The 42,546-nt window shown below is 69.6% G+C and carries 37 protein-coding genes and 4 pseudogenes; 21 read left to right on the forward strand and 20 right to left on the reverse strand.

Going from position 1 to position 42,546, the window contains the following annotated elements; genetic code table 11:
- On the forward strand, positions 1–866 hold an 866-nt coding region (locus M4J07_RS20080), incomplete at its 5' end, for a C40 family peptidase (RefSeq protein ID WP_255973832.1).
- Between the two features lie 863 nt (positions 867–1,729).
- Positions 1,730–2,215, forward strand: coding sequence for a serine/threonine-protein kinase (locus M4J07_RS20085; protein WP_255973834.1), 486 nt, complete (start codon positions 1,730–1,732; stop codon positions 2,213–2,215).
- 102 nt (positions 2,216–2,317) lie between these two features.
- Here the strand turns inward: M4J07_RS20085 and tnpA are convergent, their stop codons facing one another.
- The 3 genes and pseudogenes from tnpA to M4J07_RS48690 form a co-directional block, all read right to left on the reverse strand.
- Positions 2,318–2,737, reverse strand: coding sequence for an IS200/IS605 family transposase (gene tnpA / locus M4J07_RS20090; RefSeq protein WP_255973899.1), 420 nt, complete (start codon positions 2,735–2,737; stop codon positions 2,318–2,320).
- Positions 2,671–3,457 (reverse strand): annotated as a pseudogene (locus tag M4J07_RS48685) (winged helix-turn-helix domain-containing protein). Before M4J07_RS48685 ends, tnpA begins: the two are co-directional and overlap by 67 nt.
- Before the next feature lie 66 nt (positions 3,458–3,523).
- Positions 3,524–3,595: pseudogene (locus tag M4J07_RS48690) on the reverse strand (IS200/IS605 family transposase); the annotation flags it as partial.
- Between the two features lie 41 nt (positions 3,596–3,636).
- On the opposite strand from M4J07_RS48690, the gene M4J07_RS20105 reads away from it, so the two are divergent.
- Positions 3,637–4,941 carry an RNA-guided endonuclease InsQ/TnpB family protein gene (locus M4J07_RS20105; RefSeq protein WP_305127937.1) on the forward strand — a complete coding sequence of 435 codons (1,305 nt, stop codon included), beginning with the start codon at positions 3,637–3,639 and terminating at the stop codon, positions 4,939–4,941.
- Positions 4,942–5,458: 517 nt separating this feature from the next.
- On the opposite strand, the gene M4J07_RS20110 is transcribed toward M4J07_RS20105, so the two are convergent.
- A complete protein-coding gene (locus tag M4J07_RS20110; RefSeq protein WP_255973838.1) occupies positions 5,459–6,253 on the reverse strand; it encodes an SAM-dependent methyltransferase in 795 nt (264 codons plus the stop codon).
- A gap of 194 nt (positions 6,254–6,447) precedes the next feature.
- Between M4J07_RS20110 and M4J07_RS47930 the strand changes: the two are divergent.
- The 5 genes and pseudogenes from M4J07_RS47930 to M4J07_RS48275 form a co-directional block, all read left to right on the forward strand.
- Positions 6,448–6,933: pseudogene (locus M4J07_RS47930) on the forward strand (transposase); the annotation flags it as partial.
- A 45-nt stretch (positions 6,934–6,978) separates the two neighbouring features.
- Positions 6,979–7,692 carry a helix-turn-helix transcriptional regulator gene (locus M4J07_RS20120; protein WP_255973840.1) on the forward strand — a complete coding sequence of 238 codons (714 nt, stop codon included), beginning with the start codon at positions 6,979–6,981 and terminating at the stop codon, positions 7,690–7,692.
- 32 nt (positions 7,693–7,724) lie between these two features.
- Positions 7,725–8,246 (forward strand): DUF3291 domain-containing protein, encoded by a 522-nt coding sequence (locus tag M4J07_RS20125; protein ID WP_255973842.1) that lies wholly within the window; start codon positions 7,725–7,727, stop codon positions 8,244–8,246.
- 463 nt (positions 8,247–8,709) lie between these two features.
- Positions 8,710–8,904, forward strand: a complete 195-nt coding sequence (locus M4J07_RS20130; protein ID WP_255973844.1) for a hypothetical protein — start codon at positions 8,710–8,712, stop codon at positions 8,902–8,904.
- A 388-nt stretch (positions 8,905–9,292) separates the two neighbouring features.
- Positions 9,293–9,475: pseudogene (locus M4J07_RS48275) on the forward strand (helix-turn-helix domain-containing protein); the annotation flags it as partial.
- Between the two features lie 204 nt (positions 9,476–9,679).
- Here the strand turns inward: M4J07_RS48275 and M4J07_RS20140 are convergent.
- Positions 9,680–10,822, reverse strand: a complete 1,143-nt coding sequence (locus tag M4J07_RS20140; RefSeq protein ID WP_255973846.1) for a PP2C family protein-serine/threonine phosphatase — start codon at positions 10,820–10,822, stop codon at positions 9,680–9,682.
- A 392-nt stretch (positions 10,823–11,214) separates the two neighbouring features.
- Between M4J07_RS20140 and M4J07_RS20145 the strand changes: the two genes are divergently transcribed.
- Positions 11,215–11,961, forward strand: coding sequence for a dTMP kinase (locus M4J07_RS20145; RefSeq protein WP_255973848.1), 747 nt, complete (start codon positions 11,215–11,217; stop codon positions 11,959–11,961).
- A 369-nt stretch (positions 11,962–12,330) separates the two neighbouring features.
- On the opposite strand, the gene M4J07_RS20150 is transcribed toward M4J07_RS20145, so the two are convergent.
- Together M4J07_RS20150 and M4J07_RS20155 are read right to left on the reverse strand one after the other, a co-directional pair.
- Positions 12,331–12,753 carry a hypothetical protein gene (locus M4J07_RS20150; protein ID WP_255973850.1) on the reverse strand — a complete coding sequence of 141 codons (423 nt, stop codon included), beginning with the start codon at positions 12,751–12,753 and terminating at the stop codon, positions 12,331–12,333.
- A gap of 394 nt (positions 12,754–13,147) precedes the next feature.
- The gene (locus M4J07_RS20155) at positions 13,148–13,609 is read right to left on the reverse strand and encodes a GNAT family N-acetyltransferase (protein WP_305127940.1); all 462 of its coding nucleotides are present in this window, start codon (positions 13,607–13,609) and stop codon (positions 13,148–13,150) included.
- A 659-nt stretch (positions 13,610–14,268) separates the two neighbouring features.
- On the opposite strand from M4J07_RS20155, the gene M4J07_RS20160 reads away from it, so the two are divergent.
- The gene (locus tag M4J07_RS20160) at positions 14,269–14,742 is read left to right on the forward strand and encodes an NUDIX hydrolase (protein WP_255973854.1); all 474 of its coding nucleotides are present in this window, start codon (positions 14,269–14,271) and stop codon (positions 14,740–14,742) included.
- 1,194 nt (positions 14,743–15,936) lie between these two features.
- Here the strand turns inward: M4J07_RS20160 and M4J07_RS20165 are convergent.
- A complete protein-coding gene (locus M4J07_RS20165; protein WP_255973856.1) occupies positions 15,937–16,317 on the reverse strand; it encodes a hypothetical protein in 381 nt (126 codons plus the stop codon).
- Between the two features lie 102 nt (positions 16,318–16,419).
- Here M4J07_RS20165 and M4J07_RS20170 point away from each other — a divergent pair, with 102 nt between their 5' ends.
- A complete protein-coding gene (locus M4J07_RS20170) occupies positions 16,420–16,653 on the forward strand; it encodes a hypothetical protein (protein WP_255973858.1) in 234 nt (77 codons plus the stop codon).
- 421 nt (positions 16,654–17,074) lie between these two features.
- On the opposite strand, the gene M4J07_RS20175 is transcribed toward M4J07_RS20170, so the two are convergent.
- Both M4J07_RS20175 and M4J07_RS20180 read right to left on the reverse strand, forming a co-directional pair.
- A complete protein-coding gene (locus M4J07_RS20175) occupies positions 17,075–18,778 on the reverse strand; it encodes an FAD-dependent oxidoreductase (protein WP_255973860.1) in 1,704 nt (567 codons plus the stop codon).
- Between the two features lie 69 nt (positions 18,779–18,847).
- Complete coding sequence (locus M4J07_RS20180; RefSeq protein WP_255973862.1) at positions 18,848–19,903, reverse strand: Gfo/Idh/MocA family protein; 1,056 nt, start codon at positions 19,901–19,903, stop codon at positions 18,848–18,850.
- 230 nt (positions 19,904–20,133) lie between these two features.
- Here M4J07_RS20180 and M4J07_RS20185 point away from each other — a divergent pair, with 230 nt between their 5' ends.
- The 8 genes from M4J07_RS20185 to M4J07_RS20220 all read left to right on the forward strand — a co-directional run bounded on the left by M4J07_RS20185 (position 20,134) and on the right by M4J07_RS20220 (position 29,456).
- Complete coding sequence (locus M4J07_RS20185) at positions 20,134–20,991, forward strand: sugar phosphate isomerase/epimerase family protein (protein WP_255973864.1); 858 nt, start codon at positions 20,134–20,136, stop codon at positions 20,989–20,991.
- Between the two features lie 104 nt (positions 20,992–21,095).
- Complete coding sequence (locus M4J07_RS20190) at positions 21,096–22,112, forward strand: LacI family DNA-binding transcriptional regulator (protein ID WP_255973866.1); 1,017 nt, start codon at positions 21,096–21,098, stop codon at positions 22,110–22,112.
- A gap of 49 nt (positions 22,113–22,161) precedes the next feature.
- Positions 22,162–23,058 (forward strand): LysR family transcriptional regulator, encoded by an 897-nt coding sequence (locus M4J07_RS20195; RefSeq protein WP_255973868.1) that lies wholly within the window; start codon positions 22,162–22,164, stop codon positions 23,056–23,058.
- Positions 23,059–23,293: 235 nt separating this feature from the next.
- Positions 23,294–23,581: a YciI family protein gene (locus M4J07_RS20200; RefSeq protein WP_255973870.1), complete on the forward strand. Its 288-nt coding sequence runs from the start codon at positions 23,294–23,296 to the stop codon at positions 23,579–23,581.
- Between the two features lie 23 nt (positions 23,582–23,604).
- On the forward strand, positions 23,605–24,651 hold the full coding sequence (locus M4J07_RS20205; protein WP_255973872.1) for a zinc-dependent alcohol dehydrogenase: 1,047 nt from the start codon (positions 23,605–23,607) through the stop codon (positions 24,649–24,651).
- On the forward strand, positions 24,648–26,252 hold the full coding sequence (locus tag M4J07_RS20210; protein WP_308284758.1) for an FAD-dependent oxidoreductase: 1,605 nt from the start codon (positions 24,648–24,650) through the stop codon (positions 26,250–26,252). Before M4J07_RS20205 ends, M4J07_RS20210 begins: the two co-directional genes overlap by 4 nt.
- A 136-nt stretch (positions 26,253–26,388) precedes the next feature.
- Positions 26,389–27,735, forward strand: a complete 1,347-nt coding sequence (locus M4J07_RS20215) for an MFS transporter (protein WP_255973874.1) — start codon at positions 26,389–26,391, stop codon at positions 27,733–27,735.
- Positions 27,732–29,456 (forward strand): FAD-dependent oxidoreductase, encoded by a 1,725-nt coding sequence (locus M4J07_RS20220; RefSeq protein ID WP_255973876.1) that lies wholly within the window; start codon positions 27,732–27,734, stop codon positions 29,454–29,456. The genes M4J07_RS20215 and M4J07_RS20220 overlap by 4 nt, the downstream gene beginning before the upstream one ends.
- 73 nt (positions 29,457–29,529) lie before the next feature.
- On the opposite strand, the gene pqqE is transcribed toward M4J07_RS20220, so the two are convergent.
- The 10 genes from pqqE to M4J07_RS20270 all read right to left on the reverse strand — a co-directional run bounded on the left by pqqE (position 29,530) and on the right by M4J07_RS20270 (position 39,067).
- A complete protein-coding gene (gene pqqE / locus M4J07_RS20225) occupies positions 29,530–30,633 on the reverse strand; it encodes a pyrroloquinoline quinone biosynthesis protein PqqE (RefSeq protein ID WP_255973877.1) in 1,104 nt (367 codons plus the stop codon).
- On the reverse strand, positions 30,630–30,893 hold the full coding sequence (gene pqqD, locus M4J07_RS20230) for a pyrroloquinoline quinone biosynthesis peptide chaperone PqqD (protein WP_255973879.1): 264 nt from the start codon (positions 30,891–30,893) through the stop codon (positions 30,630–30,632). The genes pqqE and pqqD overlap by 4 nt, the downstream gene beginning before the upstream one ends.
- The gene (pqqC, locus tag M4J07_RS20235) at positions 30,890–31,645 is read right to left on the reverse strand and encodes a pyrroloquinoline-quinone synthase PqqC (RefSeq protein WP_255973880.1); all 756 of its coding nucleotides are present in this window, start codon (positions 31,643–31,645) and stop codon (positions 30,890–30,892) included. The genes pqqD and pqqC overlap by 4 nt, the downstream gene beginning before the upstream one ends.
- The gene (pqqB, locus tag M4J07_RS20240; protein WP_255973882.1) at positions 31,642–32,535 is read right to left on the reverse strand and encodes a pyrroloquinoline quinone biosynthesis protein PqqB; all 894 of its coding nucleotides are present in this window, start codon (positions 32,533–32,535) and stop codon (positions 31,642–31,644) included. The genes pqqC and pqqB overlap by 4 nt, the downstream gene beginning before the upstream one ends.
- A gap of 9 nt (positions 32,536–32,544) precedes the next feature.
- A complete protein-coding gene (gene pqqA / locus M4J07_RS20245; protein WP_255973884.1) occupies positions 32,545–32,670 on the reverse strand; it encodes a pyrroloquinoline quinone precursor peptide PqqA in 126 nt (41 codons plus the stop codon).
- An 85-nt stretch (positions 32,671–32,755) separates the two neighbouring features.
- The gene (locus M4J07_RS20250) at positions 32,756–33,748 is read right to left on the reverse strand and encodes a ThuA domain-containing protein (protein WP_255973885.1); all 993 of its coding nucleotides are present in this window, start codon (positions 33,746–33,748) and stop codon (positions 32,756–32,758) included.
- Positions 33,749–33,908: 160 nt separating this feature from the next.
- On the reverse strand, positions 33,909–36,059 hold the full coding sequence (locus M4J07_RS20255) for an outer membrane protein assembly factor BamB family protein (protein ID WP_255973887.1): 2,151 nt from the start codon (positions 36,057–36,059) through the stop codon (positions 33,909–33,911).
- 190 nt (positions 36,060–36,249) lie between these two features.
- Positions 36,250–37,062 (reverse strand): citryl-CoA lyase, encoded by an 813-nt coding sequence (locus tag M4J07_RS20260; RefSeq protein ID WP_255973888.1) that lies wholly within the window; start codon positions 37,060–37,062, stop codon positions 36,250–36,252.
- Complete coding sequence (locus M4J07_RS20265) at positions 37,059–38,261, reverse strand: CaiB/BaiF CoA transferase family protein (RefSeq protein WP_255973890.1); 1,203 nt, start codon at positions 38,259–38,261, stop codon at positions 37,059–37,061. Before M4J07_RS20265 ends, M4J07_RS20260 begins: the two co-directional genes overlap by 4 nt.
- 38 nt (positions 38,262–38,299) lie before the next feature.
- A complete protein-coding gene (locus M4J07_RS20270) occupies positions 38,300–39,067 on the reverse strand; it encodes an IclR family transcriptional regulator (RefSeq protein ID WP_255973892.1) in 768 nt (255 codons plus the stop codon).
- A gap of 206 nt (positions 39,068–39,273) precedes the next feature.
- Here M4J07_RS20270 and M4J07_RS20275 point away from each other — a divergent pair, with 206 nt between their 5' ends.
- Positions 39,274–40,776, forward strand: a complete 1,503-nt coding sequence (locus M4J07_RS20275; protein ID WP_255973894.1) for an aldehyde dehydrogenase family protein — start codon at positions 39,274–39,276, stop codon at positions 40,774–40,776.
- A complete protein-coding gene (locus M4J07_RS20280; RefSeq protein WP_255973896.1) occupies positions 40,773–42,524 on the forward strand; it encodes a thiamine pyrophosphate-binding protein in 1,752 nt (583 codons plus the stop codon). Before M4J07_RS20275 ends, M4J07_RS20280 begins: the two co-directional genes overlap by 4 nt.
- Positions 42,525–42,546 lie beyond the last annotated feature (22 nt).

Below are 42,546 nucleotides of genomic sequence, written 5' to 3' on the forward strand. Positions count from 1 at the left end.
AGCGGGCCACCAACCAGTACGACGGGGCCCAGGAGAAGCAGAAGAAGCTGCAGAAGGAGATCGACCAACTGCAGGACAAGGTCGCCCGCGGGCAGGAAGAGCTCAACGAACTGCGCACGGGCCTCGGCGCGATGGCCAGCGAGCAGTACCGCTCCGGTGGCATCGACCCCTCCGTCCAGCTCTTCCTCTCCGCCGACCCGGACGACTACCTCGACAAGGCGTCCACCCTCGACTCGCTGTCCGCGCAGCAGTTGGAGGCGCTGAAGAAGGTGCAGGAGAAGCAGCGCACCCTCGCACAGGAGCGCGCCGAGGCATCGGAGAAGCTCAACGACCTCTCCGACACCCGCACCGAACTCGGCAAGAAGAAGAAGGAGATCCAGGGCAAGCTCAGCTCCGCACAGAAGCTGCTCAACACCCTGACCGCCGCTGAGCGCCAGAAGATGGCCGACGAGGAAGCGCGCGCCAGCCGCTCCTCCGCCGGTCGCGTCGACCTCGGCAACGAAGTGGCCGCCTCCCAGTTCGGTGCCGCCGCCCTGAACGCGGCCGCCTCCCAGATCGGCAAGCCGTACGTCCGTGGCGGCACGGGCCCCAACTCCTACGACTGCTCGGGCCTCACACAGTGGGCGTACGGGCAGGCCGGGGTCCAGATATCCCGGGTCACGTACACGCAGGTCAACGAGGGAGCCCACATCGGCATGAGCGCGCTCAAGCCCGGTGACCTGGTGTTCTTCAACAACACCGAGCATGTCGGCCTCTACGCGGGCAACGGCCAGGTGGTGCACGCGCCGTACCCGGGGGCCTCGGTGCGCTACGAGTCGATGAGCACGATCGGCAGCTTCCAGTTCGGCGTCCGCGTCACGGGCTGATCGCGCCGCGGCCCGGTCCTCGTTCCCACGCGGGACCGGGCCGCACCCTCGTCTGCTTCGCCCTGCTCGTCGCCAACCGTGTCGCTCCGCGCCTCAGCCGGGTGACGCCACGTCGTCAGGTCGAGGCCCGGAGCCGGCGCGGGGTGGCCCGCTCGACGAAGCGGGACCAGCCGTGCTCGTGCCTCTTCCTTCGTGTCCCCGGTATGAATCACCTTCGCGGCGGTATGCCGTCGAGTGTCGCCCCGCGAAGTACGCGGCTGTGCTCGGCCGGGCCGTTATGCCTCGGGGGCCAATCGTCAATGCCACTGGCGACGAGTAAGCCTCACGCGTTGTGAGGGTGAGCCTTTGAGTGCTGCTCGGGGTCGTAGGCCGACCCGGAAGCTTCGGTCTACTCGTAACTTGGGCCGACCAGCTGGAGCTGTGGAATCGTTACGGCGACAACGGGTTCGAGGGGGATCAACTCGGCGGCCGACTCAATGTGTTCGCCTCAGTGAGGGGCTGCCGGAGTCTGCTGTCCGACCTGGACGCACCTTCGCGAACGGCCCATCCCCGGGTGCAGATCTCTGTGTGGACCGGTGCTGCCGCAACGGCCCTCGCTCTCCTCCACGACGTCGAGGCCGACCTCGCTGTCTCGGCATGGGATGGTGTCAAGGCGCTCGGTTGTGTCTCATGGACCTTGTGTTCGCCGGTGAGGCGCTGCCACTCTCTGGGACTGAGGGTGAGCGGTACGACCTGGTGTTCGGGAGGGGATCCGCGCATGGATGCCGGGGACATGCTGGCCGGCCGGTACCGGCTCAAGTGGGTTCTGGGCCGGGGTGGCATGGGGGAGGTGTGGCTGGGCCGGGATGAGACGGTGCTGCGGCGTGCTGTCGCGTCAAGGTGCTGCACCAGGCGTTGACCGACTTGTCGTCGCCGCGGAGGTTTCAGAAGGAGGCGGCAATCTCGCAGGCCTGCAGCATTCGGGCATCACGGTGGTTCACGATGCCGGCGGCCGCGACGGGCACTTGTTCATCGTGATGGAGCTGCTGCACGGCAGTGACCTGGCCGAAGTGAGGGCCCGTCACCCGGGTGGCCTGTCGCTTGGAACGATGTTGGACGTGTCCAGGCAGACCGCGGAAGCACTGCATGCTGCGCACCACCAGGGCATCATCCACCGGGCTCTGAAGCCGGCGAACCTGTTCCTCCAGGGCGACGGCCGAGTCAAGATCTGCGACTTCGGCATCGCGCGTGATCCGGACGCCACCTCCGCGCTGACCCTGAGCGGCCATGTGGTCGGCACTCCCGCATACATGTCGCCTGAACAGTGCCAGGACAGGCCCATCGACGTGCGCAGCGATCTCTACCTTTGATCTTGCGCAGTGCTCCCCCGTTCACGGGGGAGGTGAAGCGCATCTCGATACTGCTCTGACCTCGGCTTTGGGCATGGATCTGCGCTGTTGGCCTCAGCCAGGTCACATGGGGCGCTGCTCGTTCTCGATGTACTGGCGTGCGACGGTCAGCGGTGCCCCGCCGCAGCTTCCGGCGAAGTACGAGCCGGACCAGAAATGTCCGCTCCACAGGTACCGGCGGACGTGCGCGTCGTACTCCTTGCGCAGGTAGCGGGAGGAGACGCCCTTGAGGGAGTTGACCAGCCTGGAGAGCTGGACCGTCGGCGGATAGCGCATCAGGAGGTGCACGTGTTCCTCTTCGCCGTTGAACTGCTTCAGCTCGGCCTCGAAGTCCTCGCAGACCTCCCGCATGATCTCCTCGCACCTGGCCAGCATGGCGTCCGTCATGGCCTTGCGCCGATACTTGGTGACAAAGACTACTGACCTGTTCGGAGTGTTGTCGTCGGATAGTGAGCCACCCTGAGTCCGGTGCCGGTGAGGCAATCGTCGATGAGTTCGGGGTGGCGTTGAATATGCCGCAGGCCGCGACGGAGGGTGTGTTCGAGATGGTCGTCGTCGGTGGAGGCGACATTTGCCAGCGGGCCGCGCCGCAGCAGCGACCAGACGCCCTCTACCGGGTTCAAGTCCGGGGCATACGAGGGCAGATGAACGATGGTGAGCCAGTCGTGGCCAGCCGCGTACTGGCGCATCCCGGCGGTCCGGTGGGTGTTGAGTCGTCGCAGATGACAACGATGGGAGCCTTGAGCTTTTCCACAGCTGGACCGCGGACTCGTCGCGTTCCACGGCCCGGCGGGTGGGTGACTGCCAGGACCAGCCATGCCGGTGCAGCAGCCGCCACACCCCCGCCTGCGAGACCTCCAGTGCGAATTGCCGGTGGATGAGTATGCGGATCCTCGCCAGGGTCCAGCGCTGGTCTTCCCAGCCGTGCACCGCCGGCCCCCGGGCCAGCTCCTGTTCCAGTCCGGTGAACCGGTCGTCACTCAGTCTGGGCAGCTTCGGCGGCCCGGCCGAGGCCAGGGCGGCCGTCCCGCCCGGGCGCCAGGCCCGCCGCCAGCGCTCCACCGAGCGCACACTGACCCGCAGTTCCTTCGCGATCAGCGCGTTCTTCTCACTCCGCTCGAACCGTTTCCCGGCTTCGAGCCGGATCCGCGCACGAACGTGCTGCCGTTCGGCGGTCAGCCCACTGCCCTGTGCGTACCGCATACCATCGGCCTACTGCAGAGATCACCGCCCGTGACTCCTCCCGACAACACCCCGAGTAGATCAGAAGTGGACACGCACGTTGTAGACGACGTGACGGCCAGTGCGTACATCGGGATTCGGATTCCACCGTGGTGACATAAACCAATTGATATCGTGATCGAGTGAACACGGAACGTGCAATGGTGAAGCGGCAGTTCGGGCACCGTGCCCGACTCGCGCTGACCCGTGCACAGATCCGGCTCATGGACGACCAGGCGCACGCGGCCCGCGCCCTGTGGAACCTGCTGCACGACTGGTGGACGATGCTGCCCAAGGGCAAACGTTCCCTGGCCGCAGCGGACACGGCGATCCGCCAGGCCCGAGGCGAGATCGACTGGCTCGCCGTCCTCCCCGCTCAGGCCGCGCAAGCGGTACTGAAGACGTACTTCCAGGCATGGAAGAACTGCTGGGACGGCCGCGCCGACGCGCCGAACTTCAAGACCCGCATCCGCACAGTGATGTCCGTGGACATCCCGCAGGGCCGGGACCTGAACATCACCCGCGTGCACCGCCGCTGGGGAACGGCCAACATCCCCAAGATCGGACGGGTCCGGTTCCGCTGGACCAAGGACCTCCCCGTGGGCAAACGTGCCAACAAGGAGAACCGGATCACCGGCGCGCGACTGGTCAAGGACGCACTCGGCTGGCACATCGCCTTCCGCGTCCAGACCCTCGAAGCCAGGCCCGAGCCTCACCAGGGAACCGAGGTCGGCATCGATGCCGGGGTGAACCTGCCCCTCGCCCTGTCCGACGGCGACCACCAGGACCACGGACGCCCGCCCCGCCTCCCCGACGGGACAGCCGACCGGGACAAGTGGCTGAACCCCCGGGAGAAGGCCAAACTGCTCGGCCTGGAACAACGCGCCGCCCAGCGTAAGCAGCACCGCAAGCGCGGGGAGAAGGCCTCCCGCCGCCTGCGGCACACCTACGACCAGATCAAGCAGCTCCGCGCAACAGCCACGCGCCGCGCCGTTGACTGGCAGCACAAGACCACCACCAACATTGCCCAGCGGTACGGCACCGTCGTGGTCGAACAGCTCACCATCAAGAACATGGTCAAGTCCGCCAGGGGCACCATCGAGGAACCCGGCAGGAACGTCGCGCAGAAGTCCGGCCTGAACCGCGCCATCAGCCAGGAGGCATGGGGCCGCACCGTGACGATGCTGACGTACAAGACCGCCCGCCACGGCGGCACCCTGCACAAGGTCCCCGCCCCCGGCACCTCCTTGCGCTGCTCAGCCTGTGATCTCACCACACCGGGCAGCCGGGAGGACCAGGCCACGTTCGTGTGCAAGAACCCCGACTGCGGATGGTCCGGCAACGCCGACTGGAACGCGGCCCGGAACATCCTGCACCTGTACCGGATGGGCCACGCGCCCATCCCGGCTGCCGGGAGGGCAGTCGTCAGGCGTCCCCGTGGCGTCAAGCCCGCCACTGCAAGGTAGGCAGGAATCTCCCTCGTTTACGACGGAGAGCACTTCAACAGTCGTTGCTCGTTGAGAGAGATCGAAGCCCTCATCGCCCACGGCGTGTACCCACCTGGTAACCCACAGGTGCATCCTCTACCCGAGGGACCGGCGGTGCTGCAGCAACTCGAAGAGGGCCTGACCCAGGGCAAGCTCGCCCTCGACCCTTGGCGCTAGGAACGCCCGTGCTTCATCGGGGCGCTCCGCTGTCCCCAGTGAGTGGAGACTTCGGCTCGTGCAGCGATGCCGGAACCACCCGATTGCCCACGTGGCAGTCGAGATGGGGATCGACCTCGCCTGCGCGTGGACCCACCTCCCCAGCGGCCGGTCCAGCCTCACCTGAGACGCCGTCATCGACGACCCCGTCTTGGCCCGCCGTCGGACCTCGGCTGCCTGAACGCGCGGCAGCAGCGACGGATCCGACACTCCGGTCCGCTGTCCTACGAGCCGACCGCGGCACGGCGGCGGCCGCGGTCCGCCCACACACGCTCGGCTTTCACCGTTTGCGCGCCACGCCGCACATCGCGACGTCCACCGCGTCATGGGGGAGAGGTGTGTCGTCCGGGCGCCAGGCCGACGTGGCGACGACGCCCGGATCCACGACGTCCAGGCCCGAGAAGTAGTCGGCTATCTCCTGCGGTGAGCGCAGGTGGTAGGTGTTCGCCGACTGCGCGTTGTACGCGGTCACGGCTGCGTTCAGCGCTTCATTGGTGTTGATGCCGTCGCTCAGTGCGATGTAGCTGCCGGACGGCAACGCCTCCAGAAGCGTGGCGACCAGTTCCGCGGGGCGGTCGGCGTCCGACAGCTGGCCCATGATGCCGAGCAGGGTCAGGCCGACCGGTCGGCTGAAGTCCAGCGTGTGCGCCGCTTCGGCCAGAATCCGCTCGGGGTTGCGCACATCCTCCGACAGGTAGGCGCACGCTCCCTCCGGGGTGCTGGTCAGCAGGGCTCGGGCGTGGGCGAGGACGAGCGGGTCGTTGTCGACGTAGACGATCCTGCTGTCCGGGGCGATGCGCTGGGCCACTCCATGGGTGTTGTCGGCGGTGGGCAGCCCGGTGCCGATGTCGAGGAACTGCCGGATGCCCGCTTCGGCCGCAAGGTAGCGCACGGCGCGCACGAGGAACCCCCGTTGGAGCCGTGCCACGGCCGCGAACTCCGGGAAGGTCGACAGAATGACGTCGCCGACCTCGCTGTCGACCTGGTAGTTGTCCTTGCCGCCCAGGAGGTAGTTCCACACGCGTGCCGAGTGCGGGCGGTCCGTCTGCAGGCTGCTCTTCAGATCAGCGTTCATGTCATCCATGGGCACAGCTTCACACGGAGCGAGAAGTCGCAAGGTCAACTCCGCGACAACGATGCCCTCTTCACGCCGCGTTGCCCTGCACCGTGAACAGCCAGGCACGGCAGCGGCGCAGGGTCCGCCGCCGCTGAATCTGCTCGGTGATCAGGGTGACGGCAGGGTGGCGGGCCTGGGGCGTGCCCCTGGGCGAGGCGTTGAACCGCAGGAGTGTGGACGTTCCTCGGCGGCGGCAAGTGCCGGCCGGCCTGCCGATGCCGCGGGCCGCCGACGGGCGCCTGGTCCTGGCGGTCGACGTCAGCAACTGTCCCCGCCCCGCCCCGTCGCGCCGACCCGGCGCGGAGCATCTGCTGTGCCACGTCTACGGCCGCAGCGGACGGTTCTCGGACCAGTTCATCCCCGGCCGGCCGTACTCCTTCGTCGCCGCCCTCGAATCGGGCCAGAATCTGGGCCCATCCTCGCGCGGAGTACAGGCGTTACGTCGCCGTGGCGGGCCGGCGCCGCACGTACTGCGGCGCGGCGGGGCGGGACGCGTCGGCAGGCCCCGGGCACCGGCGACGAGGTCAGAGCTCATCCGCTGCAACGAGCGCGCAGATACGGCACGTACGAGGCCTGAGACGGTCGACGCCAGCAGCATTTCGGTGAGGGAGACGTGTTCGGCCCGGACGGTGGTATGAGAGCGCCGTTCTATTTCCAATCTGTGTTGTTTCTAGAATGGTCGCGTGACGGATGACATTGATGCGATCGCGGTGCTCCAGGACCCCGTGCGCCGCCGACTGTACGAGTTCGTGGTGGCGCAGGGGCGTGAGGTCGGCCGCAACGAGGCCGCCGAGGCGACCGGGGTGGCGCGGACGCTCGCGGCGCACCACCTGGACAAGCTGACGGCGGCCGGGCTGCTTGAGAGCGGCAGTCGCCGCCTGACGGGCCGGTCGGGTCCTGGGGCGGGGCGCCCGGCCAAGGTGTACACGCGCACGCGCGCCGAGCGGTCGGTGTCTCTGCCCGGCCGGGACTACCGGACGGCCGCCGAACTGCTCGCAGAGGCCGCCGAGGAGGCGGGACTTGACGTCGGGCTCGGCGCGGCCGCGCGCCGCCGGGGCGAGTCCCTGCGCGGGTCGGCCGCGCCCTGTGGTGATCTGGGCGCGGCGATGGAGCTGCTCAGGGCCCGCGGCTACGAGCCGTACATCGCCGGAGCCGGAGCCGGAGCCGGAGCCGGGGGCGCCGGCGAGACGGGTGACGACGCGGGGCCGCCGGTCGTTCGGCTGCGCAACTGCCCTTTCCATGCCGTCGCCGAGCGCTTCCCGCCCCTCGTGTGCGGCATGAATCTCGCTCTTCTTGAAGGGCTGATCGGGTCGGAGGGCCCGGTCCGTGCCCGGATGGACGCGCGGCCGGGGGAGTGTTGCGTGATGCTGGAATCCTCTAAAAGCGATGAACGTTGACATAGAAATGAGGGGCGTGCTGGGATGAGGCCATGACTCAAGCCGCGCCCGCCGCACACCTCGCCGAACTCAATGTCGTCACGCTCCGCCACCCCTTCGAAGACTCGCGCATGGCGTCGTTCGTCGAGCTGCTCAACCCGGTCAACGCCGAAGCCGACGGTGCCCCCGGCTTCGTGTGGCGGCTCGTCGAGGAGGGAGCCGAGGACGCGACCGGGCTGCGCCCCGCGGGCGAGGACGTCGTCGTCAACCTGTCCGTGTGGGAGTCCCCCGAGGCACTGTGGGACTTCACCTACCGCAGCGGGCACCTGGAGGTGATGCGACGGCGCCGCGAGTGGTTCGACCGGCATCTCGAAGCGCACCTGGTCCTGTGGTGGGTCCCCGCCGGGCACATCCCGACCGTCGACGAGGCCTTGGAGAGGCTCGCGGACCTCCGGTCCCACGGCCCCTCGCCCCGCGCGTTCACCTTTGCCTCGTCCCACACCGCGGCCGAGGCGGCCCCGTACCTCGTGCGGCCGGACGTGCGGCCCTCACTCACCGGTGCCACCGACGGGTGACCGGGCGGACCGCCCCGGCTCCGGAGTCCTTGCCACGGAGCGAGACTGCCTGGGCAGCCGACCGCGCGGGCGGCCCGGGAAAGGAGTGCCGATGTGACGGAGCCCGAGACCGCGGACAGTGCCCTGGGTGAGTTCCCGGCCGACCCGCGGAGCGCGGCCCTGGATCTGACGACGACCGTGGCCCACTGCGCGAAGGTGCTGGGCCCGCACGGCGCGGTCGTCTACCTCGCCGACCTCCAGCAGTGCCAGCTGGCTCCCGGAGCCTTCGCCGGCCGTTGGCCGGCCCCCCGGCGGATGGCCTCAAGTCCGCCGCGGATGCACGTCAGTGAACCCAACAGACCCTCGCCGCCAACCCTTCACCCGCACGTCAAGGGTTGGCGTTCGGGCGCTTCTCCCGCCCGTTGTCTTGGAGGTCACCCATGTCTGCACCGTCCATCGGTCGCGAGATTCCGCCGAGGTGCCCGTGCCCGTCCCCGCCGCACGGCAACTCCTCATACGCAAGCGGCAGTTCCTCGTCTTCGCGGGACTGTGTACCCGGGTCTCCCGCCAGGGCGAGGGTTTCGCGTTCCCGCCGCTGAAGCCCGAACAGGCCTTGTTCGGCCCAGTGCTGGGCGAGGTCGTGCCCGCGGGCTCCCTGGTCACCCACGTGCTGGAATGACGGGAGTACGCGCTCGTCGAGGCGGACGCGGCGCAGGTCGTCCCGGACGGGTACCCCGACCCGGTCGCGCTGCTGTCCGCGGCGTACGGGACGTAGGGGATGCTCACCTGGCTGCGCAAGGATGAGACGGTTCTGGTGGCGGGCGCGGCGGGCGGCGTCGGTACGCCGGCGGGGTAGGTGGCCCGGTTGCTCGGCGCCGGTCCCGGCAAGGCCGACCGGCTGCGCGACCAGCTCGGCTGCGACGCTGTCGTCGTCTCCGGAACTGCACCCCGGACCGCACCGGACGGCTACGACGTGATCGTCGACAGCGTCTCGGAGGCGAACAGCTCACCGCCGCTCCGACGGTGGCAACATCCCACACCTGACCCGGTGACGGGGGAGACCTCATATGTGTATCGGAGACGCCCCGGCCGCCGCAGGCACCACGCCCCGCGCGCTGCGCTTCTACGAGGAGCGTGGTCTCCATCCGCCATCGCATCGCACGGCGACCGGCCAACGGGTCCACGCCGAGCGGGACTTGGCGGGGCCGCGGGTCGTTCGGCACCTGGTCTCCCTCGGCCTGACCGTGCAGGACGTCCGCGCCCGCGCCGACCGGATCGGCCCGCTGCTCACCGACCCCGGGCGCCGCTGCCGGACCCCGGACCCCGGACCCGGCGAGGCGCTGGGCGTGGTCCACCAGCGGATCGACGCGCTGACCGCGCAGATCGCCCGGCTTACGGCACTGCGCGACAGCCTCCGGCAGCGGATCGCGGTGCCGGAGCCGTCGCCCCCTGCCTCAGGCGAGGGCGGTGACCTTCCTGCGCACGGCCAGGAGGGCGATGTCGTCCTCGGCGTCCTCGCTGTAGTGCCGCAACAGCGCGTCGCGCAGGGACTGCGGGGTGCGGGTGAGGGTGGCGGCGCGCCGGCGAAGGTCCTCCAGGGACACGGCCAGGTCGATGCGGGGCCGTTCGATCAGTCCGTCGGTGACCATCAGCAGCAGGTCACCGTCATCGAGCCGGGCCGGTGTGGCGGGTTTGTGATCGAGGTTCAGGCCCAGCAGCGGGCCATGGACGGGTAGGTAGTCCGTGCCGCCGTCGGGTGAGATGACGAGCGGGGGCAGGTGTCCGGCGTTGGCGATGTCCATCGCGCCGCTGTGCGTGTCCAGGACCAGCAGACACATCGTGGCGGTGATCTCGGGGTGAAAGTGCACGAGCAGGCGGTCCATCAACTGCAGGATGCGATGCGGTTCATGACCCTCCAGAGCGTAGGCACGCAGGACGTGACGCAGTTCCACCATGACGGTCGCCGCGGCCAGTGAGTGCCCGGCCACGTCGCCCACGGCCAGCAGCACGCCGCGTTCGACGGCGAACGCGGCGTAGAAGTCGCCGCCCAACTGTGCGCTGTCCATGGCGGGCACGTAGCCGACCGCGAGGTCGATCCCCTCCAGCGCCGCCAGTTTCTGCGGCCGGGGGAGGAAGGCGTGCTGGAGGTCGGAAGCGAAGCGGCGTTCGTCGTGGGCGGCCTGTTCCTCGCGGCGTGCGAGAAGTACCCGCTCCACGGTGGACAAGAGTTCCTCGGGCGCGACGGGGGACGCCAGATAGGCGCTGGCGCCGCCCTCAAGACCGCGGATCCGGTCCTGGGGGCCGTTGGCCTCCGCCGAGATGTGGACGACAGGGATAGGAGGCAGCTTGGGGTCCGTGGCGATCTGCCGGGCGAGTTCGAAGCCGCTCGTCACCGGCAGCCGCACATCGATGATCGCCATCTCCGGCGGTAGTTCGGAGCGGTGCAGAGCCGCCATGGTCTCGGAGGCCGTGGCGGCTTCCATGACCCGGTAGCCGGCCCGGCGGAGCACACTTCCCAAGGCGAGCCGGTTGGGCTCATGGTCGTCGACCACCAGGATCGTGGCGTTCGGCCCTAACGTGGATCTCGCAGTCGTCACGCGCGGAAAATACGGGGCTGGACCGGGCCGCACAAGCCCCGCAGCCCTCGTGTGGGTGATCTCCGTCCCGTCTGTTCGGGGAGTCGGCGACAACGGGGCCGGCCTGGACATCGAGTCGAGGGCTCGCGGTATCTGGAACCCCCTCAGGCCTCAGGCGCTGCTTCCCGGATCACGTGCGGAATGTGATCCATCGGCTGCGGCAGTTCACCACTGCCCACTCCAACCATCCCAGTCACACGGCACAGCCCCGAGTCCTGCACGCCTACGTGCCCCCGGTGGCCGTCGGGCGGGTTTCGGCTCCCGAGGCCGGTTCCCTTCCTCGCCGGTCGGTCTCGGGTCTCATCTGTCGCAGGATCGACCGCAGATTCGTCCTGATGTCGAGGAGTCGTTGGATGCGTCCGCCGTTGAAGCCACAACCGATCATCATCCCCAAGCTGGGCCGCCCGCCCCGTCGCGGTTTCCACCTGACGCTCGACGGCCCCCGGGGCGTCGGCACGACGACGGTGGCGGAGCAGGTGTGCGACCTGCTCGGCGCCTACTCCATACCGTGCACGGCCGTCGCCGAGCCGTCCGACAGTCCGCAGGGACGGATGCTGCGCGAGAATCCGGACCGTTTCGCCGGCCTGCTACTGGCCGAGCGGCTGGCGGCAGACCGGCACGAGCAGGAGCGTGCCGTCGTGCGCCCGGCCCTGGCGCGCGGCCAGACCGTGGTGAGCGACGGTCACATCGCGTCGTGTCTGGTCTATCAGCGCATGGATGCAGCCAACTTGGGGGACCTGTGGCGGATCCATGAGCCCTGGCTCGTGCCGGATCTCTGCGTGATCCTGAAGGGCGAGCCGCCCGTGCTCGCGGTACGGCGAAGACGCGCCGGCATTGCGCAGACCTACTTGGACGTGCTGGGCAACCACACCCACATGGAGACCGTGTATTTCCACGACGCGGTCGAGTGGTTACGGCTCAAGCGGATCCCGGTCATGGTCATCGATACCTCCGTCATGACCCCGGACGGGGTGGCTGCCCGCATCGTCATGGAAGTCGCCAACACGGCAACCCGGACAGACGCCTATGCGCCCGGCCGTCTCACCCCTGCGCGGCCGCATGAGATCGGCTCACTCCAAGACCGGGGGCTTTCCTGCTGACTCCTGGGAAGGCCGGCGACGCCGCCTCGGCGCGCGCCCCGGCCGCTCTTCGTGGGTAGCTTGCAGGCAGGAGAGCGCTCATCACTCACCTCGCTGACATCGATGGTGATCACGGCGACATGCTTGCGCGGGGATGCACCGTTCTGACATCCACGAGCGACATCAACGACAGCGGACAGCGGCGACAACCAGCAGCCGTGAGCGTCACCGCCCCACGAGGCGGGTCCCTTCTGAACCAGGTGGAGATCGAACTCCTCAAGCGGGTGTCGCAGGTTCGAATCCTGTTGGGGGGACCAGTCAAAGGGCCTCGGTCCGATCATGGTTCGGGGCCCTTTGGCTGGGTTTCCGTCGGCCTGGGCCGGACGGCCTTCAGATGCCGACCGGGTCGTACGTGCCCCCGCGGAACGTAATGGTCTTGAGGTCCGTGCCGTACTCGCCACGTATGTGACCCCCGTAGCCCGGTCTGGCGACATGTGGTGCGATCAACGTCAGGAGATCATCGAGCCAGAGGGTGAAGTCGTCGACCCAATAGCAGCGTGCGAAGAGCTCCCATTCGTACCGCTCTCCCGAAGTCGTGAACTCCTGCACCGTGCGCCGAAGGGACGCTGTGTCTCCGCCAGGAAGACGACTATTGCTGTCGGGGACGAGCAGGGGGTACGGGGTGTTCTCCGCATCGAGGCCCTCCGGTTCCTCATCGTCCAGCCCCAGGTGCCAGCGCAGGGTCTCCAGGACGGAGTCAGGGGTGTCATCACGCAGGAAGCATGAGAAGACAGCTTCGAAGTGGTCACTCATGGAGCGCATTGTGCACGGCAGCACCGACACTGCTCGACGGTGAATCAAGGGGGCGTGTCACTACCGTGCCAGATCGACCGGGGGACCAGGGGGAACGACAGCGACTCAGAGGTGCTGACCAAGGGTCGCGCGCGGCCCGGTCCCCTTCCGTAGCGGCCCAGCCCTGCTCGCTCGTGCCGTCCGCCGGCCATGTGCGAGCACGGGCTGTCGCCTTCTGGCTCCTGCGTTTCCATGCCTGGCGTCACGATGAGCCGTTGTGGGCCGTCGCGAGGGCAGCGCTGGCGGGTGAACTGCACCTGAGGGACGCCCAGTGGGGCCCGGGGGACAAGGATGTTGGATCACGTTGGTAGTGATCACGCGCCACCGAGCTCAACCAGTTGGCCTGCTGGCGTGGTCAGACGACCCGCCGCGCCAGTATCTGTCCCGGCCACGCCCCGGAGAGGAATCGGTCGGTGGGGGTAAAACCGTTGCGCTCGTAGAACGCGACCAGTGCGCCTCCTCCACCCGCCCAGCAGTCGACCCGCAGTAGCGCCACGCCGGCCCGTCGGGTTTCGTCGGCGGCATGGGCAAGCAATGCCGCACCGATGCCCAGACCGGCGTGATGCCGGTCGGAGATCAGCAGTCGTACGTACCGCTCGGGTTCCTCGGCCGGAGCGATCGGCATCTGGGGACTGGGCCCAGAGTCCAAGACCAGAGCCCCCACAGACGTCCCGTTCAACTCGGCGATGTACGGGACGTTCCTGGTCATGTACCGCTCCACCCGCTCTCTCCCACCGGGTTTCTGCGAATACGGAGTCGTGCCCCACTGCTCGGTGTTGCCGCGATCGTTCATCCAGGCCACCGCGGAGTCGAGCATGTCCAAGATGGCCGGTGCGTCGGCCAGGCTGCCTGGTCTGATCCGTATCCCATGGGTCTCGTTCACGACGGAAGCCTATGACTTGCCCTGCGAGTCACGAGCGGAGCCATAGCCGGATAGCTGCCACGGTATCGGTGCCCCGCTCGTTGGTCTTGTGGGTAACTGGATCGAGGACGCCGGGCATGGTGCTGCTGGAAAGGTGTTCTCCATCGGCGGGTGCATCGTGGTGATCGGCGCAGCCGCTTGGCTGATCATCAGGAATCTGTGACCGTCAGCGGCCAGCCTCGCCGCGCGATGGTTCCCGCGCGGCGTGCTTCCCGAGGAGGTAGCGCGCGAGTTCCGGGTCGGCCGCGCGGCTGTCGAGTACGTTCGTGAGGAGGTCCATCAGCTGAGATATGTCGGCGAGGGTGGGCGCAGGGAGCAGAGCGGCTGGCAGATCCTCGGCAGTGGTTTCGGCGCTGAGATTTGCGGCTGCGCAGCGCGTTGCCTGAAGTGGAGTTCGCTCGCCGGGCCCGTGGGCTGTCTTTAGACCCTTTGTGGGACTCCATCGCACGGAACAGAACTGGCTCCAGGTGAAGTTGCTCTGGCTCCCCCCTGTGCCAGTGCCACTGCATGGGGTGTTGGACGTTGGGATACGGTCCGGTGGGAGGTGCGGGGGAATGAGTTTCCGGCTGGCGGCGTATGCCGTGTGCATCGAGGGTGGGCAGGTCCTGCTTGCCCGTCACGTGTCCCCGAAGGGGGAGAGTAACTGGACCCTTCCGGGGGGCAGGGTCGAGCATGCGGAGGATCCGTTCGACGCGGTGATCCGGGAGGTCGCGGAGGAGACCGGCTGCGACGCGGTGGTCGAGCGCCTGTTGGGTGTGGATTCCCGGGTGATCCCCGCGGCCGAACGTGCCATCCCCGGCGGGCCCGAGCATCAGAATGTCGGCGTGTTCTACCAGGTGCGGATCACCGCAGGCCAACTGCGGCCGGAGCCGAACGGCGAAGTCGCCGAGTCGCTCTGGACCCCGCTCCGCGACGTCACTCGCCTGCGCCGGTCCTCACTGGTCGACATCGGCCTCGACCTGGCCGAGACACTTCCGGCGACCGGCCACGTCGCTGCCGTCCCGGTCGGCGGCCTGATCCAGCACTGAGGCCCCATCAGCATTCGAGTTGGCTGTCACGTGGACGGCTTCGTTCGCCGCTGGATCGGACGCCAATCCACGCATTGACCTGCTTGGACCGAACAGGCCCCGCTTCCTTGACTGCTGAACGATGTGAGGAGCGTGGGGAGCGACGTCGGGGGCGTTGGAGGGCACTGGCATTCTTGCCGCATGGCAAGAGCGGGCTCGCGCACGAAGGCGACGGACACATGGCTGATGCCTGCCGATGAGGTGCTTCTGGGGCAGAGGATTCGCGAGGCGCTTCCTTCGGCAGGATGGCATTGCAGTCACCCAGGACCACCTGGTTTGCACCAGGTGCACTTGCATGCCTCGATCGAGTCCGCGCTGGATTGCGGAAGTACGCAGGTGTTTCTCGGCCTTCCCGCAGGCGCTTCCCTGCCACCATTGATCATTCCGGCAGTGGGTGTCACCGCGCCTGTCGGGCCACCGACCGCGGCAGTTGTCCAACTACTCCGCTCACCTCTCAGGAGGGACGAGCGAGGCGAGTTCTTCGAGAGCGGGCGCCTTGCGGTTCGGTGGTTCGAACCCGAAGTCGGACCGGAGATGCATCAGGCCCTCACTGAACAGACGCGCCTGATCTGGGCTGCCATGCGAGCCGTGACCCGGCCGGCTGTGATCGAGGCACCCGACGGGCGCCGCACCTCGGGACTGAGGATCGGGCCTGCTGCCCGTGAGGAGGTGGTGCGTCGACAGATGCTGCTGTCGAGACCAGGCATCCAGCGATTTCGGCTGGTGAACTGACTGCGAGGACCCGGCGGCCAAAGGATGCTGGGGGGCGGCCCAGAACGCGTACCGATGGGTCCTGCATCCCATGGCTTCCAACGGCCGGGCGGCTTCGCACCCTTCGCCGGCTGCCTGGCGGGCCGACCTCACCGGTACGTGGGCGTCGAGTCTGGCCCGGCACGAGATGTCCGTCCTCAGATCCTCAGGATCCAGTGTCTCGTGTGTTCAACATCGGGAGTCAAGGCCCCCCGAACGACTGGCTCACCTAGTGGCTCAACTCCCGCTGCGTCGCAGCCGTTTCGGCACGGCAGGGCGACCGGGTCGCATGTCGCATACGACCTAGCCACCTCGTGCCCCCGTCGTTCGTCCGAGGGGCTGGGGTTGCCGCGTCAGGCTGTACTGACCGTGTCGGGCAGTCGCCGGACCAGCTGGCCAGCACGCCTATCCGTCATTCTTGAGGAGCCGGTTCTGTGCCGCCGTAAGTGCGGCCATCACCACTGCGGCCAGCGCGAAGCAGCCGCAGACGAAGGTCACGGATAGGAACCAGTCAGCCGGTGCGGTGAACAAAGAGACGGTGAACCGGCATGCGGCAGCGCATGCGCCTGATCCGCCAGCGACAAGCCACGTGCTGGGGGTGACCGCTCGCCAGGCGTCGCCCGCGGCGGCAGAGCGTGCGAAACGCAGGGCGACGCGTGCGGCAAGGACCACGCAGACGACAGGCGCGACGATTGCTGCTCCCAGCAGGAACACCACGGGCAAGATCCAGATACCGGCGTCTTCGGACGAGAGGTTCATGAAGACAGGACCGTCCTCGTGGCTCAAAGGTTGTCCTCACGGTGGCGCAAGTGCGAGTACAACGGCGGTTCACAGATGGGATCTGAGGTCGTGACGATGCTCATCACGGAGACTGCTGCGGTCGGTGCCGTGGCAGCCCTTCTGGGCATGGCGCTCGGTGAGGCGCGCGGCGGTGGCACCGACGCTCTGCTGCGGGGCAGTGCGGACCTGGCACCGTACGTCAAGGGATGGCTACTGCTCCCGTCTGCGGGAGCCCTGTTCCTGGTGCCCGGCCTGACGGTGCTCCTGTTGACGGCGGTCTCGGTGGTCCCGGCACGTGGAGCGACACGCAAGTCCCCCACGGAGGCGATGAAGGGCTGGTGACCCGGCCCGTGCGGGACCTGTTGGCCACGGGCAGTTGGCAGGATCGTGCACGACGGGCGTCAGGAGCCTGCCAGCGGGAGACCTGTGGGACAGGAGAGATCGCTGAGATGCTTCTGGTGCGACCGAGGATCAGGCCCGGACAGCTCTCCAGAAGCGGGCCCCTGGGGGCCTGCCGCTTCCGGTCGTTGTCGCCATGTGCCGCACCGCATCGATCAGTTCGCGATGGCGGTACGCTTCGGGCCGCTCGCCCTTGCCCTCCACCCAGGCTGGCAGCGGCATCGCCGTCCGTACCTTGGTGCCAGCTCCGGCCCGCTTCTGTGTGGTGACGAGAGTGCCGGGAGCCACCGCAGGCTGCCGAAGCGGTAGGGAACCGGCGGAGCCCGCTTTGGTCATGCCCCACCGCCAACCATGCTCGAGCTCGTTAGATCCCCACCTCGTACTCCGCGACGCCCGCCGCGTGGCGCGCCGCCACATACCCGAACGTCATCGCGGGGCCGATGTTGATTCCGCCCGACGGGTAGTGCCCACCCAGGACGTTCGCCTGGTCGGTGCCGACCGCGTAGAGGCCCTCGATCGGGTCGCCCGCAGCGTCGAGGACTCGGGCGTGGGCATCCGCGCTCAGCCCGGCGAACGTACCGAACGAGCCGGGGTAGACCTTGATGGCATAGAACGGGGCGTTCTCGATGGGGCCGAGTGACGGGTTCGGACCGTGGGCGAAGTCCCCGGACTTGCGGTTGTACGCCGTCCTGCCGCGCCCGAACTCTGGGTCGATGCCCCGTATCGCGCCGGCATTGAATTCATCGACGGTGCGGCGTAGTTGGGTCGGATCGATGCCGCAGGTGACGGACAGCTCCTCCAGAGTGCGGCCGTGCCGCAGGTAGCCGTTGCGCAGATACGGGAAGCGGGGGAGCGGGAACGGGCGCGACATGCCGAACGGCATACGGCGCTGGTAGCGGTGGTCGCAGATCAGCCAGGAGGCGACCTCCTCGCCCTCCGGAGTGGCACGGATCATCGCATCGACGTACTGGTGGTAGCCGTCGGCCTCGTTGACGAAGCGACGGCCGTCGCGCAACACCCCGATCACGCCCGGCTTTCCACGGTCGATGATGTGCGGGAAACGGCCCACCCGACCGTTCGTGAACGGCACCAGGGACACCGGACACCAGGCGGCCAGCGAGGCTCCCGACGTGTCGAGGACGGCACCCGCCTCCTCGGCCATCCGGATCCCGTCCCCGGTGGTCGTTGCGGGGGACAGCGTCTTGTGGTTCTCACCGGTGCCCTTCGGGAAGAGGGCGGCGGTGCGCTCGGCGTCGTTCGGAAAGCCGCCGGTGGCCAGGACCGTACCGCGACGGGCCCACACCTCCACCCCGCCCCGCGGCGTCGCCACGACCGCGCCGCACACTGCCTTTCCCTCCAGCAGTAGCCGCTTCGCCGGAGCGTCGACGTACATGCGCACGCCCAGGTCGTCCGCGGACTTCGCCAACCGGGCGATGAGAGCGGGGCCGTTGACGAGCTGCATGCCGCGGCGGCGGACCGCCATGTCGACCGTGTGCAGGCCCACCCGCCATGCGGCGTGCGCGAAGTTCTGTGGACCCGACATGACGTGCAGGAACTTCTGCAGGTCCGGGCCGGCCATGATGCCCATGCCGAGGAACGACGTCTCGTACATCTGTCGTGTCAGCTTGCGCAGCAGCGACGGCTTGAGGCGCCAGCCGTTCACCGGCTTCGGACCGACCTGTCGCCCGCCCTGGGAGGCGCCCGGCAGATCGCCGTGGATGTCGGCGATGCCTCCACCGTCGACGAACCGCGTCGCTGTCTTCTCGTGGAAGAACCCCACCATGTGCGGCGCGGCGTGAAGGAAGGCGTCGACGCGGTCGGCGTCGTAGCGCTGGCCGAGCGCGTTCTTCAGGTACGTACGGGGCTGCTCGATGTCCTCGCGGGGGCCTTCGTGCAGGGGGTGGCGCGGGGTCCACATCCAGCCGCCGGACCAGGCGGTCGCGCCTCCCATCGCGGTGTCCTTCTCGACGAGGACGACGTCGAGCCCGTGGTGGGCGGCCGTCACCGCGGCGGACAGGCCACCCGCTCCGGAGCCGATGACCAGCAGGTCGCAGGACAGGGTGCGCATGAGGACTCTCACTTCTTTCGGTGCGGGGTGGCCAGGGTCTGGGGCGTGGGGTGTGCGGGCTCGGTGATGTCAGGCGGGTACGGGTTCGGTGCGGCCGGAGGCCGCCGCGCGGCCAGCGGCCTCGACCACGGCGAGCGTGCGGGCGGCGTCGGCGATCGAGACGAGCGGCGCGCACTCGCCGCGCGCGACGCGGACGAAGTGGCGCAGCTGGTTCGTGTACGAGTCGCCGGCCCCCTTGGGCTCGTAGCGCAGCGACAGCGGGCGCATCCAGTCGCCGGCCGCCCCGCCGTCGTGGAAGTAGTGCGCCAACTGCGGGAAGGCGAGCGAACCCGTCGTGCCTGCGATGGAGTAGCAGGACGTGTCGGGCCGGTACGGGTACGTCGGATCGTCCTCGGTCGCCTGATCCCAGCCCCACGGCGCCACCACCGCGTCCGACACCAGAAGCGAGCCGAGCGCGCCGTCGGCGAAGGTCAGCACGACGCTCGCGGTGTCCTCCACTGCGTGACCGCGTACGGCGTTGCTGGTCGCGGCCTGCACGGCGACGATCTCGCCGCACAGATGGCGCATCAGGTCGAGGTCGTGGACGAGGTTGATGAGCATGACGCCCGCGCCCTTCTTACGGCGCCACGCGGCGTCGAAGTACGTGTCGTCCTTCCTGGTCGTCCAGATGCCGCTGACCCCGACGAGGCGGCCTATCGCCCCCGCGCTGATCAGTTCCCTGGCTGCAGTGGCGGCCGGGTGGTGGCGCCGGTGGTGGCCGACGAGTACCGGGACGTTCGACGCCGCCTCCGCCGCGATCAGTCGCGCTGCCTCGGCGTGGTCCACGGCCACCGGCTTCTCCAGGAGCGTGGGCACGCCGGCCGCGATGCAGTCCAGGGCTGTGGCGACATGCGCCCCGTTCGGATTGGCGACGATCACCGCGTCGAGACCGGTGGCACCGTCGGGATCCAGTAGGGCGTTGTGGTCGGCGAAGTGCGGCACGCCCTCGGCCTCCGCGAGCGCTGAACTGAAGGGATCCGCGACACCGACGAGGACCGTTTCCTCCTCACGTGCGATGAACCCGGCGTGCGCCGTACCCATGCGACCGGCGCCGATGAGGCCGATGCGGAGAGCGGAGGGGGGCATTTGCGGGGCTCCTCGGGTGTGGGTGGGCGTGCAGGTATGGGTGCGCAGTCGCGATGAGCGTGAGTGAGGTCTGTTTGCCGCTCCGAATGGGCGGCAGTCTTCGCTCACCAAGCGGCAGGTTGAGGACTTGCCATGAATGACTGCGCAGTCATAACGTTGCGTAGAAGTTACGGACCTGGCGCGCCAGACGTCAAGAGCGCCGCACTTCCCCGGAACCCCAGGAGTCCCGCATGACAGGCACCGGCATCCCCATGGGTATCGCCCACCTCACGCTTCTCGGCTGCCCGCCGCCCGAACTGGTGGACGTGGCCGCGGCGGCCGGGTTCGACTTCGTAGGGCTTCGGGTGGTACCCGCCACGGCGGGGGAGGAGCAGTACCCGATGAGCGGGCCGGGCTCGCTGCTCGACGAGACGCTGCTGCGACTGAAGGACACCGGGCTGTACGTGCGGGACATCGAGTTCCTCACCCTCGATGAGCGGGTGAGCCGGGAGCGGTGGCTGCCGATCCTGGAGATGGCCGCCCGGCTCGGGGCCACCCACCTCAGCGTCGTCGGCGCCGATCCCGACCGGGCGCGCCTCGCCGACTCGCTGGCCGCGCTCACCCGCGACGCGGCTCCCTACGGCCTGGTGCCGACCCTCGAACCCATCACGTACCAGCCGGTGCACTCGATCCCTGAGGCCGCCGACCTCGCCCGTGCTGCGGGCTGCGCCGTCCTGCTCGACTCCCTGCATGTCCACCGGTTCGGCGGCACGGTCGACGAACTGCAGGCGCTGGAGCGGACGTTGGTGCCCCACGTCCAGTTGTGCGACGCCCCGCTCGCCGAGCCGCACGACCTGCCCCGCCCCGCCCGCCTCCCGCTCGGCCAGTCCACCGACGGCAGTGACCTCAAGCTGGAGTCACGAGCGTTGCGTGTGTTGCCGGGGGAGGGTGAACTGCCGCTCGCCGACTTCCTGGCCGCCGTGCCGGAGGGTACGCCGGTGAGTGTCGAGGCGCCGTCGGTGTTCCTCGCCGAACAGCTGGGAGCGCGGGAGTTCGCGCGGCGGGCGCGCGCCGGGGCGGACGCAGTGCTGGCCGAGGCCGGGTGCTGAGGCGGGCTCGGTAGGCTGAGGCGGTTCGGGAGGCGGTGACACGAGGTCCGCAGGCCGTGACTCCAGATCCGAATCCGAAGACGATGACACGAGGGTAGGCGCGGGTGGCGAACGGCTATGACGTGGCGAAGGCCGCGGGAGTGTCCCAGTCGACGGTCTCCCGGGTCTTCCGCGGCGATCCGCTCGTCGCGCCCCGCACCCGCGACGCGGTCCTCGACGCCGCCCGCCGCCTCGGCTACGCGCCCAATGCGGCGGCCCGCGCTCTGACCACGAGCCGCGCCCATGCCGTGGCCGTGGTCACTCCGGACGTCGTCAACCCGCTCTACCCGCAGGAGATCACCACCCTGCATGAGGAGTTCCGCTCGGCCGGGTACCGCACGGTCCTGCTGACCCGCGGCGCCGAGACCGGCGGCGCGGGGCCCAGTGACCTGGAGGCGCTGCGCGGCGGCACCGTCGACGGCGTCGTCTTCGCGGCGGCGACCGTGGAGTCCCCGGCGGTCGACGACTTCCTCGAGTCCGGGATGCCGCTCGTGCTGCTCCACCGCGATGTGGACGGCCGCGAGGTCGACCGGGTCCTCGTGGACGACGCCGCGGGCTGCCGTATCGTCGCCGAGTATCTGGCAGGTCACGGCCACCGCCGCATCGCCCTGCTCGCCGGCCATCAGGACACCTCCTCCGGGCGCGAGCGCACCCGCTTCTTCGCCGCCGCGCTCGACGCCCTCGGCCGTCCCCTCGACCCCGCGCTCACCCGCTGGGGCAGCCACACCCACGCCACCGGTCTCGCGCACGGCCTCGAACTCCTCGACGCCGCGGAGCCACCCACCGCCGTCCTGTGCGGCAGTGACATCGTGGCGTACGGCGTCCTGGAGGCGGCGCATCAGCGGGGACTCAGGGTCCCCGAGGACCTGTCCGTCATTGGCTTCGACGACATCGCCATGTCGAGCTGGTCCATGGTCGGCCTCACCACCGTCCACCAGCCGCTGGAAGCCATGGGCAAGGCCGCGGCGGAGACGCTGCTGCATCGCATCGAGCACCCCGACAGTCATGTACCGCGCCGCCAGGTCTTCGACGTACGTCTGGTGGAGCGCGCCACCGCGGGGCCCGCGCCCCGTAGCCATTGACCAGTCGCCGACCGGCGTACCAACAAGCGGTCCGACGAGAGAGGTGCGTATGGAGATCCGCTGGATCGAGGCGTTCCTCGCCGTCGCCGAGGAGCTGCACTTCGGACGGGCCGCCGAGCGGCTGCGCATGGCGCAGTCGCCGCTGAGCCAGACCATCCGCAAACTGGAACGGCAGCTGGGTACCTCGCTGTTCGAGCGCAGCACCCGCTCAGTGTCGCTGACGTCCGCGGGGCGGGCCTTGCTGCCGCACGCGCGCCGCATCGTCAGCGAACTCGACCTTGCACGCCGCGCGGCGCGCAGCGGCCAGAGCGAGGTCTACGGGCAGGTCACCATCGGGTTCTCCGGCACTCTCAACCACCGCACACTGCCGCCGCTGACCCGCCGCGTGCGCGAGCTGCACCCTGGCGTCGAACTCACTCTCGTCGGCGGAGTGGTCACCGAACAGGCCGTGCTCCAACTGAAACAGGGGCGGCTCGACCTCAGCTTCGTCGGGCTGCCCGTGCGGCACGCCGGCATCACCGCGCGGGCCATCGCCGTGGAACCCTTCGGAGCGGTCCTGCCGCTGGGGCACCCGCTCGCCGAGGCGGACCAGGTGGCCCTTGCGGACCTCGCCGACGAGCCGTTCGTCGCCGTGCCCCGGCACCCCGGGTCGGCCTATCGGGAGGTCCTGCTGGGATCCTGTCTTGCCGCCGGGTTCCGGCCGGCCGTGACCCAGGAGGTCGTCGATCCCTATCTCATCCTGTCGCTGGTGGCCGCCGGCACGGGCGTGAGCCTGGCCCCGGAGTGCCTGCGGCCCGTCATGCCTGAGGGCGCGGTCTACGTCCCGCTCGCCCCGCCTGTCCCCGAACTGCGCAGCGGCATCGCCTGGCGCGAGGACCACGACGGTGAGGCCCTGCGTGCGGTGCTCGCGGTCGCCGCCGAGGTCCTGCCCGAACCCGCCGGCTGAGCCGCTCCGAGAACCCGCTCGGCCCGCCCGACCGAGCCCAGAACCGCTCGATCCTGGCCCGTCGAAGCCGCCGCGCGCATTGAGTGCCATCGGCACACAGACCCAGTCCGATTCTGTATTGGACACGGCCGGCCAGCCGGAGGGACGCTCCTGCCACGTGACGATCGTCACCGAGCCGCAGCGGCGGGCGCCCGGACGCGGGCGCCCGCCCCCACCATCGCAAGGGACTCTCCCCATGGCTGTCTTCGCAGTGACCTACCGCTACGCCGATGACTCGGCGGATGCCCGCGACCGCCACCGCCCCGCCCACAAGAACTTCCTGGAGGCGCAGTACACGGCGGGCCTGCTGCGCGCCTCCGGGCCCTTCGGGCCCGACGACGTCCCCGGCGCGCTCCTCGTCCTCGAGGCCGACAACGCCGACGACGTGTCCATGCTCCTCGACCAGGACCCGTTCCACCGCGAGGGCCTCGTCGCGGAACGCACCGTGCGCGCCTGGAACATCTTCTTCGGTGGTCTTAAGTGAGCACACCGACGAGTAACCGAACGATGCGTGTTGCCGAGACCGTCGCCAAGGAGACCCTGGACCACCAAGAACGCCCGATCCCCGTGCCCGGCCCCGACGAAGCCCTGCTGCGGGTGCACACCGTCACCCTGTGCGGCACCGACCTGCACATCTGGGAGGACGACTACGCCACCCCACTGCCCATGGTCCAGGGCCACGAGTTCTGCGGCGTGATCGAGGCACTGCCCGAACCGCACACGTCGCGCGCCGTCGGCGACCGCGTCGCCGTCTCACCGATCCTCAACTGCGGTGCCTGCTACGCCTGTTCCATCGGTCGCACCAACGCCTGTGACCGCATGTCGGTCTACGGCTGCTACGACGTGCCGGGCGCGCTCGCCGAGTACGTGACCGTCCCCGTGCACAAGCTCTTCCCCGTGCCGGACGCCCTCCCCATGGAGCTGGCCTCGCTGTGTGAGCCGACGAGCATCGCCATGCAGGCGGTGAACCGGTCCCGGCCGCAGGCCGGTGAGCACGCCCTCGTGCTCGGCTGCGGACCCATCGGCCTGTTGGCCACCCTGTACCTGACCTCGCTCGGCGTGCGCGTCGTGGCAGCCGACACCGTACCCGAACGGGTCGCCTTCGCCCGCAGGTTCGGCGCCGCCGACACCTTCCACGTCGACCTGGGCCGGGAGTTCCCGACGGTCGAACAGGCTGCGCTGCTCGACCGGAACACCGGCGGCTTCGGTCCGGCGATCGTCGTCGAGGCGACCGGCCAACCCAGCTCCCTCGACAACGCGATCCGCCTCGTCTCCACCGCCGGACGCGTCGTCGCCGTCGGCATATCCGACCGGCCGGTGACCCTGTCGATGCGCACCCTGCCGGTGAAGGACATCGAGCTCATCGGCTCCCGCAATAGTCAGGAACTCATCGGCGAGGCGGCAGAGTTGCTCTCTCGCCACCCCGAGCAGGCGCGCGCCCTGGTCACCCACCGCTTCCCCTTGACCAAGGCCGCCGACGCCTTCGAGACGATGCGCTCGCGCACAGAACTCGTCGGCAAGGTCGCCGTCGACCTGACGGAGGCCGCGCCGTGACCGTCACCGTTCCCCTCGACGAGGTCGAGGCGTTCTACGACGTCGTGGTCGTCGGTTCCGGGGCGTCAGGCCTGGTCGCCGCGGTACGCGCCGCGCACGCCGGCCACCGGGTGCTGGTCCTGGAGAAGGCAGAGCGGCTCGGCGGCACCAGCGCTGCGGGCGGCGGTGTGATGTGGGCGCCGGACAACCACCTGATGCGCGCGGCCGGACATGCGGACAGCGCCGAGGCCGCGGCCGCGTATCTGCGCGCCGGCACCGAGGGCCGCATGCCCGAGACCGAGATCGACTGGTACTTGCGCACCTCCCGCGCCGCCGTCCGCTACCTCGACGAGCACACCCGCGTCGCCTACCGGCCTCTCGCTCGCCCCGACTACCACCCCGAGTGGCCGGGTGCCGCCACTGGACGCGGCCTGGACAACGCCGCCTTCGACACGGCCACCTGCCCCGGCCTGGCCGAGGCACTGCGCCCGCCGACGTACTTCCCGCTCCTGACGATGGCCGAGCGCGACACTCTCCAGGGTGCCCCGGCCGACCCTCAACTCCTCGCGGATCGTGTCCAGTCGGGGGTGCGGACCATGGGTGGAGCCCTCGTCGGCGCGCTGGTCGCCACCGCTTTGGAGCGCGGTGTACGGATCGTGGCAGGGGCGCCGGTGACATCCCTCGACCACGCCGAGGACGGGTGGACGGTGGGCGTCGCCGACCGCGCCGCGCGGGCTCGGCAGGTGGTCCTCGCCTCGGGCGGATTCGAGTGGAACGAGCGACTGCGCGCGGCTTACCTGCCGTTCCCCGTCCGCCCCATCAGCGCGCCCTCCAACGAGGGCGACGGGCTGCGGCTCGGCCTCGGTGCCGGGGCGTCGGTCGCCGACATGACCGCCGTCTGGGGCGTCCCGGTGATCTGCGCGCCCACTCAGGTCTACGACGGGGTCCGCTCCGGCCGCATGGGCAACGTCGAGCTGACGTTGCCCGGCTCCCTGGCGGTCAACGAGGCGGGCGAACGCTTCGTGAACGAGGCCGCCAACTACCACGACCTCAACCGGGTGTTCGGCACCACCGATCCACGAACAGGGCGTCGCGCCAACGCCGCCGCCTGGCTCGTCTTCGACCAGGCCTACCGAGACCGCTACGCCGTCGCAGGATCGCCGCCCGGCACCGTCGAACCCTGGATGACGCACGCCGACACCCTCGCCGAACTGGCCGCGTCCTGCGGCATCGACGCCGAGCAAATCGTTGTGACCGTCGGCGAGTTCAACGAGGACGCGCGCCGCGGCACCGATCACCGCTTCGGCCGCGGCTCCAGTGTCACGGACCGCCACCTCGGCGACCCGACGATCACCCCCAACCCCTGCCTGGCGCCCCTGGACAAGGGCCCGTACTACGCCGTGCCGATCCACGCCGGAGTCCTCGGTACCGCGGGTGGGCTGCGCACCGACGGCCACGGACGCGTCCTCGACCACCAGGACACACCCCTGCCCGGCCTGTACGCCGCAGGGAACTGCTCGGCGACCGTCTTCCACGACGCATACCCGGGCGGCGGCGCGACCCTCGGCTCCGCGATCACCCGGGGTTTCGCCGTCGGCGAGCACCTGGCCTCGGTCGACTGACGACGGATCCGGGGCCGTCACGGGACGGCGGCCCCACGTTCCGCTCTTCTCGCGCCTGTCGGCGCATGTGTGCACCACTGTCGTTGCCACACCTCGCGCCCGGCCCCGCACCGGCCGGGCGCTCAAGGAGCCTTCCATGACGACGTACCACCACGCGGGCCGTCGAGCCGCTGCCGCCGCGTTCCTCGGCGGCACCCTGGAGTACTACGACTTCTTCATCTACGCGTCGGCCGCAGCCCTGGTCTTCCCGCACGTGATCTTCGCCGACGCGGGCACGAGCGGCACTCTGCTGTCCTTCGCCACCTTCGGCGTCGCCTACGTCGCTCGCCCGGTCGGCGCCCTCGTCCTCGGTCACTTCGGGGACCGGGTCGGCCGCAAACGGGTGCTGGTCGCCTGCCTGGTCACCATGGGCCTGTCGACCGTACTCATCGGCTGCATCCCCTCGTACGACACCGCAGGCGCCCTGGCGCCTGCCCTCCTCGTCGTCCTGCGGCTCGCCCAAGGCGTCTCCGCGGGCGGTGAGACCGCCGGGGCCAGCGCCCTCACCGTCGAGCTGGCGCCCGACAACCGCCGTGCGACCTACGGCAGTTGGACGATGAACGGCATCGCAGCCGGATTCGTCCTTGCCGGCCTGGTCTTCCTCCCGATCAGCTCACTGCCCGACGAGGCACTGTACTCGTGGGGCTGGCGCGTACCGTTCTGGTCCAGCGTCCTGGTGCTGCTGCTCGCCTACTTCGTGCGGCGCACGCTCGCCGAGCCAGAGGTGTTTCAGGAGGCCCGGACACAGGAAGGCACGAGCGGGCTGCCGCTCGTCACGCTGGTCAAGGACCACTGGCGGGATGTGCTGCGACTGGCTGCGTGTGCCCTGTTCACCACGACCAACACCATCGTCTCGGTGTTCGTGCTCGCCTATGCCACCGACAGCGTCGGCCTGGAACGGTCCACCATGCTGTGGGCCACCATCGTCGCGAACGTGGTGGCGATGTTCACCCAGACCGGCGCGGGGATGCTCGCCGACCGGTTCGGACGGCGGCCGGTGTTCATCGTGGGCTGCCTCGGCTGCGCCGCCATGATCTACGTGTACTTCGCTGCCGTCACCACCGGGCACATCGTCCTGGTCTTCGTGGCAGGCATTGCCCTCACGAGCCTGTGCTACTCCCTTCCGAACGGCATCTATCCCGCCTTCTTCACCGAAATGTTCGATGTCCGGGTCCGCTACACGGGTATGGCCGTCGGACTCCAACTCTCGTTGCTCGTAGCGGGGTTCGCGCCAACTGTCGGTACCGCGCTGATGGGCTACGACTCCGGCAACTGGCTGCCGGTGGCCACGCTGACCGCCGTGCTCTGCCTGGTGTCCGCGGCCGCCGCGTGGAGCGCGAGGGAGACCTACCGTGTCCCGCTTCAGGACCTCGGTACCGGCCGCGACGCGGCCGCCTCGCCCGCCTCGACCGCCCCGTATCAGGAAAGGCAGACCGCATCATGACCGACGACACCGACCACACCCATCACTGGGACCACGAGGTCGATCTCCTCGTCCTCGGCTCTGGAGCGGGTGGACTCGGCGCGGCGGCCGTCGCCGCGCAGGAGGGCCTCGACGTGCTCGTCCTGGAGAAGACCGAGTGGCTCGGCGGCACCACCGCCTACTCGGCCGGTACCGCCTGGATCCCAGGCCACCGCCACCAGCCGGATCCCGCGGCCGACACTGAGGCGGCCCGCGGCTACCTCGACACCCTCGTCGGTGATCGTGCGCCGCGTGCCGTGCGCGAGAGCTACCTCGCCCACGGCCCGGAGATGCTCGACTACCTGGAGAACAAGCTCGGCGTGGGCTTCTGGCACTCCGCGACCGTCGTCGACTACCACCCGGAACTCCCCGGATACGGCATCGGCCGCGCCCTCGAACCCCGCACCTTCGACGGCCGCAGACTGGGTCGGGCCCGCTTCGGCCGCATCCGCCGCCCGGTCCCCGAGTTCGCCCTGTTCCGGGGCACGTTGATGGTGCGCCGCGCCGAGGTCAACCAACTACTCACTCTCTTCCACGGCTCGCCGCGCGGTCTGGCCGTCGCTCTGCGCCTCGGTGTCCGCTGGGCCCGTGACCGGGTCCTGGGCTGGCCACGCGGCACCCGCCTGGCCATGGGCAACGCCCTGGTCGCCCACCTCTACCACCAACTCCTGCGCCGCCGCGGCGATGTCTGGTTCACCGCGCACACCACCGAACTCGTCACCGACGACGCGGGACGTGTCACCGGCGCCGTCGTCTCGCACCGGGGCCGCACCGTCCGGGTCGCCGCGCGCAGGGGAGTGGTGCTGGCGGCGGGCGGCTTCTCGGCCAGCCCCGAACTGCGCGCCACCCATCTCCCCAGGCCCACGGCTCAGTTCACGCGCGCGGCCGAGGGCGCCACCGGCGACTCGATCACCCTCGCCCGCGCGGTCGGCGGCACCCTCAGCGACGCCGGCGACGACAACGCCCTGTGGTTCCCCAGCTCCGTGGGCCGCCGCAGGGACGGAACGACCGCCGTGTTCCCGCACATCTGGGACCGGGCCAAACCCGGCATCGTCGCGGTCGACGCGGCGGGTCGCCGGTTCGTCGACGAATCCGTCTCGTATCACCGCTTCGTGCGCGCGATGTACGACGCGCACAAGTCGGCGCCGACGATCCCGGCCTGGCTGATCACCGATGCCCGCACCCTCACGAAGTACGGACTCGGCATGATCCACCCGCACACACCGCGCTTCCGCCTCAAGCGCCACCTCGCCCCCGGCTACCTGCACACGGGCCGTACGCTGCGCGACCTGGCAGCGTCCATCGGCGTCGACGCGGACGGCCTGGAGCGCACAGTCGCCGACAGCAACCGGGCGGCACGCACGGGCGTCGATGAGGAGTTTGGAAAGGGAACCCACCCTTTCGGCCACCAGTACGGTGACCCGGCCCACACGCCGAACGTCAACCTCGGCCCGATCGAGAAGGGCCCTTTCTACGCCCTCGCTGTCGTCCCCACACCTCTGGCCACTGCACTTGGCCTGCGCACCGACGCCGAGGCCCGGGTCCTTGACGAACAGGGCTCACCAGTGTCCGGGCTCTACGCCTGTGGCAACGACGCGGGCTCCATGGCGGCTTCCGAGTACCCAGGAGCGGGCTGCCAGGTCGGTTCGGGCCTGACGTTCGGCTATCTGGCCGCGCGGCATGCGGCCCGTGCCCGGCCGTAGGGCACAGGCGTGACGTGACTGCGGCCGCCGCCTCGATGCGGTGACGCGGGGCTTCGCGGACGTGCGCGGCCTCTCAGCCGCCGACGGTCGAGGTCGAGCGGCGTGTGGGGCGGCGCCGGACAACTTCGGCGGAGGCGGAATCGGCGGAGGCAAGCGAAGTGATCACGTCATGGTCGGGAGCGAGGGAGCATGCGGGATCCGTGCGTGAGGCATCTCCGGTGAGCGCGAACGCCTGGCAGCGGCAGCCTCCGAAGTCCTCGTTCTTGTGCGCGCAGTCTCGGCAGGGGGAGGGCATCCAGTCGGTGCCCCGGTAGCGGTTGAAGGCCGGGGACTCGTTCCAGATCCAGGGCAGTGGGTGCTCCAGCACGTTGGGGGCGTCGAGGCCGGGGACGGATGCGGCGGCGGGACAGGGGAGGACCGTGCCGTCAGGTGTGACGGTGAGGGAGACCGCACCCCAGCCTCCCATGCAGGGCTTGGGCACTCCGGTGAAGTAGTCGGGCTCGACCCAGGTGATGTCGAGCTCGATGTCGGTGCGCTGTCGCCAGCGAGCGACCGTTGCGGCGGCATCTGCCAGTTGCTCGTGGGACGGCATGAGGGCGGCGCGATTGAGGAGGCCCCATCCGTAGAACTGAGTGTTCGCCAGTTCGATCCGGTCGGCTTGCCAGGCCACCGCGAGCTGCAGGAGATCGTCGAGGGCGTCGAGGTTGTGCCGGTGCAGGACGACGTTGATTCCCAGTGGCAGCCGACGCTGCTTGACGAGCTGGGCGGCGGCCTCCTTGTTCCGGAAAGAGGCGCGGCCGGCGATGGTGTCGGACAGGGGCGGATCGGCGTGCTGCACGGACAGTTGAACACTGTGCAGGCCCGCGTCGACGAGGTCGTCCAGGCGGCTGGTCGAAAGGCCGACCCCGCTGGTGACCAGTTGGGTGTACAGGCCGGCGTCGACCGCGGCCCGGGTGAGAGCGTCCAGGTCCTCGCGCAGCAGCGGTTCGCCGCCGGAGAGGTGGGTGTGCAGCACGCCCATGGCGGCCGCCTGGCGAAAGACCTCGGCCCATCGTTGGGTGGACAGTTCGGTTGAACGACGCGTCAGCTCAAGAGGGTTGGAGCAGTAGCCGCAGTGCAGGGGGCAGGCATGGGTGAGTTCGGCGAGCAGGGCCCAGGGCGGGGCGGGCGTGGTCATTGCAGGCATCCCTGTGCGTGAAGGCGGGTGAGGAAGTGTGCGATGTCCTCGGCACGAGCGCTCCCCGGGTGCTGCTGGGTGAGTTGCGTCGTGATGTCGTCGACGGTGTGTTGTCCGTCGCACAACTCGAGTACGCGCCGGGCGGAGCCGTGCAGGACCACGACTCGTTCGGGCAGGAGCAGCACTTCCTGCCCACGGGCCGCGTCCGTGCGCAGCAGGCCGCCGGGAGGCAGGGCGGGGCGCCAGACGGTGGCCGTCATCGCGGCTGCTCCGAGGTGGCTTGCTGGATGCTGTCGAGCAGGGTCCACAGCACGTCGCATTTGAACGACAGCGCTGCCAGAGCCTGGTTCTGAAGGGGGCGTGTCCTGGCCCACTCTTTGATCCAGGCCAGGGCTTCGCTGCCGTCGCGTCGTCCTTGGAGGACGCGGCTCTCGAAGTAGCCCAGTCCTTCAGCGGTGACCCAGGGGTAGTGCTGAGGGAAGGTGTCCAGTCGGGTCAGCATGATGGAGGGGGCGCACAGTTCGGTGAGCGAGGAGGCGACAGACTCAAGGGCGCTGTGATTGCGGCAGAAGTTGACATAGCCGTCGACCGCCAGCCGAACTCCGGGCAAGAGGTGCCGGTGATCGGTGAGTTCGCTGCGGTCGAGACCGACGGCTTCGCCGAGCCGGAGCCAGCGCTCGATGCCCCCGTCCGCGTCGGTGTTTCCGTCGTGGTCCTGGATCCGTCGGATCCACGAGCGCCGGTGAGCGGTCTCCTGCAGCTTGCTGAGGATCAGAGCATCCTTGATGGGGATGTTGCACTGGTAGTAGAAGCGGTTCGCCACCCACATCCGCAGTTCTCCGCGGGACAGGGCACCCTCGTGCATGCGCCGATTGAAGGGGTGGCGGTCGTGGTACCGGCTTGCGGCCAGGCCACGCAGCCGCTGCTCGAATTCCTCGGGGTGCCAGGGCGCCGGATCGGCGCTGACCGGCGACGCGGTACTGGCCGCGGCGCGAAGATCGGTTGTCGTCATAGCTCTACCACCATCCTGTCGTGAGCGATGGCCAGGCCGGCATCGGCCAGCTGTTTGTGCTCCGCGGCGTCCGGGTCCACCAGCGGGTTGGTGTTGTTCACGTGCGTGTAGTAGATGCGCGTGTTCGCCCCGGCCAACCGCTGCGAGGTGCCTGAGGGCCCCAGGATGGGCAGATGGCCCATGCCCGTGGCCGTGCGCGAGGAGATTCCGGTGCGCCGCGGCTCGTGGTCGTCGAGAAAGGTGCCGTCGAGCAGGGCGCAGTCCGCTGCCGCCAGCTCCTGCGCCAGGTGGTCGCTCCAGGCGGCCACAGCCGGCGCGTACAGGAGACAGCCACCACTGTCGGGATCGTGCACCCGCAGGGCCACGCTCCAGGCGGGGTGCGAGGGGTTCTGCGCGGCGTAGCGGGGACGCTTGGCGGACAACTCGACGGCGTTGACGTCGAGTCCGGCGATGCGCGTGGGTGCGCCGACGGAGGGCAGATCGTGCCAGATCAGCTCGGTGTAGGGGAGGAGAACGTCGGAGAGGTGAAGGCGCCCGTCCAGCGCGGCGCGCACCGGCTGGGTGCACCACACTTCGATGCAGGCCGCCTCGCGCAGGCGCAGCAGGCCCAGGGTGTGGTCGAGCTCGGCGTCAGTGAGTACGACGTGGATCACGGGGGTGCGGTCGTGTCCGGCCGCGGGCCGCAGGCTGGTGTGTGATTCGAGTTGTTCGGCGATGTCGGGGGTGGCGTTGACCAGGAACCACTCGTCGGGGCGGGCGCCATGGATGGCGAGCCCGTCGTGCAGGCGTCGGCGGGAGGGGAAGCGGCGTGCCCCGCTGCAGCCGGGGCACGCACAGTTCCACTGGGGCAGACCGCCGCCTGCTGCTGTTCCGAGGATGCGCAGCAGCACGGCGGGCGCCTACTTCGTGCTCAGGGCGTAGGCGCTGATCTCCATTGCCGTGTCGACGATGGTGAAGTCGGGCGTCTGCCAGCCGGGAGTCTCGGCCGGCTGGCTCTGGGGCTGGGGGAGGGTGTGGTCCTGCATGGTGACCGCCTTTCGCGCGGATGAGGAGGGATGCCGTCCCGGCTCGGGGCGGCTGCCGGCGTTCGGGATGTCCGCTGCCGGAGACCTACTTGCAGAAGGGCGCCTTGCCCATGGCCGACTCGATGCCGCCGAGCAGGAGCTTCTGGAACTCGGCGGCCCCGGGGAACGAGCCGTCGGTGGTGAAGTCCTTGGCGTCGTGGCCCAGAGTGGTCAGCCACGCGCGGCCGCCGTCGTAGTACTGGCACCAGGCGACCGGGTGGTTGTCGCCGTGGCCGGGGTGGTTGTAGTTGCCGGCCACGCCCTTGGTCAGGGTGCTCTCGTCGACCTCGGCCAGCACACGCACCTTGGTGGGAGCGGGCACGAGGTTGTACCACTCGTCCGAGAAGGACCAGGAGGACGGCAGCTTCTTGGTGGAGACGTCCTTGCGGTTGACGGTGCGTACGGTTCCGGGCTGGTTGGCGCCGTGGTCGTAGAAGTTCGCGTTGCCCAGCAGGCCCTCGTACCAGGGCCAGTTGTACTCGGTGCCGAAGGCGTTGTGGACACCGACGAAGCCACCGCCGCCGCGGACGTACTGGCGCAGCGAGGTCTGGGCGGCGTCGTCGAGGGCGTCGCGGCTGGTGGAGTAGAAGATGACCGCGTTGTACTTGAAGAGCGTGGCCGGGGAGGCCAGCTGGGACACGTCCTCCGTGTAGTCGACCTGGAAGCCGTTGTCCGCGCCCAGCTTGAGCAGGGCCTTCTGCACCGTGTTGGTGTCGGTCAGGGGCGGGTTCAGCCCCGGTGCCAGTGCGGGGCCGAGGTTGGCGTGACGTGGTCCTGCGGTGCGGGTGTACAGCAGGACCTTGAAGCCCTTGGGGGTGTCGAAGTTGCCCCAGTCGTGGTAGCAGCGCGGGTCGGTTCCGCGGCACACTCCGTAGTCGGGATCGCCCAGTTCCTGGGCTCCCTGGCCGATGCGGCCCTGGGCCACGCTCAGGGTGCCGGAGGCGACCAAGGCGACGGTGATGGCGACAGTGCCCACTGCGCCGGCCAGGGCGGCGATCGCAGGGCGCGGGCGGCGTCTGTTCTGGGCAGGAGGTGTCATGTGACTGTCCTCAGCGGTGGGTGCGGAAGTTCGAGGAAGTGGCACGGCAGGCGAGGTCCGGCTCGCTTCGCGCGCAGCGCGGCGGGTGTCGCTGTGCGGGGGCCGGGTCTGCCTCGGGCCGCGGGCTTGATGCGGCCGGGCGGCCGGGAGGGAGCTGCGGCTACTTGACGACGATCTTGCCGGTGTTCTGCGGGGCGGCGGGGTCGTTGTAGAAGTACTCGCCCGGGGTGTTGAAGGTGTAGCTGTAGGTCTGGCCCGGCATGAGCAGGCCGGTGTCGAACTCGGCCTCGAAGAAGGAGACGGCGCCGTGCGCGGACTTGTTGTCGGCCGGGTTGGTGAAGGCGATCGTGGTCCCCTTGGCGATGCTCAGGTGCTGGGGTGCCATGGCGTTCTGCGCGACGAGGTTCTCCGTCGTTCCGGGGGCGTTCTTGGTGCCGTCCCAGACGCGGCCCAGGGTGACGGTGTTCTTGGCGGTGTCGCCGCTGACGGCTGCGGTGCGGATCTGGTTGCGCTTGGAGGGCGGGGTGGGCGCGGCGGCCGGCTCGGCGGAGCCGCCCAGCTTGAAGGCCCACAGGTGATCGCCCTTGGGGATGTCGGGGTAGGGCAGTCCGTTGCCGCCGGCCAGGACCGCGATGTACTGCTCGCCGTCGATCTCGTACGTGAGGGGGCTGGTGTTCACGCCCGCGCCGCACTGCCAGGTCCACAGTTCGCTGCCGTCGCGGTCGTCGAGCGCGGTGAGGATGCCGTCGGGGCGGCCCTGGAAGAGGATGCCGCCGGCGGTGCTGAGGATGCCGTTGCCGTGGGCGAGGGACCAGTCGCCCTCTTGGCGCCAGACGACGGTGTTGGTGCGCGGGTCGACCGCGGCCAGGCCTCCGGCGAAGTACTCGCCGAGTGGGCGGGCGGTGTTGACGCGCCCGCCGTGGGTGTTGGAGTACGCGGAGTTGATCAGCCCGTATCCGACGTAGACGAGGCCGGTGCGATGGCTGAAGGACGGGAAGGACCAGTCGGCGCCGCCGCCCGCGCCGGGGAAGAGAATGGTGGCGCGGTCCCAGTGGACTTCGAACAGGCCGCCGGTGGGGTAGAAGGGAACGGGGCGGGTGGCCTTGTCGAGACGCGGCTCGGTCTCGACGAAGGGCTCGCCGCCGGGGAAGGGCTGGGTCGGTGACGTCTTCTGCGCGGTGTGCTGGGGGACCGGGCGTTCCTCCATGCCGTGGACCGGCTTGCCGGTGGCGCGGTCCAGGATGTAGTACATGCCGGTCTTGCTGCCGTAGACGACCACGCGCTTCTTCTGGCCCTTGATCAGCACGTCGGCCAGGACGGGGGACATGACGCCGTCGTAGTCCCAGATGTCGTGGTGGACGGACTGGAAGTGCCAGCGCCGCTTGCCGGTCTTGGCGTCCATGGCGACCAGGCAGTTGGCGAAGAGGTTGTCGCCGCCGCGGGTGGAGCCGTCGGTACGGGGATAGGGGTTGCCGAACGTCCAGTAGACCAGGCCCAGTTCGGGGTCGACGGCTGGGTGGATCCAGCACACGGCGCCACCGGTCTTCCAGGAGTCGCCCTCCCAGGTGTCGTGGCCGAACTCGCCCGGCCCGGGCGTTCCCCAGAAGGTCCAGGCGACCTCACCGGTGGCTGCGTTGAGGGCGTAGGCGCGGCCGCGGGCTCCGGCGGTGCTGCCCTGAGTGCCGATGTAGACCAGGCCGTCCCAGTAGACGGCGGCGCCGGCCAGGCCGCCCTTGCTGCCGCCGCACTGGCCGCTCGCGGGGTCGCAGTCGGGGTCGCCCTGGTCCTCGACGAGCAGCTCGCGGGTCCAGGTGATCGTGCCGGTCCTCTGGTCGAGGGCGATCACCTTGTTGTCGCCGGTGATGGTGAACGCCAGGCCCTTGCCCAGCGCGAGGCCGCGCATGTTGGTGGTGTCGCTGCCGACCTTGGTCTTCCACTTGATCTTGCCGGTGCGGCCGTCGACGGCGAAGACGTTCTGCTGGGTGGTGGCGAGGTAGAGGATGCCGTCCTGGGCGATGACGGCGCACTGCTGGTGGGAGGAGGTCGAGCCGCCTTCCAGGTTGATGTGCCAGGCACCGCCCAGCTTGCGGACGTTGTCGCTGTGGATGCGCCTGAGCCAGGAGTAGTTCTGGTTGCCCAGGTTGCCGCCCGCCTTGGGGAAGTCCTGGCCGGTCGCGGCGTGCGTCTGGGCGGGTACGGGACGTGCCAGCGTGTCCGATGCGGAAGCGGCTTGGGCCGGCGCGGAGTTGAGCAGGGTGACGGTGCCGGCCGTGGAGGCCGCGGTGGTGGTGAGAAAGCTGCGTCTGTCCATGGTCCCTCTTTCAGGAAGGTGCCTGACGGGCCGTCAAGGGCGGCCGCTGATGGTCAGGTGGGGAGGGAGGAGAGCGAAACGGATCATGGTCCGCTAGGCGGTTCGGATAATCCGTGTGATGGTTGCCGTTTGGCGAAAAGCTACGTTAGGGACGGGGCGGGGGCGTGGCAAGAGGTCGGCGCTGACTTGTTCACGCCTGTGGCGTGGGTGTGAGGCGGGCGGGGAGGACGGAGCGGGGCAGGGGGCCTTTGTTGCGTCGTCCCTGACCGGTCTCCTCCCAGGCGTGAGCGAGGATGCCGACCGAGCGGCTGAGCACGAACAGGCCCCGGGCCAGAGGCGGTTGGAAGCCGAGCTCGGCGTAGATGACGGCAGTGGCACCGTCGATGTTCATGGGGACCGGCCGTGCGCCCTTCCGGCGGCGTGCAAGGGTGGCCTCGACAGCCCGGGCGGCGTGCAGGTAGTCGCCGCTGACGACGTGGTCGGCGACGGCTTGGTCCACCAGGTTCAGCAGCGGATCGCGCCGGGGGTCGCGTGGGTGGAAGCGGTGGCCGAAGCCGGGCAGGTAGCGCGAGCGGCTCTGCCAGGTGGCCATGGTTCGGCGGGCGGCCTCGTCCCAGGTGCTGCCGGTGTCGTGCAGGGTATGGATGTCGGTGAGCATCTCCACGCACTGCTGGCCGGCCCCGCCGTGTGCGTCGCCGAGCATGTTCACCCCGGTGGCGATGGCGTTGTTCAGGCCGACTCCGCAGGTGGCGGCCATGCGGGCGGCGGCGATCGAGGGCGCTTGCGGGCCGTGGTCGACGCCGGCGACGAGTGCCGCTTCGAGGAGTGCCGACTGGCGGGGGGAGGGCAGGTCGCCGCGCAGCAGGAGCCAGATGACGTCGACGAACCCGACCTCGCCGATCAGCTGCTCGATGGGACGGTCGCGCAGCTCGATGCTGCCGGGCTCGATATGACTGACCGCGGTCGCCCACCACTGGGCTGCCTCGTCCTGGGCGCTGGTCATGAGGCGGCCGCCCCTTCGACGTCGGCCGCCGCAGCCCAGGTTCGCGCCAGCTCCGTGCGTTCATCGTTGTGCTGGCCCAGCAGAGGTGGTGGGGAGGGCGGGACGAAAGCCTCCCCGTCGAAGAGCACGCCGTTGCCCACCACGTGCAGGGCGAGGTCGGGGCGGCCGGGGTGGGGCAGGGCGCTGACGAAACCCCGGTGCTCCAGTTGCGGCTGCTCGAGCGCCTGGGGGACGGTCAGTACCCGGGCCGCGGGCACCCCGGCTGCGTTGAGGTCACGTTCCCAGTCGGCCGCAGGGCGCAGCGCCAGTGCCGCGTTGAGTGCGGCATTGAGTTCCTCGCGATGAACCTTGCGGTTCTCCCGTTGGGCGAAGCGCGGATCCGCCACCAGCTGGGGCGCGCCGACGAGGCGGCACAGCGTCTCGAACTGACGCTGCTGGTTGGCGGCGATGTTGAGGGGGCCGTCGAGCGTCTGGAAGGTGCCCGAGGGGGCAGCGGTCGGGTTCTGGTCGCCCAACGGCTGCGGCGGCACACCGCTGACCAGGTAGTTCGACACCGCCCAGCCCATCGTGGACATCGATGCCTCCAGCATGGAGACGTCGAGTCTGACTCCCTGGCCGGTGCGCTCGCGATGCAGCAGTGCGGAGGTGATGGCGAGCGCCGCCATCAGTCCGCCGGTGGTGTCGCACACCGGGAAGCCGATGCGCTGAGGGGCGGTCTCCATGGTGCCGGTCACGCTCATCATGCCCGTCAGGCCCTGGACGATCTGATCGTAGGCAGGGGCATCGCCCATCGGCCCGGTGTGCCCGAATCCGGAGATCGAGCAGTACACCAGCCGCTCGTTGAGGTCGGCGAGCCGCTCGGGGCCGAAGCCCATCCGCGCCAGCACGCCGGCGCGGAAATTCTCCAGCAGCACATCGGCGCCGGCCAGCAGGTCTTCGAAGACGCTGCGGTCGGCGCTGTCCTTGAGGTCGAGCTCCACGGACTTCTTGCCCGCGTTCTGGGCGAGGAAGGAGGCCCCGATGCGATCCCGGTTCAGCGCCGCATCGGGGCCCAGGTTCCGTGCGAGGTCCCCCTGTCCCGGCCGTTCGATCTTGACTACTTCCGCGCCCAGAAGCATGAGCTGGTAGCTGCAGTAGGGTCCGGCCAGCACATTCGTCAGGTCCAGAACGCGTATGCCGTTCAGTGGTCGTCCGTGCATGTGCGTCTCCTTCCGGGCGCCGGTGCGGCGCGCGTGGGTTAGGTGCGCGGCCCCAGGGGGTGAGCGAAGCCCTGGGAGGCGATCCGCGCGGCGACCTCCATGAGGTCCTGTGCGAACTCCTCGATCGTTGCGTCGGGGATGCGGGCGCTGGGCCCGCTGAGAGACAGGGAGGCGACCACCACCCCGGACTGGGAACGGATGGGCACGGCAACGGCCGTGAGGCCGACGTCGCGCTCTCCGTGACTGGCTGCGAACCCGTGCTCCGCGGCTTCGTCGGCCCACAGCCTCAGCTGCTCCGCATGGGCCACGCCGTGCGGCGAGGCGGCCGCGACGCGCTGCAGCAGCCCGTCGGTGGCGCCGATGAGCAGCACCTTCGACGACGCGCCCGCCCACAGGGGCAGTTCGTCGCCCACGCGCACGACGTGACGCAACGGCTGCGGACTTTCCTGCTGGGCGACGCACACCCGGTGGATGTCACGCCGGATCATCAGGTTGGCCGTCTCGCCGCGGCGCTCCGCGAGCTCTCGCAGCAGCTTCTGGGTGTCGGCCGGCAACTCCCAGCTGGTGTGGGCCAGATGCGCCCAGCGCCACAGGCCCGGCCCGGCGGTGTATCCCCCGGGCGTGGCCCACAGCAGTCCGTACTGTTCCAGGGTCTGCACCAGGCGGACCACCGTGGTCTTGGGCAGAGCGGTGGCCTCGACCATGTCCCGTAGCAGGACCGTGGGCTGATCTTCAGTCAGCAGCGACAGGATGTCCAGAGCGCGCCGCACACTGCGTACCCCGCTCTGCCCTTGCTCCGTGTCCATGTCTCCTCCGTGTGTCTGGGCAACCGCCGTCGGGTCGGTGACGGTACCGGGGCGCCAGCTTCCAACAGCGGTGCTCTCAGGGGAAATCGCTGTTCTGAACTTCCTTGCGCCGACCTATTGCCACGGCCTCTCGGCGCCCGTACGTTACACGCCAGTCCACAGAGCAGTCCACGGAAACCACTAGATGGTTTTTCTCTGGAGATGTGATGCTGCAAGACCTCCTCAAGGCAGCCGACACAGCTGACATCGTCGACGCCCTGCCTCTCGTCGCCGGAACCTGGGGCGGGGACGGACCGCCACTGCAACGCACCGGCCCCTACCTCAGACGCACCGTCAGCCGGGCACCCGCCGCGACGCCTGCCGACATCGCCCACGCCCTGCAGCACAGCAACCTGTTCGCCGACCGGGTCGCCTCCCTGGCGCCCGCCGCCCGCGCCGACATCCTGCAGGCCGCGTCCCACACCGCGACCGCGCACCGCGAACGGCTCGCCAGGTTGCTCGCCCTGGAACTCGGCAAGCCCCTGAAGGACAGCCGCACCGAGATCGACCGCGTCGCCGCCACCTTCGCCGTATGCGCCGCCGAGGCCCGCCGTATCGACGGCGAGAACCTTCCCGTCGCGGGCTGGGACACCGGTGTCGGCAACACGGCCCTGACCTACCGCGCCCCCGCCGGCGTCGCGTTGGCCATCACCCCGTTCAACGCGCCGGCCAACCTGCTCGCCCACAAGCTGGGCGCCTCCTTCGCCGCCGGAAACACCACCCTCGTCAAAGCCCCGCCCCAGGCTCCCGCCATCTCCACCGCGATCGTCGCCCTTCTGCTGGACAGCGGGATGCCGCACCAGGCCGTGCAACTCCTGCACGGCGGAGGGGACGTCGGCGCGGCCCTGTGCGCGGCCGAGGAAGTGAGCGTGATCAGCTTCACCGGCAGCGCCGCCACCGGCGCCGCCGTCGCCCGCGCTGCCGGGGCCAAACGCCTCGCCCTCGAACTCGGCGGCAACGCCGCCACCATCGTCTGCGACGACGCGGACATCGAGGCGGCCGCCGCCCTGTGCGCCAAGAACGGCTACAGCAACAGCGGCCAGAGCTGCATCTCCGTCCAGCGCGTCTACGTGCACCGCAGCCGCTTCGACACCTTCCTCGACGCCTTCACCGCCGCCGTCGACGCCCTCAAGATCGGCGACCCGCTGGAAGAGCACACCGACATCGGATCGATGGTCGACGAAGACGCCGCCGAACGCGTTGTGCAGTGGTCCAAGGAAGCCGCCGGGCTCGGCGCGCGTGTGGTGCGCGGCGGCACCCGCGACGGAGCCACTGCCGCGCCCACCATCATCGCCGCACCGCCCGACCGCGCCTCCGTCGTCGTGCACGAGGTGTTCGGCGCGCTCGTCGCAGTCATCCCCTACGACGACTTCGACACCGTCCTGGACGCCTGCAACGCCAGCCGCTACGGACTGCAGGCCGGCCTGTTCACCCACGACGTCCGACGGATCCTCACCGCATGGCGCCGCCTCCAGGTTGGCGCACTGATCGTCAACGGATCCTCCAACTACCGGCTCGACCACATCCCGTTCGGCGGCGTCAAGGACTCCGGCTTCGGCCGGGAGGCCCCCCGCTGGCTCATCGACGACTACACCGTCGTCAAGACCCTCATGCTGCGCGGCCTGTCCGTCTGGGGCGAGCACCGCGAGCTGCCCAAGGAGAATCCGTGACCACCGTCACCGCAGCCCAAGCCCTCGTCGCCCAACTCGAGTCCTACGGCGTCGAGTACATCTTCGGCACCTGCGGCCACACCAACATCGCGCTCCTGGACGCCCTCGGCCCCAGCCCCATCGAATTCGTCATCGCCCGCCACGAGCAGGCCGCCGCCCACGCCGCGGACGGCTACGCCCGCGCCACCGGCCGCCCCGGAGTCCTGCTCACCCACGTCGGCCCCGGCATGATGAACGCTGTCACCGGCGTGGCCACCGCCGCCCTCGACTCCGTCCCCCTGGTCGTCATCACCGGCGACGTCCCCTCCTACTACTACGGACGCCACCCCCACCAGGAGGTCAACCTCCACGCGGACGCGGACCAGACAGCCATCTACCAGCCCTTCTGCAAGCGGACCTGGCAGGTGCAACGCGTCCAGGACCTGCCCCGCATCACCGAGCGTGCCTTCTGGACCGCCACGAGCGGCCGCCCCGGCACCGTACTCGTCAACATCCCCATGGACCTGTTCAATCGTCCGGTCGCGCCCTACACCGACAGCCACCCACAGCCCTGTCACCTGGGCTCCACCGGCCTGGACGAGTCCACCGCCGACCAGATCGCCGAGTCGCTGCTCACCGCCGAGCGTCCTCTCATCTACTTCGGAGGCGGACTGCGCAGTCCCCGCGCGCGCACCGCGCTCCTCGACCTGGCCGAGCATCTCGACATCCCCTTGGCCCACTCCCTGATGGGCAAGGGCGCCATCGCAGACCAGCACCCGCTGCTGCTGGGCATGCCAGGTTTCTGGGGCCTGGAGACCACCCACGAACACACCAAGGGCGCCGACATCGTCCTCGCGCTGGCCACCCGCTTCGCCGAGACCGACGCCAGTTCCTGGGACAGCACCTACACCTGGAACTTCCCGCCCAGCAAACTGATCCAGATCGACATCGACCCCGCCGAGATCGGCCGCAACTACCCGGTCCACATCGGTGCCGTCGCCGACGTCGCCCTGGCTCTCGAAGCCATCACAACGGCCGTCCACGCCCGCCGGAACACCCCCGTCACCCGCCCCGGCCTGCGCGAGGCCATCGCCGCCGCCCGGCGCAGCGTGTTCGACGCGGCCACGGACGCCGGCCGCAGCGACAACTTCCCCCTGCGTCCCCAGCGCATCCTCACCGACCTGCGCGAAACGCTCCCCGCAAGCGCAGTGCTGGTCACCGACGTCGGCTGGAACAAGAACGGTGTCGCGCAGTGCTACGAACTGCCCGAGCAAGGCCGCTTCATCACCCCCGGAGGCGCCTCCACCATGGGCTTCGGACCCGCCGCGGCCGTCGGTGTGCAGATCGCCCAGCCGGACAAGGTCGTCGTCGCCCTGATCGGTGACGGCGGCATGAGCGCCCAGTTGCCCGCCGTCCCCATGGCCGTCGAACAGGGTGCACCGGTCATCTTCGTCGTGATGAACAACCGCGCCCACGGCACCATCGCGGACCTGCAGGCCTCCTCCTTCGGCCGTTCCTACGGATGCGAGTTCACCGACGCCGAAGGACAGTCCTACAGCCCCGACTTCGCCCAGTACGGACAGGCCTGCGGCGCCGACGGCTACACCGTCACCGCCCCCGCGGAACTGCGCAAGGCCCTCGCGGACGCCATCGAGCGCCGCCGCCCCGCCGTCCTCGACGTCCCCATGGTCAACGAACCGGTCCCAACCCCCGGCCACTGGAACATCAAGGACATCTACGCCGGGCACTTCCCGGCCGACACGGTCTGAGAACCACGGCCCCGCGCTCGCA

The organism is Streptomyces longispororuber (assembly GCF_024448165.1).
Taxonomy (GTDB): Bacteria; Actinomycetota; Actinomycetes; order Streptomycetales; family Streptomycetaceae; genus Streptomyces; species Streptomyces longispororuber_A.

Bases quoted from the DNA above. Each gene is read 5' to 3' on its own strand.
- pqqE (WP_255973877.1), bottom strand. From the start codon at position 30,633: ATGACCACGCCCGCCCCGCCCTGGGCCCTGCTCGCCGAACTCACCCAT.
- pqqD (WP_255973879.1), bottom strand. From the start codon at position 30,893: ATGACGGCCACCGTCTGGCGCCCCGCCCTGCCTCCCGGCGGCCTGCTG.
- M4J07_RS20180 (WP_255973862.1), bottom strand. From the start codon at position 19,903: ATGCCCCCCTCCGCTCTCCGCATCGGCCTCATCGGCGCCGGTCGCATG.
- M4J07_RS20215 (WP_255973874.1), top strand. From the start codon at position 26,389: ATGACGACGTACCACCACGCGGGCCGTCGAGCCGCTGCCGCCGCGTTC.
- M4J07_RS20125 (WP_255973842.1), top strand. From the start codon at position 7,725: ATGACTCAAGCCGCGCCCGCCGCACACCTCGCCGAACTCAATGTCGTC.
- M4J07_RS20160 (WP_255973854.1), top strand. From the start codon at position 14,269: ATGAGTTTCCGGCTGGCGGCGTATGCCGTGTGCATCGAGGGTGGGCAG.
- M4J07_RS20110 (WP_255973838.1), bottom strand. From the start codon at position 6,253: ATGAACGCTGATCTGAAGAGCAGCCTGCAGACGGACCGCCCGCACTCG.
- M4J07_RS20145 (WP_255973848.1), top strand. From the start codon at position 11,215: ATGCGTCCGCCGTTGAAGCCACAACCGATCATCATCCCCAAGCTGGGC.
- M4J07_RS20205 (WP_255973872.1), top strand. From the start codon at position 23,605: ATGCGTGTTGCCGAGACCGTCGCCAAGGAGACCCTGGACCACCAAGAA.
- M4J07_RS20105 (WP_305127937.1), top strand. From the start codon at position 3,637: ATGGTGAAGCGGCAGTTCGGGCACCGTGCCCGACTCGCGCTGACCCGT.
- M4J07_RS20250 (WP_255973885.1), bottom strand. From the start codon at position 33,748: ATGACACCTCCTGCCCAGAACAGACGCCGCCCGCGCCCTGCGATCGCC.
- M4J07_RS20275 (WP_255973894.1), top strand. From the start codon at position 39,274: ATGCTGCAAGACCTCCTCAAGGCAGCCGACACAGCTGACATCGTCGAC.
- M4J07_RS20220 (WP_255973876.1), top strand. From the start codon at position 27,732: ATGACCGACGACACCGACCACACCCATCACTGGGACCACGAGGTCGAT.
- M4J07_RS20175 (WP_255973860.1), bottom strand. From the start codon at position 18,778: ATGCGCACCCTGTCCTGCGACCTGCTGGTCATCGGCTCCGGAGCGGGT.
- M4J07_RS20195 (WP_255973868.1), top strand. From the start codon at position 22,162: ATGGAGATCCGCTGGATCGAGGCGTTCCTCGCCGTCGCCGAGGAGCTG.
- M4J07_RS20155 (WP_305127940.1), bottom strand. From the start codon at position 13,609: ATGCTCGACTCCGCGGTGGCCTGGATGAACGATCGCGGCAACACCGAG.
- M4J07_RS20255 (WP_255973887.1), bottom strand. From the start codon at position 36,059: ATGGACAGACGCAGCTTTCTCACCACCACCGCGGCCTCCACGGCCGGC.
- M4J07_RS20265 (WP_255973890.1), bottom strand. From the start codon at position 38,261: ATGCACGGACGACCACTGAACGGCATACGCGTTCTGGACCTGACGAAT.
- pqqA (WP_255973884.1), bottom strand. From the start codon at position 32,670: ATGCAGGACCACACCCTCCCCCAGCCCCAGAGCCAGCCGGCCGAGACT.
- M4J07_RS20270 (WP_255973892.1), bottom strand. From the start codon at position 39,067: ATGGACACGGAGCAAGGGCAGAGCGGGGTACGCAGTGTGCGGCGCGCT.
- M4J07_RS20185 (WP_255973864.1), top strand. From the start codon at position 20,134: ATGACAGGCACCGGCATCCCCATGGGTATCGCCCACCTCACGCTTCTC.
- M4J07_RS20200 (WP_255973870.1), top strand. From the start codon at position 23,294: ATGGCTGTCTTCGCAGTGACCTACCGCTACGCCGATGACTCGGCGGAT.
- M4J07_RS20260 (WP_255973888.1), bottom strand. From the start codon at position 37,062: ATGACCAGCGCCCAGGACGAGGCAGCCCAGTGGTGGGCGACCGCGGTC.
- pqqC (WP_255973880.1), bottom strand. From the start codon at position 31,645: ATGACGACAACCGATCTTCGCGCCGCGGCCAGTACCGCGTCGCCGGTC.
- M4J07_RS20150 (WP_255973850.1), bottom strand. From the start codon at position 12,753: ATGAGTGACCACTTCGAAGCTGTCTTCTCATGCTTCCTGCGTGATGAC.